This window comes from Hahella sp. KA22 (genome assembly GCF_004135205.1).
GTDB lineage: Bacteria > Pseudomonadota > Gammaproteobacteria > Pseudomonadales > Oleiphilaceae > Hahella.
This window is the reverse complement of sequence record NZ_CP035490.1, coordinates 3239548-3297218: the sequence shown is the minus strand read 5'-3', so window position 1 is coordinate 3297218 and position 57671 is coordinate 3239548. Positions and strand designations below refer to the sequence as shown.

The 57671-nt window shown below is 54.3% G+C and carries 52 protein-coding genes and 1 pseudogene (2 of these 53 only partly in view); 21 read left to right on the top strand and 32 right to left on the bottom strand.

The genetic code is table 11. The annotated features are described in order from the left end of the window. Window positions 1-167: the 3' portion of a DUF5666 domain-containing protein gene (locus EUZ85_RS14760; protein ID WP_127970010.1), read on the top strand. The gene continues 1234 nt to the left of window position 1, outside the view; the window shows 167 of its 1401 coding nt (coding positions 1235-1401); the start codon falls outside the window, past its left edge; its stop codon occupies window positions 165-167. A 102-nt stretch (window positions 168-269) separates the two neighbouring features. Then, window positions 270-596, top strand: a complete 327-nt coding sequence (locus tag EUZ85_RS14755; RefSeq protein WP_164887252.1) for a beta-lactamase hydrolase domain-containing protein — start codon at window positions 270-272, stop codon at window positions 594-596. Window positions 597-619: 23 nt separating this feature from the next. Here the strand turns inward: EUZ85_RS14755 and EUZ85_RS14750 are convergent, their stop codons facing one another. Both EUZ85_RS14750 and EUZ85_RS14745 read right to left on the bottom strand, forming a co-directional pair. Beyond that, window positions 620-1216: a hypothetical protein gene (locus EUZ85_RS14750; RefSeq protein ID WP_127970008.1), complete on the bottom strand. Its 597-nt coding sequence runs from the start codon at window positions 1214-1216 to the stop codon at window positions 620-622. A gap of 162 nt (window positions 1217-1378) precedes the next feature. After that, window positions 1379-3109 (bottom strand): ABC transporter substrate-binding protein, encoded by a 1731-nt coding sequence (locus EUZ85_RS14745; RefSeq protein WP_206618139.1) that lies wholly within the window; start codon window positions 3107-3109, stop codon window positions 1379-1381. Window positions 3110-3400: 291 nt separating this feature from the next. Between EUZ85_RS14745 and EUZ85_RS14740 the strand changes: the two genes are divergently transcribed. Next, window positions 3401-3904, top strand: coding sequence for a GNAT family N-acetyltransferase (locus EUZ85_RS14740; protein WP_164887251.1), 504 nt, complete (start codon window positions 3401-3403; stop codon window positions 3902-3904). 47 nt (window positions 3905-3951) lie between these two features. On the opposite strand, the gene EUZ85_RS14735 is transcribed toward EUZ85_RS14740, so the two are convergent. The 5 genes from EUZ85_RS14735 to EUZ85_RS14715 all read right to left on the bottom strand — a co-directional run bounded on the left by EUZ85_RS14735 (window position 3952) and on the right by EUZ85_RS14715 (window position 8484). Further along, on the bottom strand, window positions 3952-4743 hold the full coding sequence (locus EUZ85_RS14735) for a suppressor of fused domain protein (RefSeq protein WP_127970005.1): 792 nt from the start codon (window positions 4741-4743) through the stop codon (window positions 3952-3954). A gap of 38 nt (window positions 4744-4781) precedes the next feature. Continuing rightward, complete coding sequence (locus EUZ85_RS14730) at window positions 4782-5396, bottom strand: LysE family translocator (RefSeq protein ID WP_127970004.1); 615 nt, start codon at window positions 5394-5396, stop codon at window positions 4782-4784. Window positions 5397-5559: 163 nt separating this feature from the next. After that, complete coding sequence (locus tag EUZ85_RS14725) at window positions 5560-6141, bottom strand: hypothetical protein (RefSeq protein ID WP_127970003.1); 582 nt, start codon at window positions 6139-6141, stop codon at window positions 5560-5562. Between the two features lie 137 nt (window positions 6142-6278). Continuing rightward, window positions 6279-7379 carry a HupE/UreJ family protein gene (locus EUZ85_RS14720; protein WP_127970002.1) on the bottom strand — a complete coding sequence of 367 codons (1101 nt, stop codon included), beginning with the start codon at window positions 7377-7379 and terminating at the stop codon, window positions 6279-6281. Window positions 7380-7392: 13 nt separating this feature from the next. Further along, window positions 7393-8484, bottom strand: coding sequence for a YHYH protein (locus tag EUZ85_RS14715; protein WP_127970001.1), 1092 nt, complete (start codon window positions 8482-8484; stop codon window positions 7393-7395). Between the two features lie 258 nt (window positions 8485-8742). On the opposite strand from EUZ85_RS14715, the gene EUZ85_RS14710 reads away from it, so the two are divergent. Then, the gene (locus tag EUZ85_RS14710; protein WP_127970000.1) at window positions 8743-9054 is read left to right on the top strand and encodes a hypothetical protein; all 312 of its coding nucleotides are present in this window, start codon (window positions 8743-8745) and stop codon (window positions 9052-9054) included. A gap of 88 nt (window positions 9055-9142) precedes the next feature. Here EUZ85_RS14710 and EUZ85_RS14705 read toward each other — a convergent pair whose 3' ends face one another. Further along, window positions 9143-9856, bottom strand: coding sequence for a helix-turn-helix transcriptional regulator (locus EUZ85_RS14705; RefSeq protein ID WP_127969999.1), 714 nt, complete (start codon window positions 9854-9856; stop codon window positions 9143-9145). A 179-nt stretch (window positions 9857-10035) separates the two neighbouring features. Between EUZ85_RS14705 and EUZ85_RS14700 the strand changes: the two genes are divergently transcribed. Then, window positions 10036-10293 carry a hypothetical protein gene (locus tag EUZ85_RS14700; protein WP_127969998.1) on the top strand — a complete coding sequence of 86 codons (258 nt, stop codon included), beginning with the start codon at window positions 10036-10038 and terminating at the stop codon, window positions 10291-10293. 76 nt (window positions 10294-10369) lie between these two features. Here EUZ85_RS14700 and EUZ85_RS14695 read toward each other — a convergent pair whose 3' ends face one another. From EUZ85_RS14695 to EUZ85_RS14685, 3 genes are all read right to left on the bottom strand, one after another. Further along, window positions 10370-12211: a di-heme-cytochrome C peroxidase gene (locus tag EUZ85_RS14695; RefSeq protein WP_127969997.1), complete on the bottom strand. Its 1842-nt coding sequence runs from the start codon at window positions 12209-12211 to the stop codon at window positions 10370-10372. 125 nt (window positions 12212-12336) lie between these two features. After that, window positions 12337-13545 (bottom strand): hypothetical protein, encoded by a 1209-nt coding sequence (locus EUZ85_RS14690; protein WP_206618066.1) that lies wholly within the window; start codon window positions 13543-13545, stop codon window positions 12337-12339. Window positions 13546-13591: 46 nt separating this feature from the next. Beyond that, the gene (locus tag EUZ85_RS14685; protein WP_127969996.1) at window positions 13592-14257 is read right to left on the bottom strand and encodes a class I SAM-dependent methyltransferase; all 666 of its coding nucleotides are present in this window, start codon (window positions 14255-14257) and stop codon (window positions 13592-13594) included. Between the two features lie 526 nt (window positions 14258-14783). Between EUZ85_RS14685 and EUZ85_RS14680 the strand changes: the two genes are divergently transcribed. Continuing rightward, entirely contained in the window at window positions 14784-15341 is a 558-nt protein-coding gene (locus tag EUZ85_RS14680) for an exonuclease (protein WP_127969995.1), read from the top strand. 48 nt (window positions 15342-15389) lie between these two features. Here EUZ85_RS14680 and EUZ85_RS14675 read toward each other — a convergent pair whose 3' ends face one another. Continuing rightward, entirely contained in the window at window positions 15390-16031 is a 642-nt protein-coding gene (locus tag EUZ85_RS14675) for a glutaredoxin domain-containing protein (protein WP_164887250.1), read from the bottom strand. Window positions 16032-16093: 62 nt separating this feature from the next. Further along, window positions 16094-16564, bottom strand: a complete 471-nt coding sequence (locus EUZ85_RS14670; RefSeq protein ID WP_127969993.1) for a hypothetical protein — start codon at window positions 16562-16564, stop codon at window positions 16094-16096. Between the two features lie 253 nt (window positions 16565-16817). Between EUZ85_RS14670 and EUZ85_RS14665 the strand changes: the two genes are divergently transcribed. The 3 genes from EUZ85_RS14665 (at window position 16818) to EUZ85_RS14655 (ending at window position 19958) form a co-directional block, all read left to right on the top strand. Beyond that, the gene (locus EUZ85_RS14665; RefSeq protein WP_127969992.1) at window positions 16818-18014 is read left to right on the top strand and encodes a multidrug effflux MFS transporter; all 1197 of its coding nucleotides are present in this window, start codon (window positions 16818-16820) and stop codon (window positions 18012-18014) included. A gap of 26 nt (window positions 18015-18040) precedes the next feature. Next, window positions 18041-18475 (top strand): group III truncated hemoglobin, encoded by a 435-nt coding sequence (locus EUZ85_RS14660; protein ID WP_127969991.1) that lies wholly within the window; start codon window positions 18041-18043, stop codon window positions 18473-18475. 178 nt (window positions 18476-18653) lie between these two features. Then, a complete protein-coding gene (locus tag EUZ85_RS14655; protein WP_127969990.1) occupies window positions 18654-19958 on the top strand; it encodes a cell wall metabolism sensor histidine kinase WalK in 1305 nt (434 codons plus the stop codon). Between the two features lie 7 nt (window positions 19959-19965). Here the strand turns inward: EUZ85_RS14655 and EUZ85_RS14650 are convergent, their stop codons facing one another. The 3 genes from EUZ85_RS14650 to EUZ85_RS14640 all read right to left on the bottom strand — a co-directional run bounded on the left by EUZ85_RS14650 (window position 19966) and on the right by EUZ85_RS14640 (window position 21021). Beyond that, window positions 19966-20154: a hypothetical protein gene (locus EUZ85_RS14650; RefSeq protein WP_206618064.1), complete on the bottom strand. Its 189-nt coding sequence runs from the start codon at window positions 20152-20154 to the stop codon at window positions 19966-19968. A gap of 65 nt (window positions 20155-20219) precedes the next feature. Continuing rightward, window positions 20220-20462 carry a hypothetical protein gene (locus tag EUZ85_RS14645; protein WP_127969988.1) on the bottom strand — a complete coding sequence of 81 codons (243 nt, stop codon included), beginning with the start codon at window positions 20460-20462 and terminating at the stop codon, window positions 20220-20222. Between the two features lie 310 nt (window positions 20463-20772). After that, complete coding sequence (locus tag EUZ85_RS14640; RefSeq protein WP_127969987.1) at window positions 20773-21021, bottom strand: hypothetical protein; 249 nt, start codon at window positions 21019-21021, stop codon at window positions 20773-20775. A gap of 81 nt (window positions 21022-21102) precedes the next feature. Between EUZ85_RS14640 and EUZ85_RS14635 the strand changes: the two are divergent. Beyond that, window positions 21103-21810: pseudogene (locus EUZ85_RS14635) on the top strand (IS3 family transposase); the annotation flags it as partial. Between the two features lie 94 nt (window positions 21811-21904). Here EUZ85_RS14635 and moaA read toward each other — a convergent pair. The 7 genes from moaA to EUZ85_RS14600 form a co-directional block, all read right to left on the bottom strand. Further along, window positions 21905-22960 carry a GTP 3',8-cyclase MoaA gene (gene moaA, locus EUZ85_RS14630; protein ID WP_370454940.1) on the bottom strand — a complete coding sequence of 352 codons (1056 nt, stop codon included), beginning with the start codon at window positions 22958-22960 and terminating at the stop codon, window positions 21905-21907. Further along, complete coding sequence (locus EUZ85_RS14625) at window positions 22957-23337, bottom strand: putative zinc-binding protein (protein ID WP_127969985.1); 381 nt, start codon at window positions 23335-23337, stop codon at window positions 22957-22959. The genes moaA and EUZ85_RS14625 overlap by 4 nt, the downstream gene beginning before the upstream one ends. A 158-nt stretch (window positions 23338-23495) precedes the next feature. Further along, window positions 23496-24314: a helix-turn-helix transcriptional regulator gene (locus tag EUZ85_RS14620; protein ID WP_127969984.1), complete on the bottom strand. Its 819-nt coding sequence runs from the start codon at window positions 24312-24314 to the stop codon at window positions 23496-23498. A 107-nt stretch (window positions 24315-24421) separates the two neighbouring features. Then, the gene (locus EUZ85_RS14615) at window positions 24422-25888 is read right to left on the bottom strand and encodes a sodium:alanine symporter family protein (protein ID WP_127969983.1); all 1467 of its coding nucleotides are present in this window, start codon (window positions 25886-25888) and stop codon (window positions 24422-24424) included. A gap of 518 nt (window positions 25889-26406) precedes the next feature. Next, entirely contained in the window at window positions 26407-27030 is a 624-nt protein-coding gene (locus tag EUZ85_RS14610; RefSeq protein ID WP_127969982.1) for a suppressor of fused domain protein, read from the bottom strand. Between the two features lie 52 nt (window positions 27031-27082). Continuing rightward, window positions 27083-27478 carry an Imm7 family immunity protein gene (locus EUZ85_RS14605; protein WP_127969981.1) on the bottom strand — a complete coding sequence of 132 codons (396 nt, stop codon included), beginning with the start codon at window positions 27476-27478 and terminating at the stop codon, window positions 27083-27085. A 515-nt stretch (window positions 27479-27993) separates the two neighbouring features. After that, window positions 27994-29265, bottom strand: coding sequence for a nitrate/nitrite transporter (locus tag EUZ85_RS14600; protein ID WP_127969980.1), 1272 nt, complete (start codon window positions 29263-29265; stop codon window positions 27994-27996). A 367-nt stretch (window positions 29266-29632) separates the two neighbouring features. Between EUZ85_RS14600 and EUZ85_RS14595 the strand changes: the two genes are divergently transcribed. Both EUZ85_RS14595 and EUZ85_RS14590 read left to right on the top strand, forming a co-directional pair. Further along, entirely contained in the window at window positions 29633-31108 is a 1476-nt protein-coding gene (locus tag EUZ85_RS14595) for a NarK family nitrate/nitrite MFS transporter (protein ID WP_127969979.1), read from the top strand. Window positions 31109-31125: 17 nt separating this feature from the next. Next, the gene (locus EUZ85_RS14590; protein ID WP_127969978.1) at window positions 31126-32853 is read left to right on the top strand and encodes a bifunctional protein-serine/threonine kinase/phosphatase; all 1728 of its coding nucleotides are present in this window, start codon (window positions 31126-31128) and stop codon (window positions 32851-32853) included. Here the strand turns inward: EUZ85_RS14590 and EUZ85_RS14585 are convergent. Further along, a complete protein-coding gene (locus EUZ85_RS14585; protein WP_241567036.1) occupies window positions 32838-33632 on the bottom strand; it encodes an ABC transporter substrate-binding protein in 795 nt (264 codons plus the stop codon). The genes EUZ85_RS14590 and EUZ85_RS14585 overlap by 16 nt on opposite strands. A 218-nt stretch (window positions 33633-33850) precedes the next feature. Here EUZ85_RS14585 and EUZ85_RS14580 point away from each other — a divergent pair, with 218 nt between their 5' ends. Both EUZ85_RS14580 and EUZ85_RS14575 read left to right on the top strand, forming a co-directional pair. Beyond that, entirely contained in the window at window positions 33851-35188 is a 1338-nt protein-coding gene (locus tag EUZ85_RS14580; protein WP_127969977.1) for a CSLREA domain-containing protein, read from the top strand. A gap of 307 nt (window positions 35189-35495) precedes the next feature. After that, on the top strand, window positions 35496-37118 hold the full coding sequence (locus tag EUZ85_RS14575; RefSeq protein WP_127969976.1) for an ankyrin repeat domain-containing protein: 1623 nt from the start codon (window positions 35496-35498) through the stop codon (window positions 37116-37118). A gap of 151 nt (window positions 37119-37269) precedes the next feature. On the opposite strand, the gene mqo is transcribed toward EUZ85_RS14575, so the two are convergent. From mqo to EUZ85_RS14545, 6 genes are all read right to left on the bottom strand, one after another. Next, the gene (gene mqo, locus EUZ85_RS14570) at window positions 37270-38763 is read right to left on the bottom strand and encodes a malate dehydrogenase (quinone) (protein ID WP_127969975.1); all 1494 of its coding nucleotides are present in this window, start codon (window positions 38761-38763) and stop codon (window positions 37270-37272) included. Between the two features lie 343 nt (window positions 38764-39106). Further along, on the bottom strand, window positions 39107-39874 hold the full coding sequence (locus EUZ85_RS14565) for a peptidylprolyl isomerase (protein ID WP_127969974.1): 768 nt from the start codon (window positions 39872-39874) through the stop codon (window positions 39107-39109). A gap of 85 nt (window positions 39875-39959) precedes the next feature. Next, a complete protein-coding gene (narI, locus tag EUZ85_RS14560) occupies window positions 39960-40640 on the bottom strand; it encodes a respiratory nitrate reductase subunit gamma (RefSeq protein ID WP_127969973.1) in 681 nt (226 codons plus the stop codon). Window positions 40641-40651: 11 nt separating this feature from the next. Next, complete coding sequence (gene narJ, locus EUZ85_RS14555) at window positions 40652-41386, bottom strand: nitrate reductase molybdenum cofactor assembly chaperone (protein ID WP_127969972.1); 735 nt, start codon at window positions 41384-41386, stop codon at window positions 40652-40654. A 2-nt stretch (window positions 41387-41388) separates the two neighbouring features. Next, window positions 41389-42921, bottom strand: coding sequence for a nitrate reductase subunit beta (narH, locus tag EUZ85_RS14550; protein WP_127969971.1), 1533 nt, complete (start codon window positions 42919-42921; stop codon window positions 41389-41391). Window positions 42922-42934: 13 nt separating this feature from the next. Next, complete coding sequence (locus EUZ85_RS14545) at window positions 42935-46660, bottom strand: nitrate reductase subunit alpha (RefSeq protein WP_127969970.1); 3726 nt, start codon at window positions 46658-46660, stop codon at window positions 42935-42937. Window positions 46661-46953: 293 nt separating this feature from the next. On the opposite strand from EUZ85_RS14545, the gene EUZ85_RS14540 reads away from it, so the two are divergent. From EUZ85_RS14540 to EUZ85_RS14530, 3 genes are all read left to right on the top strand, one after another. Further along, window positions 46954-48816, top strand: coding sequence for a HAMP domain-containing protein (locus tag EUZ85_RS14540; RefSeq protein ID WP_127969969.1), 1863 nt, complete (start codon window positions 46954-46956; stop codon window positions 48814-48816). 695 nt (window positions 48817-49511) lie between these two features. Further along, complete coding sequence (locus tag EUZ85_RS14535) at window positions 49512-50438, top strand: hypothetical protein (protein ID WP_127969968.1); 927 nt, start codon at window positions 49512-49514, stop codon at window positions 50436-50438. A 223-nt stretch (window positions 50439-50661) separates the two neighbouring features. Further along, a complete protein-coding gene (locus tag EUZ85_RS14530; protein WP_127969967.1) occupies window positions 50662-51372 on the top strand; it encodes a phosphoadenylyl-sulfate reductase in 711 nt (236 codons plus the stop codon). 55 nt (window positions 51373-51427) lie between these two features. Here the strand turns inward: EUZ85_RS14530 and EUZ85_RS14525 are convergent, their stop codons facing one another. Then, window positions 51428-52480 carry a hypothetical protein gene (locus tag EUZ85_RS14525; protein ID WP_127969966.1) on the bottom strand — a complete coding sequence of 351 codons (1053 nt, stop codon included), beginning with the start codon at window positions 52478-52480 and terminating at the stop codon, window positions 51428-51430. A 185-nt stretch (window positions 52481-52665) separates the two neighbouring features. Between EUZ85_RS14525 and EUZ85_RS14520 the strand changes: the two genes are divergently transcribed. Beyond that, entirely contained in the window at window positions 52666-53526 is an 861-nt protein-coding gene (locus EUZ85_RS14520) for a cytochrome c oxidase assembly protein (protein WP_127969965.1), read from the top strand. 30 nt (window positions 53527-53556) lie between these two features. Then, window positions 53557-54144: an SCO family protein gene (locus EUZ85_RS14515; RefSeq protein WP_127969964.1), complete on the top strand. Its 588-nt coding sequence runs from the start codon at window positions 53557-53559 to the stop codon at window positions 54142-54144. A gap of 126 nt (window positions 54145-54270) precedes the next feature. Here EUZ85_RS14515 and EUZ85_RS14510 read toward each other — a convergent pair whose 3' ends face one another. Further along, window positions 54271-55887, bottom strand: coding sequence for an MFS transporter (locus EUZ85_RS14510; protein ID WP_127969963.1), 1617 nt, complete (start codon window positions 55885-55887; stop codon window positions 54271-54273). 404 nt (window positions 55888-56291) lie between these two features. On the opposite strand from EUZ85_RS14510, the gene narL reads away from it, so the two are divergent. Continuing rightward, on the top strand, window positions 56292-56930 hold the full coding sequence (narL, locus tag EUZ85_RS14505) for a two-component system response regulator NarL (protein ID WP_127969962.1): 639 nt from the start codon (window positions 56292-56294) through the stop codon (window positions 56928-56930). A gap of 96 nt (window positions 56931-57026) precedes the next feature. Continuing rightward, window positions 57027-57671, top strand: the 5' portion of a protein-coding gene (locus EUZ85_RS14500) for a hypothetical protein (RefSeq protein ID WP_127969961.1). Its footprint extends 486 nt past the window's final position; only the first 645 of its 1131 coding nucleotides appear in the window; it begins with the start codon at window positions 57027-57029; its stop codon lies beyond the right edge, outside the window.

Below are 57671 nucleotides of genomic sequence, written 5' to 3'. Positions count from 1 at the left end.
CCATCTCCGGCAAAGTGCTGACCATACTCGGGATCTCCGTGGACATCAGTGACGCTTCCGGTTCGCAAAACGGACTCAAGGTGGGCGCGTTTGTAGAAATTGTAGGCGACTTGACCGGCGTGCAGTCTGTCAAGGCGCAGAGAGTTAAGGTGAAGAACAACAACTAAGGAGCCTGTGAAAGCGCTGGCCAAACCAGCTGCTTTCGCAAGGCTTCACAAAGAGTCCTACATCAGGGATTGGCCTTTATTACAAGCAGAAGGCGGTTAACAGTGTCGATTACCAGATTAGCAATTGATTTTTACGTCACCTCCAGCCTGTCAAGCGACGAGCTGGAGGCCGCCGCCCAACTGGGCGTGCGTTCAATCGTCAATAATGAACCCGATCAGGAGGCGGAGTCCGAATCTCTACGCCGCGGGGCCGACGCCCTCGGACTGTCGTATCACAGTGTTCCCTCACATATAAACGCGGACGAGCAAACTCAAATCAGTTCTTTTATCGATATCATGGAGCATTGCGAAAAGCCGGTGCTGGCTTTCTGCCGAAGCGTCAGCAACGGCATATCCCTGTGGGTCATGTCGGAAACCCGCCATAAATAGCGCTCGCGACGCGTTTCGGACACTTAATCAACCGGAACATCGTGATCTTTCAGATAACGCTGTAACGTCTCTATGTTGGCGAGCAACTTGGGCAGCACCTCGTTCTTCATCCGCTCCGTAAGCTTTTTCATTTCCTCTGCGCCGTAATGAGGCGCATAGGCGCTGCTCTCAATTTTGCCGCGAATATCTTCCAACTCCCGATAATAACGCTGGATTTCGAGGATAAACTGACTGGGCGTCTCCAGCGCCGAAGGAGAGTAGCGCATGCTTTCCCAAACAAATAGATCAAGTTGCAGCGGAAACATTTTGATGGCGCTGCGACTGGGAGGTGATTTCACAAACTCAGCATATTTCTCCGCCTGCGCAATATTGCTCTGCAGCTCACTGGCCAAAGAGTTGCGCAAATAGAAGTTGTTTTGCCGGGAGGTCAGGTCGTCAAAAATAATCGCCTGATTCAATCCTTCCTGCGCCGCCAGATAAACGCCGAGCACCGTCGCCAGGATCATGAAAATCTGGCTGATCCAGAAACTGGACTCCTTGATGCCGCTTCCCTCTTTTTTAACTTGAGTTTCATGCGTGCGACGGCTGTCGTTAGTCGCGGCGGACGAGGGCTGCTGCATATCCATAGACCTTTGGTAAGTGAATTCAGGAGGAGGATTCTAGCTGTGTAAAGAACAGGGCTTCAAGATGAACGACGCGCCATGGTTAGCGCACATCTGGATTTTTTGCATTCACAAGGCAAATACTGGCAGCCGCCCCTAACGCGGCAATTTCCTACTTGATCAATGCCACGCCTTTAACGCCTCCTCATAACTCAAGGTTTTCCCCGGCGGGCGTTCGTTAAGTTTGGGTTTGGGCGAGCCGGGCTGGTTAAGCCAGTATTCTCTGGAGGACTGGGGGTTGAGGCGAGGCGCACAGGGGCCGGGTTCTTCGCGGCCGATCGCGGCCAGTTCTTCATCCATCGCCTGCGCCAGATCATGCATGACCTCCTCTACTGGCTGGGTTCCTTTGAACGCCTGGGTCATATACTTCCACCACAGAGGAGAAAGTTTAGGATAATTGGGCACGTTGGTTCCCGTCGGGGTCCAGTAGTAACGGGCGTTGGAGCGATAGAACTCCACCAATCCCCCCAGATAAGGCGCACGCTCCGTCATCGCCTGGGAGTTGATATCGGATAATCGAATCGGCGTGAGCCCCACCATTGTCTTTTTCAGGGACACCGTCTTGGATACCGTGAACTGCGCATATAGCCAGGCGGCTTTGCGGCGCTTCTCCGGCGTGTTCTTCAGAAAGGTCCAGGAACCGGCGTCCTGATAGCCGGACTTCATCCCTTCCCGCCAATATGCTCCCAATGGCGACGGCGCAATGCGCCATTTGGGCGTGCCGTCGGCGTTGACGACCGGCAGGCCCGGCTGGGTGATTTGCGCCAGATAGGCGGTATACCAGAACGCTTGCTGCGCGATCAGACCGGAGCCGACCCATTCGCCCATCACCTTATCCGTCACGTTGAGAGCCTCTGGCGGCGCCAGCCGGAACCAGTCGAGAAATTTGCGAATGCCGTAAATGGCCGCAGGACTATCCAAAGCGCCGCCGCGCTGAACACTGGCGCCAACCGGCCGACAGTCCTCCACTCGAATGCCCCAATCGTCCACCGGCAGGCCATTGGGCAATCCTTTGTCGCCCATGCCCGCCATCGCCAGCCAGGCGTCGGAAATACGCCACCCCAGGGAGGGATCGGTTTTACCGTAATCCATGTGCCCCCATACGTGATGGCCATCCAGCTCCCGCACATGCACGGTGAAAAATTCCGCAATGTCTTCGTAGGCGGACCAGTTCATCGGCACGCCCAGCTCATACCCATAGAGTTTGCGAAAACGGTCCTTTAAGTCCTTACGGCTGAACCAGTCATGGCGATACCAGTACACACTGGGAAATTGCTGGTCAGGCAGCTGATAGACTTTGCCATCGGGGCCCGTCGTAAAAGACAGGCCAAAGAAGTCTTCTATATCCAGCGTCGGCAGTGTGACGTCTTTGCCTTCTCCCTGCATATAATCCGACAACGCCACCACAGCGCCGCTGCGAAAGTGCCCGCCAATCAGGTCTGAATCGCTGATGAATCCATCGTATATGTTGTGTTGCGTCTCAATCTGCGCCAGCAGCTTACGCACCACATCATCTTCGCCGGTGATTTCATGCACCACGCGGATACCGGTAATATCTTCGAAGGCTTTAGCGAGCGTATCGGCTTCATACCAATGGGTATCGATAGGCTCCGACACCACATAAATTGTCATGCCCCGAAACGGCTCAGAGGCTTTATGAAACCACTGCATTTCCAGCAGTTGCTGTTCCCGACTGAGAGTGGAGGGGGTGAACTCCGTTTCCACCCACTCCTGCGCTGTTTTGGCCGGAACGCCTCCTGACGCAAACACCATGCACCCTAGCGCAAAGAGAGATAGCAGCGCTTTAAATGGCGTCGATAAGCTTTGTCCTTGGCGTCGTTTTGATAACATCGCAGAAGCGCTCGTTTCATCCATTATCACTATCACTGGCACTGGCACTGGCACTGGCACTGGCGGCGTTGGTCAGTCTACTGACTTAGTGTAGTCAGAAAAGGGAGGTTCAGTGATGCCCCTCATCCCAGCAAATCCCAAAATCCGCCGATTAAATGCCTATATCCGCTCTACTGCGCCCCATTTCCATTCTCTAGGATAGATAGCTTTCCCATATCGCCCCATTAACGCCACACCAGAGAGCCGTATACCGCTATGTACCGATGTGGATTCAAAACGCAAAGACTTTATGTGTATAACCTTCGCTGCGTGACCTCCACTGGCGACGGCGATGACCTCTATCGCAATATCGAGAGGATTCTCACACCGAACGCAACGCGCTTTGCTCCTGATGACTGGCGCCGCATCGTCAATCGGCAGGACGCCATATCATGGCTGGACGACCGATTAGCTGAGTCGCCGGTGTTTGTCGTCAAGGAAATCAAGTCTTCCGACGTCGTCGGATTCGTATTTCTCCACTCGATCCCGCTTCCTTTGGCGCTCACTGAATTGCGCCTGGGCTACATTTTAGGCGAGTCATATTGGTCGCAAGGGCTTGGTACGGAACTCATGGAAGGAATTATTGGTTGGGCGGGGCAAAACAAAGGCGTCGCCAAAATAAGCTGCGGCGTCGCCAGAGACAACGCCGCCTCACTTAAAATGCTGGAGAAAAATAATTTCTATCTCGCCTCCAGCCATTCCGACACGCTTTTCTATGAATATCTGATTGAACAACCAGAATTACAGGCGGAGTAAAACGAAAGTGTATGCAGGGTTTTGAGCTATCATGCGTAAAAGAGGGCTCACACCACACTCGCCCGATGACGATCGCTCACCTGCCCCACGCCGGCCTTCATCAATCTTTGTAGTAGCGCTGGCCGACCATGCTCCATGGACCAGCGCATCTCCTCGTCGGTGATCACGGTGGCGATCAGGATTTCCATATTGCCATTGGAGAGCTTTCCTGTTGACGGCAGCGGAGGCTGGGCTTTTGCGATCAAAACATTGATGAATTCGGATTCGCCAGCCTGAATCTCCTCCACCGTCAGGCCGTCATGCTTACTGACCCGCTCCAGTATGCCCGCATCGTTGAGGATCTCCGCATTGGCGGTCCACTGCAGAAACCAAAGCGGCCATTCCGCCTTTTCCCGGGCGATCATCAGCATCTCATAGCCGTAGCCGGGAACGCCCTCGTTGTGCGCCGCCACGTTCTTTCGGGTCAGCATCGCCGCGCTACTGATCACGCGACCTTGCTCATCCTTCTCCACGTCCACATTATTCGCCGCCACGCCCGAGGGCATATCCGGATTGGTGAAACCAAAGGTGGTGTACACCCACATGCCTTCCCCCAGTTTATTGGCGGGAATCATATACAGCCCACCGCCGGGCCAGACGCCAAACATGTGGCCGATCTTTAGAATTTCCGACGGCAGAGCGCCAAAATGGGTCTCATAGTATTCCGACCGCTCATCGTAAACTTTTTGCCAGAACTGCTCTTGCGGGGATTCATTCTGCGTGATCGGCGCAGAGCCCTGGCCACTCTCAGACGCCCTGTTGGAGAATAATCCGGCCAGTTTGTTAAATAAGCTTTTCACGCTCACTCCTTTTGACGACTTCCTGTGAGTTGAGGCTCTCAACGCTCCACTGTCGCGAGCTTGACGCCTAAAGCGACGAAAGCGCCGGCGAAAGTTTTCTGGGTCCATTGCATCAGTTTGGGAGAGCCTGCTATGTAGTCGCGCACGGCGTTAGCGAACAGGCCATAAAGCGTGAAGACCACCAGCGTCATCCCCATGAAAATAGCGCTTAACAGCAACATATGAGAGATTGGCGAGGCGGCTTCATGGGGAACGAACTGGGGTAGAAACGCCAGAAAAAAGATGGACAGTTTGGGGTTAAGAATATTGATCAGGCAGGCTTTGATAGCGAAGCTTGTGGCTTTTTTCTCATCCGGCGAAGCGTCAAAAGCGACAACGCCGGAGTCCCTCCACATCATCCAGGCGAGATACATTAAGTAAGCTACGCCAACATATTTGACTACCTGAAAGGCCAGGCTGCTGGCGTGTAGAATCGCCGCCAACCCCAGAGCGCAGGCCAGCAAATGCGGAATAATGCCTGCAGTGCATCCCACCGCGGCGAACAGAGCTGCGCGCCGACCGCCCATTAATCCGGCGGATACGGTGTACAACACACCGGTTCCAGGGAGTAATACGACAATCAGGGAAGTCATCAGATATTCGAGGCTAACCATAGTTTATCCCTTGCTTATGGCGTGGCGATAAGTCTTTCCGTTAGTGGACAGGATCAAGTTCTAACACTCGTAGAAAATCTGATCAAGCCCATCCCACTAGAATGCAAGCAAGTCTGTGGAATAATTGAACATTTTGGGCGACATCGTCGCCCACGCAACGGTTTCAATCCAACACTACGCCCTTGTCCGCCAGTGACTTTTTCAGGCCATCGATGTTGGCGCGCAATTTTGGCGCGACGTCTTTCTCCATGCGCTCCGTCACTTTCAGCAGCTCCTGTCCACCAAACTCAGAACTATAAACTCTACGCTCAATCTTCTGGCGAATGTCATTGGCTTCTCGATAGAAGCGCTGAATCTCAGAGATAAACTCCGATGGCGTCTCCAGGGTGGCGGAGGAATAGCGCATGCTCTCCCACACAAACAGGTCCAACTGCAGCGGATACTGTTTGATCGTATTGTCGCTGGACCGTTGCACAAACGCTGCATACTCCTTGGCCTGGGCAATATTGCTCTGCAACTCGCTGGCCAGGGAGCTGCGTAAATAATAGTTGTTCTGACGGGATGTCAGGTCGTCAAACGCAATCGCCTGATTGAGGCCTTCCTGGGCAGCGAGAAATACCCCCAGCACGGTCGCCGCCAACATGAATATCTGACTCAGCCAGAAGCTGGATTCCTTGACGCCGCCAGAGGCTGGACGCCGTTCCTGCTGTTGTCCCTGCTCGCTTGAAGAAACCGAACGCCACATATGCTGTCTCACCGACGATAGTTGGAAATCCGGCGATTTTATCCACGCCTTTCGGGGCGCTCAATACAGCCCGACGCAAATAATTCTTCCGCGATTAACCGTCTGCTGAAACAGGCTCGACGCCGCGTTTTCCTGCGTCAGGCGGCTAAGCGCTCCACCAGCCAATAACCGCCCATCGCCGCCACAAACAACGAGCCAACCCGCGCCATCCGCAACAGATTCCAGTCTTTCATCGCGTAATAGATCAAGGCGTACGCCGCCGTTACGATAGCGATCTGCCCCACCTCCACGCCTATATTGAACGACATCAGCGCCCCGGCAAGTTGGTCGCCGAGCCCGATTTCCCGCAGGATGAACGAAAAGCCGAAGCCGTGAATCAATCCGAATGAGAACGTCACCAGTAAACGCCGCTTCCAACGGGCAGCCAGAGTTTTCGCGGTCGGTTCACCACGCAGCTCCCACAGATTCTCCAGGGCCACATAGACAATGCTTAACGCAATGCCCGCCTCCACCCACATCATCGGTGGGCTGATCCAATTCAATACGGAGGCCGCCAGCGTAATAGAGTGCGCGACAGTAAAGGAGGTAATCAGCGCAGCCAGCTGTTTCCACCCTAAAGGCAGCAGCAAGAGGCCTAGCAGAAATAAAAGATGATCAAAGCCGAAAACAATGTGCTCCAGCCCCAGCATAAAATAGTCGGAATACTGGCTCATGCCGCTGGAGCCGCCCAAGTCCCCCATAAAGTCGTCCGTCAGTGCTTTGCTCCATGCCCGCAAAGACTGCGCGACGGGGATTTCCTGGGTTCTACGATCGCTATCAAACACCACCGTGGCGGTCCGGTCCGCCAGGACAATGCGCACAAAGTTCTTGTGCTCGGCATTGTCTTGCAACAGGAGATAGCTAACCGTTAATACGCCGACATCGCCGCCACAATCGTAAAGCATGGCGAACTGCCGCGAGGCGATTTGATCCAGGGTCTGTGAGCGGGCGTCGATCAGCGCGCAGGCGCGATTATCGTTACGCAATTGAAAGCCTGCGCCAACCAGGGCAGTCATCGCTTCGCTCCTGGAAGCGATGACTGAGTCGGCGACGAGCTCCGCCTCTGGCGCGGTATACACAACTTTCACCTTACTGGCGCCGATCTGCACAGCGGTATCGGTAACGCCAGCCTGGTGCGCCCACGCCGGGGCGGTCAGAAGAGCAAACAACGCTGCGAATGCGAATCTGAAAGCGCTCATCGCCAACCTCCCATTATTTGTAGAACGAGCTGTCAGGCGCGCCGCGGAAGCAATTCAACACCCAGGGATAAGCATCCGTCACGTAGTAGCCGTACTGACCGTCCACTGTCATGCCGTTACAGGCGTCAAGGTCGCCGGCATTGGTGAACTCCCAGTCGTCAATATAGGTTCCATCGTAGGAGCCGCCCGGGTTACTCGTACTTTTAGTCCCCCGGGCGCCGGTCTTTAGGGTGTAGCCGGACACGGCTTTGCGCACCGTGCCTGAATCAGGGTCCAGGAAATAGCTGCCGTAGATGGGAAAACCGTCCGCCGCGAAACCAATCACCGGCGATCCGTTTGGTCCGGGGTTGCTGTCGAACATGGCGTTGGGGTTGCCATGATAATGGTACAGTCCGCCTGGCTGGGTGTGGGCGTTATGGGCGTCCGCGCCAAATTTGCTGTCCGTGCCGAGAGGGTCCAATAACCAGTCGGACGTATCTGGACACCCAATGGCGGTGTTGCCGTCTGAATCCGCCATAGGGCTGGAGGGGTTATAGCAACCGGCAGACAACAGATCCAATATGACGCCGTTCAACATCACGCCGTTCACCAGACGCTGACTGAGCGAGGTGGTGGAAGAGGCGGAAGAAGGGTTTCTGGGAATACTGAAGCTCTGACTGACCTCCGCCACGTTGTTGGCGAAATGCGCGGTGGCGTCGTTAAAATCGTGGTTAGGAATGGAGTTGGAAGTCAGCGTGCAACTGTCCGAGTCGCTGCTAATAGTCACCGCCGCATCAAAACCAAGTCCACGCTGGATATCCGTCACGGACGCTTCAAGCGTGTTGTCATAGTCAGCGCAGTCGCCGCTGGTTTCAGTAAAAATGGCGTTGGTGATATCAACGCTGAAGGCGTCCCCAGAACTACCCGAAAAATCGCTGGAGGAACTATCGTCGACCACTGTTCCAGAAGAATCATCCGCTGCGCTATCCGACACCGCCGCAGACCCGCCACATCCAGACAGCGCCAAACCCGCGCTCAAACACAGCGCAACCAGACCGGCCCCGCCCGCTTTACCAAACGCTCCATGCGACTCATTTAAGCTCTTTATTTTCAAATAGTTTTTCATACAGCCACCTACCTCTGTTGTTCACGTTGCGCTTCCTGATCCGTGAAATACATAGTAAGAGGCGAATCCGCAGGAACTACGGAAGAAGTGTGTAAGAAATGAGGAAATCAGCATCCCAACACCTGGACGCCAAGAACCGCTTGCACACCACAATAAGGCCATTACTCTGCTCAATCCAGAGCCGAATCGTTTGCAAGCCTTTGTGTCGTAAAGGTATTCTCTTCGTACCGAATCTAATTAAGGTTTCATCAGGGAAATATGACGAAGAGAAATATTGATAAGCTCAATGAGGCGATTAGAAGCGTACGTAACAAGGGAATGATAAGAAGGTATTCCATTGTCTTCATGGTGCTTGGAGGAGTCAGCATCTTCGCGTTCAATTTAGGAACTGAAATATCGTATGGATACCTTGGCGCGCTTTTTTATTCCTTATTTGGACAACCATTATTTGACCAACACGCAGATACAGTAGAAAAAACTTTATACTCCGAGGTTAGGAGACTCGAAAATGAGAAAATGATAGAAGAGTCAAAAAAATATACTCATCACAGCGACCCCACTCCTTCATAGGCAAAATACGTTCTCACATTGTCTTAATTCGAAATAACGTCGGAATACTCTGAAACAAAGCTTCAGTACCGTTAGCCATATGCCACCATTACTTCAAATACCGCCCCGGCGTCTCCCCAAAATAACGCCGAAACAGCGTAATAAAGGCGCTGACGCTGTCGTATCCCAGGTCGAGGGCGGTTTGGGTGACGGGGACGCCCTGGGCCAGTAGTTCGAGGGCGCGGGCCAGTCTGGCCAGTTGTCGCCATTGTCCCAGGGACAGACCGGTTTCTTCGCGGAATTTGCGGGTAAGCGTGCGTTCGCTCATGCCGATGTCACTGGCCAGCGCCAGCAAGGAATCGTTGTTTTCCGGGGCTCCGAGCAGTTTATGGCTCAGACGCAGAAGGCGTTGGTCTCTTGGCATGGGCAGGTGCAGTGCGGGTTGTTGCGCCGCTTGAATTTCATCCAGCAAAACATGCAATAAACGACGACGGGGAGCATCCAGAGGCTCGCCGCCGGGCCACTCAGCAATTCGCGCGATGATAGGCGTCATCAAGGCGTTTGCTTCGTAGACGCATGGCTTGTCTGGCAAGGGTTCGCAAATATCAGGATGCAAGTAAAGGCTCCAGCCCGCTATGGCGCCGAAATACTGCGCGCCATGCCGTACGCATGGGGGTATCCAGCCCAGACGTCTGGACGGCATTAACCAGCGCCCGGCATCCGTATCCACCACCGTCAGCCCCTGCAATACACAGAACAATTGCCCATGTTCATGAGAGTGCCCTTCCCGTTCTTCCGCCCCCTCTGATCTTAGGCGGCGCACCAAAATATCTTGAGGTAAAACCGGCGAACCGGCATTAGCACGTATGGAAGACACAAATTTGGCCGGATTGAGCAATTTATTTTCTGATTGGCGTTAGCCGGTCAATTTAGAAGGAAATAACATGGAAATCAATCCGGTTCCCACATCAGGAGCCGTTAACCCCAAAGGAGATTGCTGATATGAAACCAGAACAAGTGCTTGCTGAAAACGAAAACATGTTCGCCCATCAGGGCGTGACTTTACGCAAAGGGTCAATCGCCGCGTTTATGCTCAGCGCTCGGGATATGAAGGATACAAGCCTTTCTGACGCGGACCGGGAAGCGGCGAAAAAAGACTTGCTGGGGCTTATCCCGGGCCTGCGTCAGTTGGGCGTGTTCGAGACCTTTGAGGTCAGAGACCCAGAAATTCGGGCGCTGGTGGAGCATATGGGAGGCTAATCCTTCCCCTGCGGCATCAAAACTCGATCAGACCGGAACGCCTCACGGCGCTCCGGTTATCTCGACGGAGATCGCCTCACAACGTTTTCAAATACTCCACCAACGCCATGCGTTCGGCCTCTTTCAGGTCTTTAGCGCCATACTCATGCCCGCTGTTGGAATTGCCTTTCAGGCTCGTATCGTATTCAAACGTCTTGATCAACGTGCCGTCTGACAAAGTCATGTGAGGCTGTGAAACATAGCCGACCTTAGCCACATCCAGTTCCCGCGAGCCCAGATAGAACTTCTTGGAACGCTGCGACGCCGGCAGCAACAACTCATACAGATTCGGCACTGAGCCGTTATGCAGATAAGGGGCCGTCGCCCATATGCCGTTCAATGGACGCGCTTTATATGTTCCCTCACTGATCGGAAGATTATCGCCGCAGGCGACGGATGGCGATTGCTTGATTTTGAACTGCCCCAGAATATCCTGGATTTTCTCCAGGCGCGCCTTCTCAGAATGCAGTTCGGTCGCATAGTCCACAGAGGCTGCGTCAATGGAGTCCGCCGTGTGCTCCAGCAAACCGCCCACTGCGGCGTTCACCAAAGGTTCAAGCCCGGATGTCGCGGCGGGAATGGGATCGCCGACAATGCCCATACTCTTGCGGCCTTCATACTTACCGGCTTCATAGCACTTCATCATGTTGGTCCACTCCAACGGATCAGTACCCACCTGGTTGATGGGCGTCAGCACCGCGTTGTAGACCGCCGCTTCACGACTGCGGGGGATCACTTGATGGCAGCTCAGGCAGTATTTGTCATAGTGCATTTTACCCTGGGCCGCGACTTCTGGATTGACAGCAGGAAGGTACTCCGTCGGCCACGCCGGCGAACGCAAATCCGCCACCCAGGCCTCCAGATCACCCAATCCTTTGATATCAAAGGAGGACTTGTAACGATACACCGATTTATCGTCAGGAATATTAATCTGGCCATACACACCAAGCACTTCGCCCGCATTGCGAATCAGCGCGCCGAAATCAAACGGGCCATTAGGCGCAAAGCCTGTCCACTGCACCACATCCGACTGCTGAGTTCCCCACAGAAACGGATAGCTCACCGGCGCATTGGCGGGATGCCCATTGTTGGGCATATCGTTGAAGTACACCATAATCTGATTGAAGATCTGCCCGATGGCGTCCACCCGCCCATAGCCATAATCCGGCTGATGGGGCGCGGAGTGATTGATCAGATTGCGGGTGGCCAGCTCTTCCGTTTGCGCCAACAACGCCTGACGCAGTTTGAATTTCGCTTCCATGTCCGGCTCACCCAATACATTGATAGCGAAACGGTCGAACTTGGCGTTGTCCTGATAGGTGCTGCTCAACGCATCCACCAGCGCGGCGTTGAAAGTCTGCACGTCGCCCAGGGTCGGGCCGCCGTCGATACGAATCTCCTGCCCCCGGTAGCTGACTTGCCCCGTATGGCAGGCGGCGCAGCTAAAGCCCATCCATTGCTCGCCGTCTTTTCCGACATCTTTGACGAAGCCTACCGGCAATCCATCCGGATTCCATGAGCCCACCTGCGTAGACGGCAGATAGCGCATGCGCTCCATATGGTCATCTGCGCGAAACAGCGCCTGACTGTCCTTCCGCTCCAGCACCAGAAACCATTTGTAGGGAATGATGCGCGAGCCTTGTGAGGAGAAATAAAACGCCGCCTGGGTGTCGTCGGTCCAGCCCTGATCCAGATCCACCACGTTGCCCTTGCCGCCGGGCACAGTCTCTCCCTCCTGTATCCAGTTTCCTTGTTGTTTCAATGCGCAAGACCCCAACAGTCCTGACGCCAGCGCCAGCATAAACATCCCCAAGGGACGTTTCGATCTACTTCCCTGCAGCCTTTTATCCTTCTCCGACTTTACCTGTCTTGTAGCCATAGCCTTGATCCTTTCGCTTTGGTGCACTCCCTATGAGAATCGCCATTCGTTTTTTAATTCACAGCCACTTTTACTATAGACAGGGATCGCCGACGGCGCTCAGTCCGCCGGCCTGGGAGAGAGGATTAATCGAGGTTGACGCTGACTTTCAGCTGTTTGGGACCGTTAGCGGACAGGGACACGAAATACACCGTGCCGTCATCAAGGAAAATGCCATCGGTTCCGATGTAGGACCAGCGATAGTCCACTGGTATGCGCTTCTCAAGAGAGATCGACGTCTTGGTGAGAGACAGCACCATTAGCCTGTCTGGCGCAGCAGGATAAACCGCCAATAGTTTGCCATTCACGGTTCGAATAGCAGGCTGGGCCTCTCGCACCAATGGCGGCAGACTGGTGTTTCTGGCTGAGATAGAGCCGTCGGGAGCAATCAAAAAGGCAAACCCGCCGCCATTACTGTAGGCGCCGGTCACCAGAAAGCGATCAATCGCGCCGATGTATTGCACATCATAGGTATAATATTCCTGGGTTTTGACCAGCTCGGTCTCCCCTTTCACCCATTTGTCGTCCACCGGGTCATACATGCGATACATCAGGCGCGCGTAGGGCTTGTCGTCCACGAAACGCTGCCACACCAGCAAAGCGCGCCGATCTGAGCCCGCCGCCAACGGCCACCAGTCCCGGGTGCGGTCGCCGACGGCGACATCACGTTCATGCAGCAGTTCGCCATGGGTGTCGTAGACCGCCATCAGCACGTCATCGCCAGAGCCGAGATCGTCGACGCCGCCGCCATCCACCCATTCTTCGGAATAGAACACGACAAAACGCTTACCGGCCGCCGTCACATGGCCGGAGTGCCCGCCATCAAAGACGACTTGCTGATAGGCTTTGATCGGACTCATGTCGCTGTCATAGAGTCCGAAGGTCTGCGCCAGCACATTCTCCGTATTCCACGCGTCTTCCATGGTGACCATGATATGGCCATCGTCATTGATGGCGGAACTGGCCGGCTCTTGCGCCAACGGCGCGGAAATCAGAGTGACGGGATCAAGCTGAGGATTTTTCGGATCGATGTGGGAGTAATAAACATCGTGTATCCATTCATCGCCGTCGGCTTCCTCCGGTTCCAACGGCGATCCGGAACTGGACCAGATCAACACATATTTACCGTCAGCCCGACGCACGAAATCCACGCCATGCTGAAACTCTCTCATATCCCTTCTGCGATCAGAGTCCGCTTCAGAGGTGAGGCTGAGGTATACAAAATAGGATGTCGCGATCAGCCAGATAATAGCTACCGTCGCGATGACTCCGGTTCTCTTTGCAGTAATTGCCATGTTTGCTTAGCTCTTTGTCGTCAGTCAAATAGTGACCGCAACAAGATCAGTCTCTAGCGGAAAACAACAGAACAGCGCCGATCTCTTGCGTTTGCACCCGCCTGAACCTAGCCTCCAACTGCTCAATCCAGGCGTCGGCGGTATCCTTCAGGTTGCTGAAAATTCCTTTGCGGTTGTAGAGCATCTTCAACAGTCCGCCCAACCGGGATTCCCCACCGTTATTAATGATCGTCGAACCGAAGCAGACGCCTACCTCCGCCAACACGGCTTTCACGTGATCAAATACAACGCCCTTCTGTTCCGGCGAGCCGGGCATGCAGTGCAGTAAGTAATTCAATCCCACAGAGCCGAACTGATGTGAGTCCAAAGGGAATGGCTCTAACGCATTGTGCCTTAAGGATATTGGCTGATAGCGCCAAAGGCGACCGGCCGTATAACGCAGGCAAGTTGGATTCAAATCCAATAACGTCAGCTTTTCGAGCCGAACGGCAGGAGTACAATGATCGAGAAAGTAGCCGGTGCCCACGCCCATCTCCAAATGAGAAGTGGACAGGTTCCGGTTATACAGTTCGAGCAGATTCGCCGATGGACAACGCCAAGCGAAATGATTGGAAAAGCCAAGCACCATGGAATCGTAAAAGGGCAAGGTAATGCGGTTATAAACCGCCTGCCCCGGCCTGGCGTCCAACAACACTCTTTCTTGTCCGTTCATCCCTTTGTCCTCAACGCAGATTGCAAAAGTTCGCAAACTTGGTTTCAGTCCTGCCACTAGTATAGAACGCAAGCCTGAAATTGCCGTCGCCAACCTGCATCAGCAAAGGATAAACGCCACTCCATCGACGGAAACGCCATCATATAGGAAAGTGTTTGCAAGAAAGATGAAAGAGTATTAACGTTGACGGTTTTTTGTTAGGGAAAACAAGAAGATATGTAACGTATGAAAGGGATATAAGGGCCGGTTTTCTTTTTGGCTTGCTACACAATGACTAGCGAGGCGCTACGTTTGGACAAGACCCAGTAACGCTCGCTGGTTATGCATTTGGAGTTTAAGCTTAAACTACCCAAAACGTCGGAAAAATAGGTAGTCACTACCAAACGCCTAACTTTCCAGGTGCGCCCTCTCCATTGTATACAAGCCATGAGGACTGCACGCAGCGCAGCGATATCTGCTGGAAGCTATCATGGAGGTTTTCATCCACGATGACATTCCCATCTTATTTAATCAGCACAGGTGACTCATGGCGAAACCAGAAATTTATGTCAGTACCGATGTGGAGGCGGACGGACCGATTCCCGGACCGCATTCCATGCTGAGCTTCGCGTCAGCAGCTTATACGGCGGAAAAGGAATTGGTCGGAGCCTTCTCCGCCAACCTGGAAACACTCCCTGAAGCGTCCGCCCATCCAGATACGCAAGCCTGGTGGGAGCAGAATCAGGCCGCCTGGGATGCCTGTCGCCAGGACCTGCTGCCGCCGCAACAGGCCATGCAGCAGTATCTGCAGTGGCTTAAGCAATTGCCCGGCAAGCCGGTTTTCGTCGGTTATCCCGCTTCCTACGACTTTATGTTCGTCTACTGGTATCTGATGAAATTCACCGGCGAGAGTCCGTTTTCTCACTCTGCGCTGGACATCAAAAGCTACGCGATGGCGGTGCTGAAAACGCCCTTCAGGGAAACCGCCAAGCGTAAGATGCCCCAACATTGGTTTGATCCCCTGCCCCATACCCATGTGGCGCTGGACGACGCCATCGAACAGGGCGCGCTTTTCTGTAATATTTTGCAGGAGAACCTGAAGTGAAAAAGGCCGCAACAGCGGCCTTTTTGATGCTTGGATATTTAACGAGGATTAATAACTGGCGAGCGCTTTCTTAATAGCTTTGATGTCATTCCCCACCACACGACGATATCCCACGTAAGTCACGGGATAACCGTTGATGCCCAGCGTGCGGATAAGTTGGTCTCTGTTATACGCTTTTTCCACGTCAATCTCAGAAAACGCCATGCCGTCATCCCGAAACTCGCCGCGCAGCTTTTTACAATGGGGGCACCAGTCCGCGCCATACATCACTACTCTTGGAGAGCCGTCCGCATTGAAATGCGAGGATGTCAGCTCACGTTCTTCTGAAGTGAGCGAATCCTCGCCATAGTTCAACGCCAGCGCAGTCGCCACCTCAATGCCCATATCGCCATATACCCGCTCTTTGCCGGCAATCAACAATGGAAATGAGTTATAGGGGGAGAAACTGTCCCACAGCTGGCGATTTTCCGCACTGGCGTCCACCACCACTTCTTCAAATGCGGCGCCTCTCCGTTTTAATTCGTCTTTGACTTTGGCGCAGGGTTGCCTGCAATCGCTAAAAGTAAACAGTAGCGTTCTGGGAGAGCCATCAACGTAAAAGGCGCCTTCGGGCTGGGTAAACGGAATCCACTCCGGCTTGAACTGATAAATAAGACCGGCGACCACCACCAGCGCGAACAACTTTTTCATGTAAACACCACGACAACAAAAAGGCGCGCAATAAGACCACTTTTTGCCCGCGTGTGCAAACATTACTCAAACATCAAGGCCGCCTGCTTTCTCTGACGAGACCGATTAGTATGAGAGACAGGTTCGCTTGACGCACTCTGAGCCGTCCCGGTATGCAATTCTCCGAGCAAACGCGCCGCAAGTTCAGCGCAATCTGGAGCCGCCTGTATGCCATCTCCGCTGGCGCTGCGCTGGAAGATAGGCATCTGTGGCGGCGCTTCATCGTTATACACCAGAAACACGCGTTCCTGACGCAATCTATCCAGCAAGTCCTTGAACCATCTGGCGTAATATCTCGATTGCGAAGATGGAATATCCCGCAATGAATAGCTTTTTCCAATCCAACAGGCTGCGCCAATGCGGTCCGGCATCAGCATGGTGCGTCCCGCCTCACGCAACAATACGCTGGCGTAAAACGGGCTTTCCGTATTGAGCAGATCCGCTTCAGTAAGAGCGTCTTTCGCTTTCAGTAAAAATGATCTATCGTGCAACATAAAATCAATTTTTATTGTGTTTTCAGGTAAGTTCAATCTAACTGCAATTCCAAACTAATGAAATCAGCCGAAGGGAATATGCGGAATGGCGGTGACAATATTCGTTAATTTTTCAATTCGAATTAATTACATAAGGAATTCGAAATTTACCACTTGTCCGGGCGGTCAGGATTAGGCATCCTAGCCTGCTTTCTTCGTTATAACCAAGCTTTGTTGTTTATTTGCGCAAAGCTCCGCAGCGCAGCCGACTCTCATGACATCTTCCAGCAGCCACTCACGTCTAGCCTTTATTCTGGCGATGGCGGTCGCCCTTGGCCCTTTCGCCATTGACACCTATCTACCTGCTTTTCCCGATATCGCCAAAGCGATCGGCGCAGATATTCACGACGTTTCTCTCAGCATCAGCGTGTATATTCTGGGACTGGCCATCGGACAGTTAATCGGCGGCCCGTTATCGGACCGCCTTGGCCGCAGCCGGATCATGCTGACCGGCCTGGGCGTCTTCCTGTTCTCCTGTCTCATGTTGTCGCAAAGCGAGAGCCTGGCCTCCCTGCTCATCTGGCGCTTTACCCAGGCCTTTGGCGGCGGCTGGTGCGCGGTGAGCGTGCCCGCCATCATTCGCGACCGCACAGAAGGACAGGAAACCGCTAAACTGTTTTCTCTGATCGGTTTGATCATGATCGCGGCGCCGGCCATCGCTCCGACACTAGGCAGCACTATTCTCGCTTTTGCTGACTGGCGCTGGATATTCCTGTTCCTGGCGCTGTATACGGGCGTGGTGATCGTCACGTTATGGTTTTCTTTATTCGCCGATGCCCCGCCACACTCTCCGCCACCCAAACGCAACGTCCTGGCGGATTATCTGGAGATTCTGAAAAATACCGCCGCCTTGCGCTTCATTTTTATCCAGTCTCTGGGCTTTAGCGTCATGTTGACGTTTTTGACCCATGCGTCGTTCATCTATCAGGAATGGTTCAACTTATCTGAGTTTGCATTCTCCCTGCTCTTCGCTGGCAATATCGCTGTCATGGCCCTGATGAGCATGGCCAACCGCGCGCTGCTGACCTGGGTGGAGTCCGCTCAACTGCTGCGACTGGCGGTCTGGTTGCAGACTTTCGGAGTGGCCCTGCTGGTGGCCATCGTTTTCCTCTATCCGTCACTGTATCTGTTCGCTCCCGCGCTCATGCTTTCTGTAGGATCGCTTGGCGCAGCCATGCCAAACGGCTCCGCCTGCTTCATCCAGTTTTTTAAAAGCAACAGCGGCACGGCGTCTGCGTTGATGGGGGCGCTGCAGTTCACCATTTCCGGCGCCATTAGCGCCTTGTCATCCGCGCTTTCCGACGGCACACTGATTCCTATTGTCGCCGTCATGTTTATGTGCGCACTGCTGAACGCCGCATTCGCCTGGGGAGCTCCCGGCGCCGCGCGAAAAGCCTTTGCTGACGCATAAGAAAAACATAGTAAAGGGGAAGCCTTGTGACCACTCAGCCTGTACAGGACATCGCCGGCGTCGACGATATTCAAGATATCGTGGAGCGCTTTTATGGCCTGCTTTTAAGCGATGAGCAGGTAGGCTTTTTCTTCACAGATGTGGCCGCCATCGACCTTCCCGCCCATCTGCCGCGCATCGTCGCCTTCTGGAACTCCCTGTTGTTTGGAGTGCGCGCGGGTTTTCAAGGCAGAGTCTATGAAGCGCACGCGGCGCTGGACGCAAAATCCCCTTTGCGCCCAGCGCATTTCGAGCGCTGGCTTACCCTGTGGCGACAGGAAATAGATCGCCATCACGCCGGGCCGAAAGCGGAATTAATGAAGACCCGCGCAGCCGCCATCGCCGACTCCATGTCCAAAGCGTTTGAAACCGCTCGCAGCGCCACTCCCGGCGACGAAGCCAACTTTTACTCCGCTCTATAACGTTGATTTTTGGTCTAAACCGCCTTGATTTCTCGTCTAAACTGATAGCTAAACAGTAGACTGACTCCAGCGCTCCAAGGACTGGCCTTTCTCTGGTTTCAACCCGCCCACTCTGTAGCGACCACATTGACGGCGACGGATGGAACACTGGAAAGTCCAGCAATGAACGCAACGCCTCATGAGAAGACTCAAAGAGCTGCACGTCAGTCTGCTCGACCGACTTATTCCTGGCGGCGCGTCTCTATCCGAGGCGCAACTAAGCCGCCAAAGAGTGCTGGTCGGCCTGCTGTTCTATGGCTTCATCAGCGCCGCCACGATGGCGCTGGTGCGCTACGCCACAGACGGCTGGACCGCCTCCACATTGGTGGTCGCCTTCGCCACGCCGTCGTTGCTATCCGGTTTGATTGCACTCTGGCTGACAGGTCGACCTGGCCTGGCGGCGGATCTGCTATTGCTGTCCACACTCTCCATCATTCTCGCCACCGCCTGGAGCGATGGCGGTCTCACCTCTCGCGTGCTGACCTGGCTGCCAGCGTTACCGCTGATCGCTGGCTTTGTCGGCGACAAATATCGAGCGCCGGGAGTCGTTCTGTTGGCGGCAATCGGTTTATTCACCATTCTCAAGGCCCACGATTTAGCGCTGATACAAGGCAAAGGTTGGGACGACTCTTTAGTCGGACGTATGTCCGCCAGCGTCGCATCAATGAGCTTTGTCGCCATCATCGCCCACATCTACGAGGAAGCAAGACGTCGCGCAGAAGCTGAGAAAGACAGGCTCGACCACATCCGCAGGGAGTGGGTGGCGGTGGTCAGTCACGAGTTGCGCACGCCTTTAACCGCCATCCAGGGTTCATTAGGACTGCTGCAAAGCGGTCGTTTCGATCACAACCCTGATCAAAAAGCCCATATGCTGCAAATGGCCTGCAACAATACGGTTCGCTTAGTTAAGTTGGTGAATGAGGTGCTGGACATCGAACGTATCGAGTCGGGGCGGCTCACTCTGGACATAGCGCCTTTAAACCCGGCCGAGCTAATCCAGGAGGCCGTGGACACTATCTCACCTGCGGCTTCACTGCAGAATGTGACGCTACGTTATCAACGCCAGGAAACGGACTGGATAGACGCAGACCATGATCGCTTATTGCAAGTGCTGCAGAATCTTCTTTCCAACGCCTTGAAATTCTCCCCTCATGGTGGGGAGATCAAAGTCACGCTCAAGGATACGCCAGAGCGTCTGCTCATCGACGTCATCGACCAAGGCCCCGGCATCCCACAGGAACTGACCAAGCGACTCTTTACCCGCTTCGCGCAAGCCAGCACCGCCGCCAACCGCAGCACCGGCGGCTCAGGTCTTGGTCTCTACATCAGCAAAGCTATCATAGAGCAACATCAGGGGCGCATCTGCTTCGAGAATCTACCGGAGGGCGGCTGTCGATTTTTTTTGGAGCTGCCACGAGGCTCAGGAAAACACGATCCGCAATGAAAAGCCTCTAGTTTGTCTTCTCTTCACCCTCATCAGTTTCTTGCTGATAGCGCTCCCAATCCTCCCAGTCAAAAGGCGTTCCGGCATTAGGTCGATGCAAATGCCTGGCCCGCTCTTTGGCGTTTTCCTGCAGACTGTGCTCTTTTTCGTCCTCTTCTACAAAGCCGTACTTCTTCATGAATTCATCAGGTTTCATATGCAACTCCTTTCCTGAGGGCGCAGCGTATTACAGCTGCATTTACATTCTTACATGCGATCGCTTCAAAGCTTTTCAAGTGAATAAAAGATGACGCCGCCGTCACTTATGCTTCGACGCCCGACCACCCCCTCACGCACCAGACTTTCAAGCGCTCGCAGAACCCGTTCCCGAGAGCTGACCGCCTCCCCCGCCAGCCACCAACGCATGACGCCTTGCAGTGAATCCGCAGCGGACGGATGGCTCTGCAGGTATTCGAAGATTTGTCTGGCTATTATCTTTACCTCTTCCTCTTGCTCCGTATCCATAAGCAATGCTCCTTCCCAACTGCTCTCCAGTTCCGGTGCAGCAAGTTACGCACCAGGACAAAGGAAATCACTCGGCCCCCCAACGCCCAGATAAGACACAGAGATCTGGCTGAGGTAACGCTCATAAAATCAGAAAAAGGAAAAGCGGGTCAAAAGCCACCCGGTTTAACGGGCAGGCAATCACCCGATCGCCAAAGTACGAAATGAAAAAAACCAGATATGGAAGGCCTCGCACAAGCGGGGTTCTACAACAGGAGCGAGCACCTAGGATGGCCCAAAATCCCAATGCTCGATTTCATACGGACACGAACTATTCTTTTCCTTGGCCGCCAGCGCCGCTTTGCTTCTCCGCGTCTATGGCTTGCTCGATATATTTGGTCAGCTCCTCCGCTGATGCCTCTTTCAGCTTCTCCTCAAGAGCGAGTTCATCCTCTGAGACCGCCATTTGTCTGCGATACTCAGCCTCCTTTCTAAGCTTTTCTTCCCATTGAGCGTCTTGCTCCGGCGTCGTCCATTTTATTAATCCGGCACCGATATAAGCATGATGCAATGCCCGCATGATTATATCGGTGCCGGATTAATAATGACATGGCTGTTCTCCTCTGTGGCCTCTCTTTAGAATAGCCGCTCAGGCTAGTGGGAGCAGACCATCCCATTAGGCTTCGGCCTTCTTCGCGAAAGAAATGAAATAAAGTTCGCCTTCATTCAAGCAGAGTCGAATCGCTTCCCTGTGAAAGTGCTTTGCCGGGCTCTGCGTGCAAGTCGATCAGCATTCTATGCCTGGCGTCGGCGCTCCGCGCCGGTGATCCATTTTGATGAGCTTCACCTGCATCGGCGAATGAAGCGACTGTTTAAAGCTTCTCGATGCAGTCTGGGCAGTCGAGAGATGATGAAGAATCTACGCGAAGAAGGCTTTCAGGTGGGACGCTACCGGGTTCGCAAGCTCATGAGGCGGCTTGGTCTTCAGGTCACGCAACGCGTTGCTTACAAACCCACTACAAGGCGCAAACACCATCATGCGGTGGCGGATAACTTGTTGAATCAGAATTTTAATCCTACAACGCCCAATCAGGTTTGGGCTGGCGACGTGACCTATCTGAAAACAGGAGAAGGCTGGATGTATCTGGCCATTGTCATGGATTTATATTCCCGAAGAATCGTCGGGTGGCGCATCGACAAGCGCATGACAACGAGCCTGGTCAGCCAGGCGCTGATCAAGGCTTATAATTTGCGGAAGCCGCCCAAGGGCTTGGTATTCCATAGTGACCGAGGCTCTCAGTACACCAGCGGACATTATCGAAAACTACTGGAAAAGTATGAAATCAGGGCAAGTATGGGCGATGTGGGATTTGACCAGAACAAGATGCCTTCTTATTCGACCAACAAGGAATGTACTTTGGTAGAAAATAATAGTCATCTCCAAAATCTATTCTTATACACGCTCACCCACCCAACATCGCCAGATGAGACATCGCGCCGGTAAACCCCTCATGCAGGGAGTGCCCTGGCAGTTTGCCTTCCACCACGCGGCGGATGGCGGCGACGGTTCCTACTACGTCGCCGTTGCGGAGGTGGTCGCGGAGGTTGACGCCGGCTTCCGCGAACAGGCAGAGGTGGAGTTTGCCTTGAGAGGAGACGCGCAGCCGATTGCAGGTGGCGCAGAAGTCTTTGCTGTAGGGCATGATCAGGCCGATGCGGCCGCGGTAATCAGGATGTTGATATTCCTGCGCAGGACCTGCGTCAATGTCTTTAGGGATTAATGACCAACCCTGCTGTTCCAGTCGTTCTGCGATTTCCGCGCCCGATATGTGATTGGCGCGAAAGAATACGGCGTTGTCGCCAGTTTGCATTAACTCAATGAAGCGCACCGCCACCGGCTTGTCCTTCACCCAATCCAGAAACGGCGTCAGCTGGTCGCCATTGTAGTCTCGCAGCAAAACAGAGTTGAGCTTGACCTGCATTGTCCCCAATTCCAGCGCGCGATCCACGCCATTAAGCACCGCATGTAATCGGTCATGCCCGGTAATAGCGTGAAACCGTTGCGGGTCCAGACTGTCCACACTCACGTTCAATGCGCTCAATCCAGCGTCCGCCCATGTATCGACCTGCTTGCGCAGGTTATAGCCATTGGTGGTCAGGGCGACCTTGCGTATGCCCTCAGTCCGCGCGCAGGCGCTAATGATTTGCGGCAAGTCGCGGCGAATGGCCGGCTCGCCGCCCGTGATGCGCACCTTGCGGGTTCCCAAGGCGGCGAAGGCGGTAGTGAGAGTCTGAATTTCGCTCACCGTTAACGGCAGTGTTTCCGTCTTGCATTGATAGCCGTCCGGTAAGCAGTAATTGCAGCGGAAGTTGCAGATGTCTGTGATAGATAGACGCAAATAGTGCAACCGTCGGCCAAACTTATCCTGCAATACTGGCGCGCTCAGCTCAGGATCCTCCATAAGGTCCGTCACAGACGTGACGCGAAGGCGATTTTTAAAAGTGGCGGAGGCGTTCATTGCGAGTCCAGCCCGGCTTGCGCCATAGCGGTCTGAATCTGCTCGACGACAGTCTCCAGATCGCCTTCTGAGCAGTCTTCGCCATAGCGTTTTCGGTAGCCCTGCTCGTCCAGGCGCACATAGACTTTAGGCGTCACATTCACATTGTTCAGACACTGCTTGACGCAGCCGAGCAGACAGCCGTCTACGGCGATGATGGGGCGTCCGCTGCAGGCGACTTTGACCAGAGATTTCACGCCGCCGCCAACGCCAGAGATACAGGACATTTCCGCTAAGCCCCGACGATCCATCGCCACAGCGGCATTGTTGGCCAACTGCGCAACGTTGGAGCAGCCGGAGCAGGCGTAAATCAAGGGGAGATCGGTGCGGCGGTTCAAAACGGCTTACCTCGGTCAGTAATCAGACAGCCTCATTGTAGGAGGCTTGCCGTCAACGATCCCTTGACCCTCGTCAAATGCCTTCGCCGCACCGCAAGGGCATTGGTGGTACCTATTTATTGGTAGTCCTCTAACCGCCCTCGCCGCGACAACATCGACTACAACGGCGTCGCCAACAAACTGGCGCCGCGATACCCAGTGGCGTCAGCGATTTTTTCTTTGATATGCCGCGCCACAGCGTCTGTCGCCGGATTGAATAAACCGCATTTCTGCAAGGCCTCCCGTTTGCCAATGGAGCGCCCCAGGTATTCCAACACGACCTTCACGCACACCGGCTCGCGCCTGTCGCTGGCGGAAACTCCCAGCTTCAGGCCAGACAAGTAACTCACCCTGCTCTTATAGGTTGGGTATAGAATCGTCTGTGCAATCTCGTTGTGGGTCAGGGTTTCGTATCCCACCAGAAAGATGCGCTCGGAGAGAAACATGGCCGTCCCTTCATAGCGGGACTTGTATTTCTCCTCCTTGTTGGGCGGACGCATGCGCTCCAGGCGACGGAAGTAATAATCGCTCCCGCTCATATCAATCTGCAGCAGGCTGCGAATAATCTGATCCGGAAAGGTCATGGAAAAGTGGTATTCGTAGTAGTAGCCCAGATACTTATCCAGCCGCCCTTCCGACTGCTTCTGTAAACGCTCCAGTTTCTCCGCATAAGGCTTTTCCGACGGACTCACGCGCCTTTCATTGGTAACGCGGGATTGAGCCAATTGCATGAAGCGATCATGCGGCAGAGCCAGATCATGGGGCTCCACGCCAAAGAAGTCGCAGATTTTACGTAAAACGAAGCGCGAGGGCTGGCTGGTTCCGTTCAGGTATTTATTGAATTGGGCGCGGTGGATTTCCATGCGCCGACAGACTTCGGCGGTGGATTTATAGTGGCTGCACAGCAACTTCAGATTGCTGCAGAAGTCCTCGGTCATGTTATTCCTAGCGGTTCCCGTTCGTCGCCCACCCGCGTCATGAATCTCAACATGACGCCGGCGAGACGATCAAAACGGTTCTTAATATATTGATATAACCGCTAATTTTAGCTGGGAATAACCGGAGCGCCTACTCTTGGCGACACAGAAAGCTCTTCATTCTGCTCTTCGCTCTCGTCTCGCGTGGAGGGCGTCCAGGCGGAATGATCAATATCCAGGTCAGCGAACTTGTCTGGATCGAATACCGGACTCTTCACCCCGGATTGAATCTGCTCGTCATAGTCACGCAGCAGGCGTAACCCGACTTTCAACAGCATAAACAACGCCACCAGATTCACCAGCGCCAGCAGGCCCATAGTGATGTCGGCGAACGCAAACACCGCCGCTAGGTTCTGCAGGGCGCCCCACATCACCAATCCGAGCGTGAACATACGGTATATAGCGACAGCTTTCTCATTAGAGGAGTTCAGATATCTGAGGCTGTTTTCTCCCAGATAGTAGTTATAAATAATGGAGGTGAAGGCGAACAACATCAGCGCCAGACTGATCAATCCACGTCCCAGCTCTCCCATCTGCTTGGCAAGCGCCAATTGGGTCAACTCAACGCCATTCAAAACGCCGCCCAGATCCAGAGAATTGGACATCAGAATGATCATCGCGGTGCAGGTGCACAGCACCATGGTATCCATAAACACGCTGAACGCCTGCACAATACCCTGGTCCGCCGGGTGCCCTACTTTAGCCGCCGCGGAAACGTTAGGCGCGCTGCCCAAACCCGCCTCATTGGAGAACATACCCTGCTTCACACCCATCATGATGGCGGTGCCGATCAATCCGGAAAATGCAGGCTCCAGCGCAAACGCGCTCTTGAAGATCAACAGGAAGGTCGCCGGCGCTGCATGATAATTCATGCCGATGACATAGAGTCCAATGCCAAAATACGCCAGCACCATAATAGGCACGATGACTTCCGCCACCTCGGCGATGCGACGCACCCCGCCAAAAATAATCAGCCCGATAAACACCACCAGCACAGAACCGGTAATCGGCGTGGCGATGCCAAAGGTATGTTTAAGCGTGGACGCAACGGTATGGGCCTGCAAAGCGTTAAAGGCAAAACCGAACGTCACTAGCAACAATACGGAAAAAAGAACCGCGAGCCATTTGAGGCCCAGACCACGATGAATGTAATAGGCGGGACCGCCGCGGAAGCTGCCATCAGAATCTCTGCGCTTGAACAGCTGCGCCAGAGAACATTCAAAAAAGCTTAGCCCCATGCCGATCAAGCCAATCAACCACATCCACAACACGGCGCCCGGCCCGCCCAACGCGATAGCAATCGCGACGCCAGCGATATTGCCCGCCCCCACTCGACCGGCGAGGGTCAGGGATAACGCCTGAAATGAGTTGATCTGATCCGGAGATTCTTTCATCGAACGGCGGACGAGACGAAACATCCGACCGAAATAGCGGAACTGTACGAAGCGCGAGGTAATGGTGAGCAATAATCCCAGCGCGATGAGGACGGCGACAAGCACCTTGCCCCATATCAATTGAGTCAGGAAATCCAACATCTCAACCCTCTTTTATTTTTATATTGGAGTCTCGAAAGATTGAATGAATAGTCCAGTTAAACACCTGAGTTTTATAATTTCTGCATTAGATTTATACACAGAGCCAACCTGCGCGCCGAGTCCGGGTTCCCCATGAAAATGACACCGAATTCAAGTCGCTGATCGAAGGACGAAAACAGGCTTTAGGCAGGTCGTGAATTTTGCTGTATATACGTGTTTATTGCAATTACGCTGACAGACGCAAAATGAAGCTAGTTGATGCTATGCAGGCGTCAACCCGATAAAACTCTCCATTTTTTGGCGAAGAGTACGACTAATGTCGCCGGTTAAACGCTAAAAAACCTGGAAAACGCCCTGTTTGTCGGGCGTCGGAGGGCGGACATGAAGTGTGAAACTTTGAAAAATGTGCGTTTGTGAGTGGTTGTGGCGCAGAGTTTCGGAGTTAATGGGCGTCAGCTTACGCCAAACTCTGCTGCAAAGTTGGCGCACTGCAGAGGACCAATCGCTTGCCAGATGATTTACGCGACACTGTCTCGCTCCTTGCAGGTAATCAAGCGTCCCAGATTGCCAACTAACTTTTCTTTGATTTCTTCGGATGATGACTGCTTAGCGGCCTGCAATTCTGACGAAGTGATACCGACAACCTGTATCAAATCGACACTACCCGATTTTATGGAAAAGCGGCTGGGAAAGTGCGCAGGTTGGATAAGCATCATTGTTCTAACTGATTCAGACAAAACCAACGGCACTCGATCTCCGTAGGACAACGGCGGAAAATTCCCCATTTGACCAGCTGCAAGCATTAGGTTGTAGCCCATTAGTGTTTGGAGAACTTCAACTGCCCATTGCTCTTCATTTTCCGTTTCCATTAGAAACTCTACGCCAAGCCCTGAGTATTCTTCTCGTTTATCTGTCTCCCAAGGGTTAGACATTCCCGAGGTAACATAAGCCCACGTATCTCTATCTCGTGCTGGCGGACACTTAAAAACTCCATGAGAGAGCCATCGTGGATCAACACTATTAGCGTTCAGCCCATTAAATATCTCTACAGACAACGGGTATATCCCTGGTCCAATATTCCCAAATATCTCCTTATACAAAATCTCCTCCCTTTCTTCCCATGACTCCTCAAGGAAACTCATACACCCTCCATTGTATACACCTCAACTATCCGCACAGCATCCTATTAAAAGGCTACTCCCCATACGTTTCAATAGTAGGATCACATGGAGACAAGAGGGTATCCTTCATTTTAGTAACCTTGCCTTTCGCCATTCGCCACACTTGAAACTCGTTGCCGTAATCTGGATTTTCTTGATCTCTGACATACAAAAGCCCATGCGAGCCTTTGGCAATTTCGCCAATGCGTATAAACAATTCGAGCACCCATGCTTGATAGTGGTTTCTATCACCGTCAAACCTTACATAGGGCGAACCATTTTGATAAAAGAGTTCAACCCTTGACATATCATCTTTATGATTTTCAACTAACAGCTTAATTTCACGGCAGTTTTTTTCGCGAAGAGCTAAATCGTCTTCAATCTCGCAAGCGCCTTCCCAAACAGTAACCCAACCGTGATATTCGAACATTTTTAATTTTCCAGAGTATTTCTAATATTTTAAAAATAATATAAATTAACACAAGACTAAAGATCATCAGTGAAGCTAAAAAAAGAAGAAATATAATATCATTACGAATAGACGTCCGACGCCAACTTCCAGGTTCTGCTGATACATGGAAGCAAGCTTAAAACAAATATAAGTATGATTGTAATTGGGACTTTTTTCTTCATCTCGACTGTCTACAAAAGGCTATTCAAACTCGCCTGGGTTTGGCATCCCAAATTCTATTATTAATATGGCAATGATATTGACATGTTAATAACTAGGCGCATGGATGCGCCTGCGCGGCGGCTAGCCGCGGGAGACAGGGCCTGACCTGTGCAGGCCCTGTCGTTGCAGACAAATAGAAGGAAGCTATTTGTCTGCCTGATTAATAAACCCAGTTGCGACCTCCCTGTAACCAGACAGCCCGAGCAGGACTAACGACCCAAGCGTTTACTTAGCCCTCCAAGAATACCGCAAATGCAGGGTTTAAATCCCCCTCAATCATCCAACAGAAAGTTATGCTCTCTTGCCTCCCGCACCCGGCGTCGGCTGCGTTCATTGCGGATGGCTGCGTACATGGCCACCATGCAGGCGGCCAGTACGCCGTAGAGAACCATGAAACTCGCGGAGTGGACGCCTAGCGCTTCCACCGCCAGGGCGAAGGCGATGGGTAAGGTAAAACCGCCTGCGGCGCCGAGTGTGGCGACGGTTCCGCCGACGCTGCCCATATGGTCTGGGAAGTAGTCGTGGATGATTTTGTAGACGGAAGCACGGCCGAAGCCCTGCGCCACGCCGATAATCAGCATCAGTAGAGTAAATACCCACACGTTGACGCGAATTTCCAGCTGCACATCCCGATCAACCCCATGAATGGTCATGCTGGTGGGGGGATAACTCAGAAAGAACAGGCACACCAGGCATATCCAGAACACGCTCCAGTTCACCGCCCTGCCCCCATACCGGTCTGCGAACCAGCCTCCCAGCGCCCGCACCATGCTGGAGGTGGTGACGAACAGCAGCGTCAACAGCATGGCGTTCTGTAACGACAGCCCATATGCATTGACGTAGTAGTGCGGCAACCACATCAACAACGCCAGGAAGCTGCCGAATACGAAGTAGTAATACAGGCTGAAACGCCACACCTGAGGCTCTTTCAGCGGCTGCAGATGATACGCCAGATCCACCCGCCGCCGGGTTTGCATATAGCGAGTGTCCTCAGGCGCCAGCGCCCAGAACAGCACCAGGATGACCAGCATCCCCACACCATAGGCTGGCCCGATAAACTCGGCGCTCCATACCCGTTCGATGACCGGAGCCAGCGCCAGCGTCACCGCTGCGCCGGCGTTGCCTGCGCCGAATACTCCCATGGCGAAGCCCTGGCTGCGACTTTCAAACCAGGCGGTGACATAGCGTATGCCGATCGTAAAAGACACGCCGGAGACGCCCAACCACAATCCCGCCAGCAGATATCCTCGATAGCTACTGATCCACGGCAATATAAACAGCACTGGCGGCAGCAACGCCATCTGCCAGACAAACAACTTACGACAGGACATCACCTCGCTTAACACGCCTGCGGGAAAGCGCAGCAGCGCGCCGCTGAACATCGGCGCCGCCAGCAACAATCCGAACTGGATAATGCTGAGGTCAAGCTGCTCTCGAATGCGCAACCCCAGCACCGCATACAGCGTCCACACCGAAAAGTTGGCGGCGAACGCCAATGTCGCCGCGACGAGCGCGCGTTGTCCCAGTTTTTCGGTATAGAGCATTGGTGTTTTTCCCCATGCAGCAGTATGCGCCGAGTTTTATCGGCCTCTGTTGCAAGAATACTGGTTAAACACATCAAGAAGTCCCTTCTTACCCAAATAAGCCACGCTTCTCTGCACACTGACGTTTATCTACCCACTTGTAGGTAATACTTCTCTGAACCCGCCCTCAACACCGCAATCAATGGGTCCGCAGCCGCTACCTCTTTCGAGGTAGAGCCCCTGTTCGCGAGCGAATCAGCCACTAAAGCAATTTGATACTGATCAATTCGATTAGATCGGACAGGTGAAATATTGCAGTCATCCATGGTCCCTAACGAAAGCCACTGCTTTCCCATGTCTTTTCCAACCCTATGCGAAGGGGAGATGTATGAGTACCGACAGCAAACTCAATTTATTCAACTTCAGCGACGGCAAGATAAAGACGCTCCATGTCACGTGGTTTGCGTTCTTTCTGACCTTTGTAGTGTGGTTCAGCCATGCGCCTTTGATGGTGTTCATTAAGGAAGCGCTGGATCTTAGCAGCCAACAGGTTAAAGCCCTGCTGATTCTAAACGTCGCATTGACGATTCCTGCGCGGATTCTGATCGGCATTCTGGTCGACAAATACGGTCCACGATTGGTTTATAGCGGCTTGCTGATGTCCTCTTCATTTGTCTGCGCCGGTTTCGCCATGGCGGACACCTATGAGTCTCTGGCCTTGTTCCGGTTCCTGCTTGGCTTCGTCGGCGCAGGCTTCGTAATCGGCATTCGCATGGTGGGCGAGTGGTTTCCGGCCAAGCAGGTCGGCATCGCCGAAGGCATCTACGGCGGCTGGGGCAACTTTGGTTCCGCCGCCGGCGCCATGACGCTACCCACCCTGGCCCTGCTGTTCGGCGGCGATGACGGCTGGCGCTATGCGCTGGGCCTGACCGGCGTCTTCACTTTTCTCTACGGCATCATTTACTACAAAGTGGCCCGCAACACGCCTAAAGGTTCAACCTACTTCAAACCGAAAAAATCCGGCGGCCTGGAGGTCACCAGCAAAGGCGACTTTATCTTCTATCTGGTGATGAACGTGCCCATGTATCTGGCGCTGGCGGTGCTGGCCTGGAAGCTGTCTCCCACCGGCGTCGCCCTGCTCACCGACAACACCATGTACATTCTGTGGATAGCCCTGGTGATACTGTTCCTGTTCCAGACCAGCCAGATCTGGAAGGTCAACAAGGAAAACCTGACCCACGGCGCGCCGGAATATGAGCGCTATAAGTTCAAACAAGTGGCGCTGCTGGATCTGGCTTACTTCGTAACCTTTGGTTCAGAACTCGCGGTGGTGTCCATGCTGCCGCTGTTCTTCCTGGAGACTTTCGATGGTCTGGACCCGGTTAAAGCAGGTCTGCTGGCCTCCGGATTCGCCTTCATGAACCTGGTGGCGCGTCCCACCGGGGGACACTTCAGCGATAAAATCGGCCGTCGCAAAAGCCTGATGCTGCTGATCGGCGGTCTTGCCGGCGGCTACTTCGTGCTCAGCATGATCGACGGCGGCTGGTGGTTGCCTCTCGCGGTAGCCGCCACCATGTGCTGCTCTTTCTTCGTACAGGCGGGCGAAGGCGCGGTATTCGCCATCGTACCCTTGGTGAAACGTCGCATGACCGGCCAAATCGCAGGTATGGCCGGCGCTTACGGTAACGTGGGCGGTGTAGCCTATCTGACCGTATTGTCATTCGTCGATTACAGCACCTTCTTTCAGGTGATCGCCGCCTCTGCAGCAGTGGTGTTCGTCGCCTGCTGGTTCCTGGACGAGCCCAGCGGACAGATTGCGGAAGTCATGCCTGACGGCACCGTGCATATGATCGATGTGAGCTGAACCAACATGAGCCAAACATGCCTCTGATCGTTCACCACGGCTCTATCACCGCCCCCGGCGCCAAAGCCCTGAATGAAGACGCGGTGGGGGTGTGCGCCCCCTCTGAGGAACGTCGCCTGCTCAGTAAAGGCGTCGTCGCCGCGCTGGCGGATGGAGTCAGCTCCGCGGAAGCCGGCAAGGAAGCCAGCGCCACCGCAGTGGACCTGTTTATCGCCGACTATCTGAAGACACCGGACACCTGGGCTGTAAGCCACGCAGGCCAGAAGATACTCTCCTCCCTCAACCTCAGGCTGTATCGCAAAAGCCAGGAATTCGTGCATGAGGCCAAGGGCTATCTCTGTACCTTTTCCGCCTTGATTATCAAGTCCCGCACCGCGCATATCTTTCACGTTGGCGACAGCCGCATCTATCTGCTGCGTCATAGCGAACTGACCCGCCTGACCCGGGACCATATCGTCAGTCTGGGCGGCGGAAGAAAGATGCTCGCCCGGGCGGTGGGCATGGATAACAACCTGCCCATTGATTACGGCAAAACCCCGCTGGAAATCGGCGATATTCTGATCCTGACTTCCGACGGCGTGCATGATTTTCTCGATGATGATCGGATCAAGGACATCGTCGATCATGCGCCCACCGCGCAGGAAGCGGTGGATGAATTGCTGCAACAGTCTCTACAGGCGGGCAGTAACGATAACCTCAGCGCTATTGTGTTGGCGGTGGACGATTTGCCGGAAACCACGCTGGAGGATTACAGCAACCAGTTAACCCGACTGCCCTTTCCTCCAGAATTGGAGCCCGGCATGACACTGGATGGACTTGTCGTCGAAGAAGAAATTTTCGCTTCCTCACGCAGCCAGCTCTACTTGGTGAAAGATCAGGACAGTGGCGAGCGCTGGGTAATGAAAACGCCGTCGCGAAATTATCTGGGAGACGTCAGCTATATCGACCGCTTCATTCAGGAAGAGTGGATCGGCAAGCGCATCGACAATCCGCATGTGGTGCGCATCATTGAGCAGCCGCAACCGCGAACCTGTCTTTACTATTTGATGGAGCACGTGGAGGGAGTCACGCTGCAGCAGTGGATCAAAGGCCACCCCTTTCCCAAACCCAAAGCCGCCTTTGCGCTGATCGAGCAGATCGCCAACGGATTGACCGCGCTGCACAGCCAGGACACGATTCATCAGGATCTAAAACCCGCCAATATCATCGTCAGCCCCGATAATCGGGCGACTATCATCGACTTCGGCTCCGTCTACGTGGCTGGCGTCGCCGAGGTTTTCCGTCCCTTGGAGCATGTCGCCGCACTGGGCACCGCCTCCTATTCAGACCCACTGTACCTGCTGGGACAAAATACCGGCGCGCGTGGAGATCTGTACGCCCTGGCGACCATCGCCTACGAAATGTTTACGGGCGAACTGCCCTACGGCGACCAAATTAACGAATGTCGATCTCGTTTTGATTACGACCGCCTGCGCTATCGCTCCGCAATGCAGTTCAATCCGGTGATTCCGCTCTGGTTCGACCGGGCGCTGCAAAAAGGCGTGGCGTTCGATCTGGATCAGCGCTATCAGACCCTGGACGCGTTGTTGCAAGATCTGAAAAACCCTAATCCAGCATTCCTTCAGGATAACCCCCTGGAGATGGAGGACCGCAGTCCGGTCATGTTCTGGCAGATGCTGTCAGGATTCTGGGCGCTGATCCTGATACTGGTGCTGATTCTGTTTTCCTGTCAGGGACCTTCTTGAACGCGGTCGCCATTCACCAAACCGTTTTCTTTCAGAATCCGCTCAAACTCGCCATTCTCCTTGATAATGGCCAGGCCCCGATTGAAGGCGTCGATGTATTGCTGGTGACGGGGATTTTCCAGGCCGCTGATAACGTACAGTTTATTGGCGCTCAGCGGCGGCTCTACGAATTCCAGCATCGGCAATAGCGCAGGCTCTTCCCGTTTTATGCGATAACGGGCCACCAGCTCATCTTCCAGGGTCAGGTTGATACGCCGCTGCGACAACATCAAAACGCTTTGCATAAATTGAGTGACTTCTATGCGGGTAAAATAGTCCGCCTCCATGAAAGCGTCGTTATAGGCATATCCCCGCACCACGCCGATGACTCTGCCGCGCAGGCTCTGCAGTCCATTGAACTCAAACAGGTCGCCCTTGAGTTTGATGAACTTAACTTCATTGGTCAGATAGGGAGCGCTGTAGGCGAATAAGGCCGCGCGCTCCTGACTCCACCAAGCGTCGAGAACCAAATCAAAGGTTCCTCGACGGGTACCTTCCACCGCCCGCGCCCAAGGAACGATAAGCTGCTTTACCTTATACCCCTGAGTGGCGAAAGCAGCGTTGGCGATTTCCACCGAAACGCCGCCCTGGGGATGTTCGGGGTCAATAAAAGGAGGCCAGGGATCTGCGGCGGCCTTGAGTTCGATAAGGTCCACGGCGGCCGACATTCTACCGCTCAGAAGAGCGGCGAGAGCGATCAATAACAGCAACGCCTTCGGCATTTTCGTTTGCTCCGCCATTTAGAAAACATTTCATGAGAATGAAATAAGTATGCATCAAAAACAAAAAAGCGCATCCAGATCAAGTTTCCGTTAAAAAACGCTAACTAGAGGATTTATATAGCGGTTTGTCCTAAGTCATTTTACCTACTCTTTTGTTTTTTAAACCAGTATATTTACGCCCGCGTGGTTAAAGGGGTATCTAACCGCGCCAACATCAAAACTAAGGAAGGAATGACATGAATAACAAATTAGCGAAAAGCTACTCCCGGCTAACCTCTTCACTCACCCTCGGCGCTCTCATCGTTGCTGCTCCAGCAGGCGCAACCAGCTTCCAAGTCACCAAGTTCACTGACGGCTACGACGGCGTATGCGACAGCGACTGCTCTCTGCGCGAAGCCATTCAACAAGCGAACGAAAACGCCGGCCCCGATAAAATCATCCTGGACGCAGGCGTCTACAAATTATCCATCCCGGCCGACAGCACCATGGATGAAGAAGACGAAAACCTGAATGGCGACCTCGACATCCTGGACGACCTGGTTATCGAGGGTCAGGGCATCGACATCAGCATCATCGATGCGGACGGACTGGATCGCGTCATCGAAGTATTGAAAGAAGTTAAAGTAGAGCTGCGCGGCTTCACCATCCGTAATGGCAACGTGCGTGACTACGGCGGCGGCATCGAAAACTACGGCGAGCTGATGCTGCGTCAAATGCGCATCACCGGCAACGTCACCAAAGGCGATCTGAACCCCGGCAATGGCGGCGGCATCTCCAACGAAGGCATGCTGGATATCTATCAGTCCATCCTTGACGACAACCGCGCGCAAGGCGACGAAGCCCACGGCGGCGCTATCTACAACACCGGCTCCCTGTTTGTGCGTGAAACCACTTTTGAAAACAATTCTTCTGAGAACGAAAGCCTGACCGGCGCGGGCGGCGCGATCTACAACCGCGGCGTAGCGGATATTTCCCGCACCACTTTCGCCAACAACGTCGCCGATTCCACCGGTTCCGCGTTCCTGAACGATGACGCCGCCGACCTGTGGTTGAGCAACAGCACATTGAGCGGCAACATCGCACTGGGCGAAAATGGCGCAGCGCTGGTGAATGGCGTCACCAACCCGACACTGCAAGGCGTCGCCACGATGAAAGTCGTACACGTCACTCTGGCGGACAATACCGGCCATGGCTTCTATAACTACGGCGACGTCAACGTGCGCAACAGCCTGATGGTTGGCAATCACCTGCTCGACAACAGCGGCTTCGCTGATTGCGCGGATTACGGCGTATCCTACCGCAACAAAGGCCTGATGACCGGTGTCGGTGCGGGCAACTGTAAGGCGGATATGGAAGTGGCCAGCGAGGACGTATTCACTCAAGTGCTCTACCCTTTGATGGACAACACCGGTCTGACCAAGACTCACCGTCTGCGTGAAACCAGTCCGGCGATTGACGCTGGCATGGGCCTCTGCGCCAGAACCGACCAGCGCCGGGTCGTGCGTCCCAAAGACGGGAATGGCGATGGCGTTGAGAACTGTGATTTGGGCTCTTTCGAATTCGTCATGCCCTAATACGTATTGGCTCTGATGAACAGGCAACGGGGGAGCGTTTCATACGCTCCCTTTTTTCATTCCCCCTCCCTTCATCCTCACTCTTACCATCCGCAATCTTCCCTCTTGACGCTTTGGGCTGATTAAAAATACGCTTCACCTTATGCCGTAAATAACCACTAACTTAATGAAATTACGAAAATTTACTGCATAAAAGCCCATTTAGGGTTTATGATCCGGGTCCCACATTTTTATATATTGCGGAAAAACTGGAGCGCCGTCTGAAGCGGCAATATCCGCAGTCGGTTACAACACCAGGACAGTAGTTGTGAACAAAATATCCCCAAACCACCTCTTACGCGTGCGGCCCGGCCGCAAGCTGAACTCCCTGACGCGGCTCGCCCGTATGGTTCCGCCTGCGCTATTTTTTGCAGGCGTCGCTTCATCGACATTGGCGGCTGAGAGTAGATACTACGGCGTCATCGATCAGTACCCGATCACCATGACGCTGTCGATTGAAGAAAACGGCTCCATAAAAGGCGGCTACTTTTACGACCGCTACAAGACAGCCATCGAACTGCATGGGGGCATTCAAGGCTCGAATATTCACCTGGAAAGCAGCGCCCCCAAGGGTAAGGATGAAGAGAACTTTGACGGCAGCTTCACCACTACCGTCATCGCAGGCCACAGCTACAACGCCGGGGCGGTGATTCCCAGCGAAATCAAGGGATATTGGACTCACTCGGGCAAAAAACTGCCTTTCACGCTTACCCTGGGGCCTTACGGGGATGGCAAGCTGACCTGCGAGGAAATGCGGGCGCAGCCAGCGCGCGTGTTTTCTGAAGGTCCGGATCTGGGATCTGGCGGCGGCAGCCCGCTGGATGTGGATTACCGGTGTCCGGAGAGTCTGGCTGAACAACCATTTCTGCAGTCTTTGAAGACATTGAGCGCGGCTTTCCGCAGTGAACACGGGTCTCAGCTCTGCACCGGCACAATTATTCACGCCCAATGGCGCTACTATCACTTTGAACTGCTGGAGGCGGGTTTCGCGCCGGAAGTGAATCTGGCCCGCATCGCACCAGGTGACAGAGCGCGCTATCGCGCAGCGACGCTGGACTATCTCCGCTACTGGTCCCTGGAAAGCATCTACAACCTGCCCTACTACCACGAATACCTGCAGGTGATGCAACAGGCGGAGACCGATCTGGCCGCTCATTACGCCAGCCGCTTCAATATGGACGACGCCAAAGCGCACGCCGCCGCACAGGCTGGCGTGGACTTATTCCTGCAACGAGCGGCGGGAGCCTATCCCAGCAGCCAGGATCACACCGTCGCGCCGCTGGCGACGCTGATGTTCAACGAAGAAACGCCCACGTTGGACACAGTACGTGAACTTATCATCGACGCCGACCAAAACGCCCGCCTGCAAGCATTAAACGCCGCTTTAGGATTGGGGCTGCCGACAGAGATCGTCAAAGCGCTGCTGGACTCTGTCGAGGACGTCAATCAGGGCGACGAGCCGCCTTTATTCTTCGCCGTGCATAATCCCGACAATATGCGCTTACTGCTCAACAAAGGAGCGGACGTCAACTATCAGAACGGCTTCGGCAAAACGGCGCTGTATTACGCCATTCAGTTCAATTTGCCCAAGTCTGCGCAAACCCTGCTGGACGCAGGCGCGGAGGTCAATCATCGCTATAAGTCCGGGCCTGAGGTGCAGTACGATTGCCGGTATAACATCACCCGCACCTTGCGCAGCCCGTTGATGCACGCCGCCCAACATGCTGATACAGCCATGCTGGAGCTGCTGATCAAGGCAGGCGCCGATCCTTTATTGGTGGACGGTCTCGGCGACACCGCGTTGACCTATGCAGAAGAAAACGACAAGCCTGAGAATGCGGCCTATCTGAAAAACCTCGCTGCGCAGTCCCAGGCAAGCGTAAATCAATAACGCTTCTTTACTTGCACAACTATTTAAGATTTAAGCCGCCTCTGGGCGGCTTTTTTATGGGCGTATTGCAGGCATAAAAAAGGGCCGCAGCGGCGACCCTTTCATCTTTGAGCTGTTGCAGCGGCGCTGTTTGCTTACCGCACAACAGCCATTACATACGTTTCTTATCCAACCCCAGCACAGACAACGTTCTGGAGCGCACGCTATGCAGCAACTCTGCATTGTCCACCAGCGACTCGCCATAGGAAGGAATCATCTCCTTCAGCTTGGCGCTCCACTCTGGACTGCTCAAGCGGTCCTTGAAGCAACGCTCGATGACGTCAACCATCGCCTTAACCGCTACGGAAGCGCCTGGCGAAGCGCCCAGCAGCGCCGCCAGCGAGCCGTCTTTGGAAGCCACCAGCTCGGTGCCGAATTCCAGTTTGCCGCGGCCTTGGGCGTCACGTTTGATGATCTGCACGCGCTGTCCGGCTTCCGCCAGCGTCCAATCGTCTTCTTTCGCCTCGGGGAAGTAGTTCAGCAACGACTTCACGCGATCTGAATGCGATTGCATCGCCTCTTTAATCAGGTAACGGGTCAGGTCCATGTTATTGATGCCCACGGACATGATCGGGCCAAAATTGTTGGCGCGAATGGAACCGAACAGGTCGAAGGAAGAGCCTGTTTTCAGGAATTTGGTGGTGAAACCGGCGTAAGGCCCAAACAGTAACGCAGGCTCGCCGTTGATGATACGGGTGTCCAGATGCGGGACCGACATGGGCGGCGCGCCGATGGCTGCTTTACCGTACACCTTGGCGTAATGACGTTTGACGATGTCCGGCTTTTTGCACACCAGCCACTGACCGCTGACCGGGAATCCGCCGTAGCCGTCGCCTTCCGGGATGCCGGATTTCTGCAGCAACGGCAGCGCGCCGCCGCCGGCGCCCAGGAATACGAATCCAGTATCAATGGTTTTGCTTCCGCCATTGCGGCTGTCGGACAACTGCACAGTCCAGCGTCCGTCGGAATTCTGTTTCAAGCTCTTGACTGGATGGCTCAACAGCAACTCAAAGTTGGCGTTCTTTTGCAGATGCTCCACCATATTGCGGGTCAGAGAGCCGAAGTCCACATCAGAGCCGTAGCGAACGCGAGTCGCCGCCACTTTCTGCATGGGATCGCGATGCTCCATGACCAGCGGCATCCAATCCTGCAGCGTGCGGGGATCGTCGCTGAACTCCATGTCTTTGAACAGATGATGTGCGCTCAATAATTGATGACGCTTGCGCAAAAACGCGATGTCCGACTCGCCCCAGACAAAGCTTTCGTGCGGACAGGTGTTGATGAATTCATTTGGACTGGGCAGTCCGCCGCGCTCCACCAGATAACTCCAGAACTGCAGCGAAACTTCGAAAGAAGCGTTGATGGCGAGCGCCCGGGTGATTTCGATGTCGCCGTCGCCGCTTTCCGGGGTGTAGTTCAGCTCACAATATCCAGCGTGGCCTGTGCCTGCATTATTCCAGCCGTATGTGCTTTCGTGTGCGACATGATCGAGTCTTTCCACCATGACGATATTTAAGGATGGGTCCAACTGCATCAGCATCGTCCCAAGGGTCGTGCTCATAACACCGCCGCCGACTAGCAGCACATCCGCCTTTTTTACAGTCATTACAATCGCGCCTTTGCAAGAAAATCAAAATCTGGTGACAAGCGATAAAACCGCCGCCGATTATGGAGGATTTGGGCGAAAGGTCAAAGATAAGTGAGTCCGCCCCTGGCGAGAAGCGTTTGCTTTTCTGCTCTGTCGAGGGCTGTGTTCCTGTCGCCTCGATATTGGAAGAGAACCCGAAAAGCCAAACGTACCTGGCCACGGGGTCGCAATTATACCTTAATTTAATCGCTAAACGAGCGTTTAATTGCTTACGGATAATTTATTGTGACGAGCCCCGCTTCACCAGGGTCCGCCCCACCCGGCATGGCGAGGCATAACCCTTTGTTATAAATGAAAAATATCACTGCAGCAATGGAGATCCATCCTGCGCAAAGCGGTAGCCGTGAATTTCCGCCGCCTCCACCAGCCTGTGCAAATAATCCACAACCGCCCGGCGTTCAGCCAGCTCATGTAAATAACTGCGCAATTTTTCTTCAACATAAGAGAACGGCAAAAGGTCGCCAGGAATGTTGCGCTCCACCCAGACCACATGAACGCCATATCGGCTCTCTACAGGACTGGCGATCAAACCATGATCATGACGAAACACCGCCGCCTCAAACTCGGCGACGGTTTGTCCCCGCGACAACTGCCCCAGAGAGCCGCCCTGCTCTTTGGAAGGGCAAGCGGAAAATTTTTGCGCCAGAGAAGCGAACTGATCTGGATTCGATTGCAGCCTCTCGATCAGCGCCTTGGCCTGCTCCAGTTTTAGCGAGCGCTCCTTGACGTCGTCAGGGGCCGCCGCCAGCAGGATATGTTTGGCCTCTACCAGAGGAGATGAGCTGAACTGTTCCGGGTGGCCGCGATAGAAGCGCTCGCACTCCTCAGTTGTCGGTTCGCGCACAGGGGCTTCTCGTTGCAACAGTCGATCAATGACCTCATCCTGTGACAACCCCTCTGTTTCCATCGCCAGCGCCTGCGCGCGCTGGCGCAACAGCTCGCTGACGATCAAGGCGCGCGCCGCCTGGTTCAGAGCATCCTCCTGGCTTTCCGAGGGAAAATACTGCATTTCCTGCAACATCGCTGCTTCAGAGATTGCAACGCCGTTTACGCTGATGTCTGTACTCATGGTCTTCCTCACTGTGCTTCTTGCATGTCGCCCCTCACCCTCTGCAGTTCAAGAAGGTTCGGGGCGGGCGTTGCGGAAAGGGCCTCTATCTCGCCCGAACAACTTGATAGTGGCGGGTAAAGTAGCGCACCGGCACGCTCCACACATGCACCAGTCGGCTGAACGGAAACAGCAGGAACAGGGTCATGCCCAGGAAGATGTGTAGTTTATAGATCACATGGACGCTACTTACCGCCGCCGCGGCATCCGCGGCATTAAACGTCACCAGAGATTGCGCCCAGCTCATCAGCTTGAGCATTTCGGCTCCGTCCATATGGCCAGCGGAGACGAAGATACTGAGCAGACCCAGAATCAGTTGCGCGAAAAGCAGCAACAGAATCGCAATATCCATTTTGCTGGAATTGGCGCGCACTCGCGGATTAGTCAGGCGACGCTTGATCAGAATAGCCAGTCCGGCGAAGCAGATAATCCCGAACAGCCCGCCGATGCCCATCGCCATGGCCTGCTTAAAGCTGGCGGAAATACCCAGTACATGCCACACCGCTTTGGGAGTGAGCAGACCGACAAAATGCCCCGCCAGGATAGCGATGACGCCGATATGGAACAGAATACTGCCTATGCGCAACTGGCGGCTTTCAAATATCTGGCTGGAGCTGGTTTTCCAGGTGTACTGATCCCTGTCATAGCGAATCAAACTGCCTACGAAAAATACCGCCAGCGCGATGTAGGGATAAACGGAAAACAGAAGCGTATTGATATAGTTCATGATATTTCTCCTCAACCCAGATTGGACTGGCGCTCGGCCATCGCCGCAGGGTCCAGTAACTGCACCGGCATAACATCGTCTTTGCGCTGACTCGCCGCAGGACGATAACGCGCGTCGCCGCAACTATTCATGGCGCTGTCCTGCGTGAACGTCACCGCTTCTTCTTCCCAGATTTTGTCCAGGGCTTCAGGGGTGTCGTCGCGTTCTTCCCCTTTGATCTGCTCGCGCAGCGACGCCAGATTCACATCCACCTCGGCAAGCTCGATCAGCGCATGAACCAGCTGGGCATAGGGACTGTCGCGCTCTTCCAGACGCGCCGCCAGCAGGGCGAGAATATGCGCCACGTCCTGCAGCCATCCTCGCGCCTGTTCGCCCTGCGTCGCGGCGAACTCAAGGTAGACCGGCAGATAATCCGGCAATTCGCGCACACTGATTTCCAACCCCGCCTCACGATATTGTTGCAGCAGGTTGACCATGGCCTGCCCGCGGTCACGGGATTCGCCATGCACATGCTCAAACAGGTGCAGGGATACCGCCCGGCCGCGTTCGAACAGGCCGTCGTATTCACTCTGCAAATCCAATAAGTCGCGACGGAAGAAATCGTCGACAAAATTTTCCAGACGACGCCGGGTTAAGGTTGTCAGAAGCTGGTCATCCTTAACCAAGCCTCTGACAAGCGCCGAACTCGCGTACAACTCCTCGGTGGGGTAATCCAACAACCGGGATATCAACTTCAAAATGACCATGATTAATCCTCCTGCCGCACCGGTATGACCTGACGCACCGCCGCCTGTTTACCGCCAAACAGGTTCACAGGGTTGTCGCCGTCGGAGCAGCCATTGCCGAAGCTGAAGCCGCAGCTGCTCTTGAGGTCGTAGGCATTCTCCGCGTATTCCCGGTGGGTGGTGGGAATCACAAAGCGGTCTTCGTAATTGGCCAGGGCCATGATGCGATACATGTCTTCCACCAGGGATTTGGTCAGCCCCACCTGCTCCAGGACTTTCAGGTCCTCGACCTTATCCACATGCCTGGCGCGCATGTAGGCGCGCATGGCGATCATGCGCTCCAGCGCCCGCACTACTGGCGCTTCATCTCCCGCCGTCAGCATGTTGGCCAGATAGCGCAGGGGGATGCGCAGGCTTTTCAGGTCAGGAATCTCTCCATTCATACCCACATGACCCTGCTCCACCGCGTTTTGGATCGGGCTAAGCGGCGGCACATACCAGACCATGGGTAAGGTGCGATATTCCGGGTGCAGCGGCAGCGCCACCTTCCAGTCAATCGCCATCTTGTAGACTGGCGACTGCATGGCCGCTTCCAGCCAGGCCTGGGGAATGCCTTCCGCCCGCGCCGCTTCCTGCACTTTGGGATCATGCGGGTCGAGGAAAATATCGCATTGCGCCTGATACAGATCCTGATCCGAGGCGGCGGAGGCCGCGTCTTTGATACGATCCGCGTCGTATAACAGCACGCCCAGGTAACGAATGCGGCCTACACAGGTTTCCGAACAGACTGTCGGCTGCCCACTCTCAATACGCGGATAGCAGAAGATGCATTTCTCGGACTTACCGCTCTTCCAGTTGTAATAGATCTTTTTGTAGGGACAGGCGGAGACGCACATTCTCCAGCCGCGACACTTGTCCTGATCGATCAATACAATGCCGTCCTCTTCCCGCTTGTAGATGGCGCCGCTGGGACAGGAAGCCACACAGGCGGGGTTCAAACAGTGTTCGCACAGGCGAGGCAGATACATCAGGAAAGTTTTCTCAAACTCGCCGTACATGTCCGCCTGCACCTGATCAAAGTTTTTGTCTTTGCGGCGCTTGGCGAACTCCGTGCCCAGGATTTCCTCCCAGTTGGGTCCCCACTCGATTTTCTCCATGCGACGGCCGTCAATCAGCGAGCGTGGACGCGCAGTAGGCTGATGCTTGCGGTCCGGCGCAGTGTGCAGGTATTGATAGTCGTAATCGAAGGGTTCGTAATATTCATCAATGGTCGGCAGGTCAGGGTTGCCGAAGATATTCGCCAACACCCGATGACGACCGCCGATGCGCGGCTTCAGGGTTCCATCAGCGCCGCGTTTCCAGCCGCCTTTCCACTTGTCCTGATTCTCCCATTCTTTGGGATAGCCCACGCCGGGCTTACTCTCCACGTTGTTAAACCAGGCGTATTCCACCCCTTCCCGCGACGTCCACACGTTCTTACAGGTGATGGAACAGGTATGACAGCCGATACATTTGTCCAGATTCAGGACCATTCCGATTTGAGCGCGTACTTTCATAATCTGTCTCCAATCACTCTGTATCTAGCCAGTCAACATTGTTCATTTTGCGTACGATGACGAATTCGTCGCGGTTACAGCCTACGGTGCCGTAGTAGTTAAAGCCGTATGACTGCTGCGCGTAGCCGCCGATCATGTGAGTCGGCTTCATGACCGCTCGGGTCACCGAGTTGTGAATGCCGCCCCGGGTCTGGGTCATTTCCGCTCCGGGCGTGTTGATGATCCGCTCCTGAGCGTGATACATCATCGCCATGCCTTCCGGCACCCGCTGTGACACCACCGCCCGTGCGGCGATGGAGCCATTGACGTTGAACACCTCGATCCAGTCGTTGTCTTCCAGGCCGGCTTTCTTGGCGTCGGTTTCACTCATCCACACGATGGGGCCGCCCCGTGACAAGGTCAGCATCAGCAGGTTGTCCGAGTAGGTGCTGTGAATGCCCCATTTCTGGTGCGGCGTGATCCAGTTGAGCAGGATCTCCTTGTTGCCGTTGGGCTTGCTGTTCATCACCGGCGAGGTGGTTTTCAGGTTAATCGGCGGCTTGTAGACGCACATGGTTTCGCCGAAGTCTCGCATCCACTCATGGTCCTGATAGAACTGCTGACGACCGGTGATGGTGCGCCAGGGAATCATCTCGTGCACATTGGTGTAGCCCGCGTTGTAGCTCACATGCTCATCCTCCAGGCCAGACCAGGTGGGCGAGGAAATGATCTTGCGGGGTTGCGCCACGATGTCGCGGAAGCGGATCTTTTCTTCCTCTTTCGGCCGCGCCAGATGGGTATGATCAAGGCCTGTGGCGCGCCCCAGAGCTTCCCAGGCTTTCACCGCCACATGACCGTTGGTTTCCGGCGCCAGAGACAGAATCACTTCCGCCGCGTCGATGGCGCTCTCGATTCTGGGACGACCGCCGCGTGGGCTGTCTTCGTCGTGAGTCAGGTTCAGTTTGGCGAGGAACGCCACTTCCTCTTTGGTATCCCAGTTGATGCCTTTGCCGCCGTTGCCCAGTTTGTCCAGCAGAGGACCGACTGAGGTGAAACGGTTGTAGGTGTTGGGGTAGTCCCGCTCCACCACGACCATGTTGGGTGCGGTTTTGCCGGGAATCAGATCGCACTCGCCTTTCCACCAATGCTCGACGCCAAACGGCTGGGCGATTTCCGCCGGGGTGTCATGCAGAATCGGCACAGTCACCAAGTCTTTTTCCACGCCCAGGTGGCCTTGCGCCGCAACGGAGAATTGCTTGGCGATGCCTTTAAAGATGTCCCAGTCGCTGCGCGCCTCCCATACCGGGTCCACTGCCTTGGACAGAGGATGAATGAAAGGGTGCATGTCTGACGTATTCAGATCGTCCTTTTCGTACCAGGTCGCTGTGGGCAGCACAATGTCGGAATACAGACAGGTGGTGGACATGCGGAAGTCGAGCGTCACCAACAGATCCACCTTGCCTTCCGGCGCTTCGTCGCGCCAAGTCACGTCATCCGGCTTGGTTTCGCCCATTTCACCCAGGTCTTTGCCAAGCAGGCCATGCTTGGTTCCCAACAGGTGCCGCAGCATGTATTCATGGCCTTTGCCAGAGGAGCCCAGCAGGTTGCTGCGCCAGATAAACATATTGCGGGGATAGTTCTGAGGGTTATCCGGGTCCTCACAGGCGAATTTCAGCTGCCCCTCTTTTAGCAGTTTGACGGCGTAATCTTTCGGGTCCATCCCCTCCATCGCCGCTTCCTTGGTCAGCAAAAGCGGGTTCATACCCAGTTGCGGCGCAGACGGCAGCCAGCCCATGCGCTCGGCGCGGGTGTTGTAATCAATAATGGAGGCGCTCCATTTACCTTTATCCGCCAGGGGCGACACCACTTCCGTCATCTGCAGTTTTTCATAACGCCATTGATCGGCATGGTTATAGAAGAAAGAAGTGCCATTCATCTGCCGGGGTGGGCGCTGCCAGTCCAATCCAAACGCCAGAGGCAGCCAGCCGCACTGAGGGCGCAGTTTTTCCTGTCCCACATAGTGCGCCCAACCGCCGCCGCTTTGGCCGACGCATCCGCACAGCATCAGCATGTTGATCAGGCCGCGGTAGTTCATATCCATGTGATACCAGTGGTTCAACGCGGCGCCGACGATGACCATGGAGCGACCATGGGTTTTATCCGCATTGCGGGCGAACTCACGCGCTACGCGGATAACGTCCGCCTGGGGCACGCCGGTGATTTTTTCCTGCCAGGCTGGCGTATAGGGAATGTCGTCGGAGTAATCCTTGGCGCAGGCGGGATCGTCGTAGCCGTTGTCGACGCCATAGTTAGCCACGGTCAGGTCAAACACACAGGCCACTTTTACCGTAGAGCCGTCCGCCAGTTGCACGTGCTTCACCGGCACTTTGCGGATCAGAAGTTCATCGTGGTCCGTGTGCTGGAAATAGTCATATTCATGTTCCTGTCCGCCAAAGTATGGGAATGCGACAGGCGCGATTTCATCACACAGGGTTTTCAGGCTGAGCGCCAGCTTCACTTCCGCGCCGGACTTACCATCCAGTTGCTGGATGTTCCATTTGCCCTGTTCACCCCAGCGATATCCCACAGAACCGGTGGGTGAAATCAGCTCGCCGGTAGCCTCATTAACCGCGATGGTTTTCCATTCCGGGTTGTTGTCCTGTCCCAGATTGCCGGACAGGTCCGAGGCGCGCAGGAAACGGCCTTGAATGTAACGGCCTTCGTGCTCTTCCAGCATGACCAGCATGGGCATGTCGGTGTAGCGGCGCACGTAATCAGTGAAGTAGTCACTGGGGTTATCCACGTGAAAGTCTTTCAGAATCACATGGCCAAACGCCATGGCCAGCGCGGAGTCGGTGCCCTGCTTGGGCGCCAGCCAGGTATCGCCGAATTTGGAGCACTCGGAATAGTCCGAGGTGATGACGCAGGTCTTGGTTCCTTTGTAACGCACTTCTGTCAGGAAGTGAGCGTCCGGAGTACGGGTCTGCGGCACATTGGAGCCCCAGGCGATGATGTAATTAGAGTTGTACCAGTCCGCCGCTTCCGGCACGTCAGTCTGCTCACCCCAGATCTGCGGAGACGCTGGCGGCAAGTCGCAATACCAGTCGTAGAAGCTCAGGCAGTTGCCGCCAATCAGAGACAGATAGCGGGAGCCGGCGGCGTAGGACACCATGGACATGGCGGGAATCGGAGAAAACCCAGAGATACGGTCTGGCCCATAACGCTTCGCCGTATAGACGTTAGCGGCGGCGATAATCTCGTTAACTTCATTCCATGAACTGCGCACGAATCCGCCCAAACCACGACGTTGCTTATAAGACTTCGCTTTGGCGGGGTCTTCAACAATGCTCTCCCAGGCGTCGACCGGATCGTCGTGCCTTTGCTTCGCTTCGCGCCACAGCTTGATCAGGCTTTGTCTGACCTTGGGATACTTGAGCCGGTTAGCGCTGTAGATGTACCAGGAATAACTGGCGCCGCGGGGGCAACCTCTAGGTTCGTGATTGGGGAGGTCCGGACGTGTGCGAGGATAGTCGGTCTGCTGGGTTTCCCAGGTCACCAGACCGTCTTTGACGTAGATCTTCCAGCTACAGGAGCCGGTGCAATTCACCCCATGCGTAGAGCGCACGATTTTGTCATGCTGCCAACGACGGCGGTAACCGTCCTCCCAGCTACGATCATCCTTGGTGGTGGCGCCGTGTCCATCCGCGAAAGTCTCTCCTTTGCGTTTGAAAAACTGCAGTCTATCCAGAAAATGGCTCATGTCGGACTCCTCATCAGAACCTGCTTCGAAGCATGGAGCACAGCGTTGGAGACAGGTCGTTTTTTAATTTCAAATTCATTCTAGGAGAGCCTGGGGTACTATAATTGATGCAAATCAAAGCGGTTTTTTGGGGACGCGTCAGTATCCCCTGGCGCATACCTCTTATGGGGTACGGGCGGGAAAAGCGTTATTCATATTTTTCAATAAGTTATACATTGGAAGCATAGTTTGATTGAGCTAACGACAGGTCTCGGTTCTTTGGTAGTACTCCCCCCTGAAAGGAGTTCGAAACGATGATTGCGCGATTCCAGAAATCACTGATCTTCCGAATGGGCGCTTTAATGATCGCCATGGTGTCGCTGGCGATGATCACCATGCTGGCGTCTTTCTTTATCTCTGAGTCTGCCGAAAAAGACGCGGAGGCGGTGAATATCGCCGGTTCACTGCGTATGCAGAGCTATCGCATGCAGGCGAGACTGCTGTCACTGAATGCGCCGTCTCCGGATTTCGTGGCGGCGCTGACCCGCCAGTTCGCTGAACGCATCGAAAACCCTGTGCTGGTGGCGGAAGCCATGAAAGACAACTCTTCAGAACTGCATCATCAGTTTCTGCAGGTTCGGGAGAGCTGGGAGAAAGATGTCAGCGGTTTTATCGCCACTTACGCCCGCAATCCAGACCGGCGCGTTGCGGACCAATTGGGCGAAAAGATCGACAAGTTTGTCGATGAGATAGACAACCTGGTGCAGCTCTATCAGATCCGCGCAGAGGATCGCATTGAAAACCTGCGCCTGATCCAAATCAGCGCCCTCTTTCTCACCTTCGCCCTGGTCAGCTTCTCCCTGCTCATTCTCCATCATCATGTCGAACTGCCTTTGCGCAGCCTGACGCAAAACGCTCGCAAAATCGCCCGCGGTGATTTCAGTGATCGCCTGGAAGTGAAAAATGACGACGAACTGGGCCTGCTGGCGGAGACATTCAACCAGATGAGCGATGCGCTGTCGGAGATGTATGAGTCTCTGGAGACGCGGGTCAAAAACAAAACCCAGGCGCTGAAACGCAGTAACGACTCCTTGAACTTTCTCTACCATCTGGCGCGGGAAGTCAGTGAGAAAACCCATGAGAACATTGATTTTCAGGCCTGGCTGGAAGAACTCACCAGCATTACCGCCGTCGGCGGCGTCGAACTTTGCCTGAAAACCCCCGAAGCGGTGATTCCCTATGAGCACATCCGCAACGATTACATGACGGAGCTGCCTTCGACCTGCCAGCGCCAGGAGTGCGAAAAGTGCATGGTGGAGAAAGCCCAGGTATGCCGGGACAATGATGAGGTGCAGGTGCGTTATCCTCTTATCAAGGAAGGCGTTCAGTACGGCGTGATAGTGTGCACACTGCGTAACAGCCAATTCCTGGAAAGTTGGCAGCATCAGTTATTGCAATCTTTCTCTGATCAAGTCGCCGTCGCGCTTAGTTTGAAAAACCAGGGCGACCAGGAACGTCGGGTATCTCTGATGAACGAACGTAACGTGATTGCGCGGGAACTGCATGACTCGCTGGCGCAGAGCCTCTCCTACCTGAAGATACAGGTCGCCCGTTTGACTCGCGCCTTGCAATCCAAACAGGTGGAAGACGAACAGATCGACGGCATTACCGCAGAACTCAAGGAAGGCATCACCTCCGCCTATCGGCAGTTACGGGAGCTGCTCACTACATTCCGTCTGAGCATTTCCGAGAAAGGTCTGCATGCAGCCATTTTGCATACCGTCGAGCAACTGACCGAGCAAAGCGCGAATGTCAAAATCGTGCTGGATTACCGAGTGGAAGATATTCCCTTCTCCCCTAATGAAGAAATTCATTTGCTGCAAATAACGCGGGAGGCGCTACAGAACGCTGTCCGTCATTCTCAAGGCAATCTGGTGATGGTGTCACTGCATTCAGATCCAATGAAAAAAGTCACTTTGGCCATCACGGACAATGGCGTCGGCATTCCCGAGGACCCGGAAAAACTCAACCACTATGGTCTCGCCATCATGCGCGAGCGCACCCGTAACCTGCACGGAGAGCTGTCTATTCAGCGCATGCCGGAGGGCGGCACCGGCGTGCTTTTCAGCTTTACTCCCAGCTACGTACAGGAGCGCAGAATCTCATACGCCGAATAATGTAGGAAATATCTCACACGCAATGCAGACATCGCGTCTATTTTCCTACCCCTCCCCACCCTAATATAGGCACCAAGAGGATGCGCTGACACATAAGGACATGAAGCAAGGAAGCAACAAGGACGACCAAAGCCGACGGAAATAGGCATCAAGGGAAGCATCTGACACGGAAGACGCAGCATGGAACGTTGCGTCTTTTTCTTTGTGGAGCACGAACGCTCGGACGCGTCGACTGAATGGAGTCAGACAACAGCAGGTACGGACACCCGGGCTGGATGGGATGAAGGATTGAAGGATGAACAGGCGGGACGCCAGGGTGTGCGAAATATCCTACAAACAATGCAGATATGTCGTCTATCCTCCCTACCAAGCCATGGCTAATATAGCCACAACGGATGCGAAAACGCGGCAAGGAAAGCCCGCAAAGGACTGCAGCAAGGATAGCAAAAGAGCCGCAGGAACCGGCAAAAGGAAGCATCAAATGGAAAAGGCGCAATATGGATATTGCGCTTTTTGTTTTTCTGGACCCCGCCTTTCTAAACTCCCCCACTCTTATCTCTTCACTGATTTGTCTACGCCCCGATTTCTTTTCACAAATCTATGGCATGCTTGCGAAATTTTATTTTAAAAACGCTATCGTATATCCTCGCCGGCTATCATCAAGAAACCTATTAGCTATAGAATAGCCCGCCATTATGGATATGACATTCGTGGAGTTCGCCAATATTCTGGCGCAGAATCTTTTCCCAATTACCTTTAACAGCCTCGCCGCCATCATTCTACTGCGCTACTTCCGCAGCAGCAGCGCGCTGGTCGTCACCTTGGCGGTATGTTTGATTGCAAGCGCACTTTATTACTTGCTATTTCCCTTCACTTTTTATTTGGATACGAGCGACGACAGGTTCATTTTCGGCTTGTATTCAGCGATTGGTGGGGGTCTTCAACAAGGAATGATGATCACTCTCATCGGCTTTCTGCTTTTCAAAAAGGAAAGAGTGGACAGACTTAGAGACTCCACCAAGGCATTGGGTGGATTTACTCTTACCCTCCTCGCCGCAGCCAGCGTCATGAGCGTATACACCAGCATTCTGGCTTTCTCGAAAAAGTCCTCGTTCATGTACGGCGCAAGTGACGAGCTGATCTACGTCCTGATCACTTACCTGTTCGCCACCACTTATTCACTGGTTTCACTGATGTTGATGACATACGTCCAGTGGCGGGTGATTCCTGAATCCAAACGCCCCCATTCGCCCAAATACATGGCCTGGTTGATGGCGATTCCGGTATTCAATATTTTCTGGCTGTGCAGCAGCCTCAGCCGCTGGGCGCAAACCGTCAAAGGAGCTTTGGGGGACGTCAATGCTCGCGAGGCGCAGCTGGCGGACCGGGTACGCTATGTCTTCGTCAGCCTGCTGTGCGGATGGCTTTTCATCACCCTGATATCAGTAACCGTCAGATATCCGGACAAAGCGACCGTCATCTTCATGGGGCTGCTGTCACTAATCTTGCTGGGGCTAAGCATCGCCTACCTCGTTTACGTGATAAAACTCATCTGCAGCTTTCACACGCTGGAGCAAAAGATTCAACAGACCAATACAGTTGAGCCATCTATCGAAAGCTAAGCCGTAAGCCGCCTCCAGGCGGCTTTTCTGTTAATAGGCGGCCAGGAAGTTTTTTAACTGAGAGCTTCCCTTCCGCCAAATGCTCCCAGAAACAACTCCCCCTTCCTCACATGCATTAACAAAAACGCATAACAATAGAATTTTTTATTACTTTAAATTTTATGTTCGTTCCGTATCATGAATTCCGTGACTTGATGACCCGTAGTCTGGAGATGACCGATTCATGAACAGCGCGCAACTGATAACCCGCATAGGCGACAATAGCGCAGGGCTTTCTTACGAAGCCATCGCCGATTTGAACGCCTCCTATGCCCCGCTTGATTTTGAAGCGCGTATCCGTCGCCTGTATCAGGATTTCGCACCGGAGAAGGTGCTGGTGACGTCTTCGTTCGCCGCCACGTCCGCTTATTTCTTACATATTATTTCGCGCATGCGGCCTTCGCAGAGAATTCACTTCATTGATACTCAGTTCCACTTCAAGGAAACCCTGGAGTACAGGGATTACCTCACCCGTTTGTATGGGTTGAATGTGGAGGATGTAAAACCGGACAGGCATCATCATGCTTATTCGGTCAGCGAACGCCTGTGGGAAACCGACCCCGACCTGTGCTGCACCGTCAACAAGGTTCAGCCGCTGGAAGAAGTGAAAGAAAACTACGACGTATGGGTGTCCAGCCTGATGAGCTGGCAGACCGAGCATCGCGCTGGCCTGCAGATATTTGAAGAGCGCCGCGGCATTATCAAATTCAATCCGATGATTGATGTCACCAGAGAAGAGCGCGACGCGTATATTCGCGACCACAACCTGCCCTTCCATCCGCTTGTGAGTGAAGGTTACTCCTCAATCGGCTGCGAGCACTGCACCCGTAAAGGGGAAGAACGCGCGGGACGCTGGCAGGGTAAAGAAAAGACCGAGTGCGGTCTGCACCTGTAAGTCTGATGCAAAGGCGACGGTCACTTCGTCGCCTCTCTCACTGGATCTCGCCCTTCTATTCCTTCCCATCCAATACGCGCTTTTGCGCAACCACAAGTGCTTCGACTTCGCTTTCCGAGGCGCTCAATATGAACGAATCAAAGGCTTTCTTATCCTCAAAACTATGACGGATCTGCTGCATCAAGGCTCCTAGCTCCGTCCCTGTCAGGCCTGACAACCCGCTGACCAGTTCGCCATTAAACTTACGCTTGATCTCACGCTGGCGGGCCAGATCCGCTTCAGCATCCCCCCAGGCGGCTTCCGCCTCAGGAAACTCGGCGAAGATCTGCGGCAGCCAAGCGGTTTTACTCGCCGGCCAGTCTTTAAAGTCTTCGCCCGTATAAGCCTCACGCAGCCAGTTGAGGAAGCCCGTATAAGTCGGCCGCTTGGCGTCGCGGACGCGAGCATTGTGACTGCGGTTTTCCAGCAAATAGATGTTTTTGTCGAAGTATTTGGAGGCTGAAATAAACTGATATAACTGAGTCAAGTCGTCAAAGCCCTGCTTCCAGCGAGCGATATCAAACCCCAAGAAGCGGACGGCCTTGTCGAAATCCCGCGTCACCAGCACTTCGGTAAACAAATAGTCCCCGTCTCGAAAAGGCAGCCATAAACCATTGTGGCCGAACTTCATTCCCATTTTGTGGGCGACGCGACCAATCAGATTACCAGCGTCGTTCCAGGAAAAGTAACTTAATGCGAAATCGAACTGACACGCGGGCGTATACAACAGGTCCACCTGAAACACGCCTCCCTGCTCCAACGGAGCGCCAAAACTGGCCACACCGCCATTGGCGATAAACGGCAGCGGTTGACCATCACCCAATACGTTACCCAGTAACTCGGCTATAAAAGTATTGCCAAGATCGCGCTTAACGCTTTCGCTGACCACAATATCAATGTCGCCGTAGGTCTCTTTCTTCCTGTACGCAGTGACTATCTCCGCACGCACTGGCGCGCCGTCATGACACTGCAATGCCTGAATCGCATGACGCGCCTTCTCGCCTATGCGCAAAGCGTCCCCGACGGACAAGCGCTGCGCTCCGTAATCTTTCAATGCGTTACCGCCCAAAACTTACTCCTGTCATATAGATCGTTATTTCGCCGGCGCGTACCGTATTTTTCACCGCGCGGCGGTTATTGTCATTTCTCGTGGCGACTGGTAAAACAGGGAATCTGTCGAACAGAATTGAATAACAATAACTTAAATCACCACCGCTCTCACGTTAACGCGGCGGTGTAACGGAAAGGTCGCTCATGCCCGATAGTGCTCCGACATGGATTACCGTTCTCGCGCCCTGGGAATTTTACCCTTCGGTCGTTTTAGTTTCCCTGGTCACTGTCACGCTGTACATACGCGGCTTGCGCAGATTGCGTGCAACGGGTCATTCTGTCGGTTTCGCCCGCTCTCTGTCATTCTTTGTCGGCGTGGCGATTACCTACGCTGTTCTGCACACACGATTTGATTACTACGCCCAATATCTGTTTTTCGCGCACCGCCTGCAGCATCTGGTGCTGCATCATCTAGGACCGTTCTTTATCGCTCTGGCGGCGCCCTGGTCAGTGCTGGCGGCGGGTTTGCCGCAACGCTTGCGCGACGTCAACTGGGGCGCCCTTCCCGGCGCGTGGCTGATTGTGGGTGGCTACCGGATACTGCAGTTTCCTCCCCTGGCCGCTTTCTTGTTCGTCGGCATCATCTTTTTCTGGCTAACGCCGTCCATACACTTTTACGCCATGCTGGACTTGAAGCTCTATCATTTGATGAACTGGAGTATGTTTCTGGATGGACTGTTGTTCTGGTGGCTGATTCTCAACCCTTCGCCCCAGCAAGGCCCTTCCTTCGGCTGGCGCATCATCATTTTATTGGCCATTATGGTGCCCCAGATTCTGCTGGGCGCGTATATTACGCTGTCGGAATCCACCCTGTACGATATCTACGCCATCTGCGGACGCGCCTTTCCCATCGCGCCGGCGGCGGACCAAATGGTGGGCGGCGTGATCACCTGGATTCCACCTGCGATGATGAGCGCTATCGCTATTTTGGTGATGTTGTCCTATATCCGACGCCAGGATTTGGCGAGCGTCCGCAGCCCTGGCGCTCTCAGCAGCGCGGCTTGAACTAACAAAGACAGTTAAGGAGATCCCTTCGTGACGGCGATACGCCTCGTTTTTATCGCAATCGTAATGACGCTGACCAGCGCCTGTAGTCAGGAACCATTGGAGTGGTCAGGGACCGATATCGGCGGCATGCTGCCGGAGCTGAAGTTTTCCCTGCAGAGCGAAAACGCCATACCGGTGTCCGAGAAAGATTTCTCAGGCAAGTACAACATCCTGTTTTTCGGTTACACCTACTGTCCGGATATCTGCCCCACCACCCTCGCCAGACTGAAATCCGCGTTGAGTAAACTGGACGCCGCCGAACAGCAGCGCATCAATATCCTGTTTGTCAGCGTCGATCCTAAAAGAGACGCGCCGGAACAGCTCAAGGCCTATACCGACGCCTTCGGCTCCGAGTTTATCGGCCTTACCGGCGATATGGACGCGCTACAGACTCTCACCAAGCGTTACCGTGTAGCGTTCGGTTATGGCAAGCCCGATGAGACTGGCGCCTATGAGGTCTCCCACAGCTCCGCCGCATTCGTGTTCGACGCGGACGGCAAGGCCCGCCTGTTGCTGAGGGATGATCTCAGCTCCGATATGATCGCCAAGGATCTGAACCAGCTGCTCAAAAGCTGACGCTTATCTGCCGCAACCTGCCTCAGCGCAATAAAAAAGCGCGCCCTAAGGCGCGCCAAGATCAAGTTCCGTCCCAGCTGCGTGAACGACGGGACGGAACTCCACTCCGCAGGAGTGACTCGGGAATCAAGGGTTATAGAACTCAGCCCCCTTCCGCAGATAGAAAAACCAGTTCACCAGAACGCATACCGCGTAGAACACCGCAAAACCGATCAGCGCGTATTCCGGTGTGGCGGCTTTGATCTGCTCGCCGAACACCTGGGGAATGTAAAAAGCGCCGTAGGCCGCCACCGCAGATGTCCAGCCCAGTACAGGGCCCGCCTGCTCTTTCGGGAACACCATGGCGATGGTGCGGAAAGTGGAGCCGTTGCCGATACCAGAGGCCGCGAACAGCGCCAGGAACAGGATAAAGAAAGGCGCAAAGAACTCTTCAGGGGTTGCGGAGTTATAGGCTGCGCTCATGTAATAGGCGACCGCCAGGGCGCACACCACCATCACCAGAGAGCAGATCTGAGTAACCAGCGCGCCGCCGAATTTATCGGAAATCCAACCACCTACCGGACGAATCAGCGCGCCGATGAAGGGGCCCATCCAGGCGTACATGAGTGCGCTGGGACCGTTGGGATTAACGGTGTTATGAGTCATCACCCCGTCCACCATCACATGGCTGTAACCAAAGATCACTTTGATCGCCAGCGGAAACGCCGCCGCATAGCCAATGAAGCTGCCGAAGGTCATCGTGTAGATAACGCTCATCACCCAGGTGTGACGGTTGCCGAAGATACGATACTGACGATTCAGACTTGTGCGGATCTGCCCTGGCAATAACTTGAGCAAGAACACCGTAGCGGCGATGACGGCCACCAATACCAGTTCTTTAGGGATGCCCCACCCTGCGCCATTGGCGGACTCGGGCAACATCAGCCAAAGTCCGGCGATGGAAGTCAGGAAGCCGATCAGCAGCATGAAGGTGATCTTGGAGAAGGAGCCGACAGGCCCGCCAATATCCGGCGACACTTCATCGGTGCGAATATTGTTCATGCCGAACCAGCCGGCGAACGCCAGTGGAACCAGGAACAGCAGCCACACAAAGCCTGCGTTTTGAATCCAGGTTTCAGACCCGGCAGGAATCTTGCCGATCAGCGTGCCGGAGGGATTGACCAAAGTCATTGGGTCGCCGCCCGCCGCGCCGAAAGCGCCGAACGTCATGAACAGCGGCACCAGTATCTGCATGGTGGTGACGCCGAAGTTACCCAGTCCTGCGTTCAGGCCCAGCGCCAGCCCTTGCTGTTTCTTGGGAAAGAAAAAGCTGATGTTGGACATCGAAGAAGCGAAGTTGCCTCCGCCCAGACCGGACAGTAACGCCAGCACCTGAAACACCCACAGGGGCGTGTCTTTACTTTGCAGGGCGATGCCTGCGCCAACTGCTGGAATCATCAACAGCGCCGTCGTAAAAAAGATCGTGTTACGACCGCCGCACAGGCGGATAAAAAAGCTGCTGGGAATGCGCAGCGTGGCGCCGGTCAAACCGGAAATCGCCATCAATGTGAACAATTCCGACGCCTGAAACGGAAAGCCCAGATTCAACATCTGTACTGTGATGACGCCCCAGTACAACCACACGGCGAAGCCGCACAGCAAACTCGGAATAGAGATCCACAAATTCCGGTTCGCTACTTTCTTACCTGTTTTTTGCCAGAACCCGCTGTCCTCTGGATTCCAGCCAGCAGTGATGTCCGCCATATGCCTTACCTCTGCGTTGGGCCTGAATAATAATCTTCGGCTCAACTATCTTTATAAATGGATGGGGCGACAATGCTCCGGAGGGGGTAGCGCTCAAAGTCGGGGCCGGGTTAACTTCCCGCACATAAGTGACTTTAAATTACGCCGCCATTTCCTGTATTTTCATAGCGTTAGTGCGATATTCGAGAATCTGTGAAAGACTTCCGCTACCCCCAATGAGGTAGACAAATCCGGCGCCAAAGCGGTACGTATTCGGTATGCGCAGCTCAGGGTCATCGTTGGCAAACCTGATATGGATCAAGTCCCTATCGCGCCATCGCAGGGGCTGCCCTGGGTTCGTGTTATGCTGAAAAACGCCAGGCTGTGCTGGATGTATATGAAAAGAATGACAAGGTGAAGCTGAGATGAGCGCAAAAGCAACGATCATGATGGTGGACGACCACCCCCTGTTTCGCAAAGGCATCCGCCAGTTGATTGAGTTGGAGGATGAGCTGGATATCGTCGCCGAAGCCAAAAACGGCGAAGAAGGCCTGACCAAGGCGAAAGAACTGGAGCCGGATCTGATTCTGCTGGACCTTAACATGCAGGGCATGGACGGCCTGGATACCTTACGCGCCATTCGCGCCGCCGGCGTGGACTCGCGCATCATCATGCTGACGGTGTCCGATAACGAAGCCGATGTGGTGAACTGTTTCCGCGCTGGCGCTGACGGCTATCTGCTGAAGGACATGGAGCCGGAAGATATTCTGGAAAAGATCAAACAAGTGACGCTGGGTAAAATGGCGATCAGCGAGCGCTTGACGGAGATTCTCGCCTCCGCCCTGCGCAAACCTGTTGAAGCCGCCGATCCTTCCGCGTCCCTGACCAGCCGTGAATATGAGATTCTCACCCGCATCGCACAGGGCCACAGCAACAAAGTCATCGCCCGCGATCTGAACATCTCAGACGGCACCGTGAAAGTCCACGTGAAGCACATTCTCAAAAAGATGGGCATGCGCTCCCGGGTCGAAGCGGCGGTATGGCTAGTGAATCGCAAGGCTTAAGAGTGCGGACGCGCCACTCGTTTGAGTGATGTTCGCCTTTGGTTAAACGAAGACAATTTTCCTTCCAACAACAATAAATCATCAGGAAGGAAATCCATGAATCGTTATAACTGGCGCGCTGCAATCGCAGCCGCCATCCTGCCGTCGTTATTGGGCGGATGCCTGGAAAAACAGACTTTGGTCGCCATTCCCGATGCAGAAAATATTCTGTTTACGTCGGACGGCCAATTACTGGTGACCGGAGGCAAAGGCATATACCGCATCGATGTCCGCACAGACGCCAATGGCGAGGTCGTCTACGTTCCCAAGGAACTGTCGCCCCCGCAACTGGAGAGCTGCAATTACACCGGTATGGCGCAGCACGGCGACTGGGTGTTGACGTCCTGTGTAGAGACGCGCTGGCTGGTCATTCGCAACAATCACCTGCTGGCCGCCAATCTGACACACCCCGACTATCGCTTCGAATTCGTAACGCGCCGGGATGATACGCAGGACCCTTTCGATGCGCTGGCGATCCCCAATGGCGTCGCCTTCGCTCCGGATGGCGCCTTGCTGGTGGCGGATGAAAATTTCTTCGCTACCTCTGGCCTGTCGCGCATTACGCTGGCGTTTCCTGAAGCGGGCTCCGCCGAGACGCCGCAAATCACTGGGTTTCAGCGGGATTGGATCGCAGGGGAGCATGGACTTGCCTCCCCCAATGGCGTCAGAGTGGTGGGCGATCAGCTTTTCGTCAGTGATGGC

What these genes read in the sequence shown, in the direction of transcription:
- EUZ85_RS14750 (WP_127970008.1), bottom strand. Translation starts at nt 1,216, where the DNA reads ATGCAGCAGCCCTCGTCCGCCGCGACTAACGACAGCCGTCGCACGCAT.
- EUZ85_RS14745 (WP_206618139.1), bottom strand. Translation starts at nt 3,109, where the DNA reads ATGTTATCAAAACGACGCCAAGGACAAAGCTTATCGACGCCATTTAAA.
- EUZ85_RS14730 (WP_127970004.1), bottom strand. Translation starts at nt 5,396, where the DNA reads ATGGTTAGCCTCGAATATCTGATGACTTCCCTGATTGTCGTATTACTC.
- EUZ85_RS14725 (WP_127970003.1), bottom strand. Translation starts at nt 6,141, where the DNA reads ATGTGGCGTTCGGTTTCTTCAAGCGAGCAGGGACAACAGCAGGAACGG.
- EUZ85_RS14720 (WP_127970002.1), bottom strand. Translation starts at nt 7,379, where the DNA reads ATGAGCGCTTTCAGATTCGCATTCGCAGCGTTGTTTGCTCTTCTGACC.
- EUZ85_RS14715 (WP_127970001.1), bottom strand. Translation starts at nt 8,484, where the DNA reads ATGAAAAACTATTTGAAAATAAAGAGCTTAAATGAGTCGCATGGAGCG.
- EUZ85_RS14710 (WP_127970000.1), top strand. Translation starts at nt 8,743, where the DNA reads ATGACGAAGAGAAATATTGATAAGCTCAATGAGGCGATTAGAAGCGTA.
- EUZ85_RS14700 (WP_127969998.1), top strand. Translation starts at nt 10,036, where the DNA reads ATGAAACCAGAACAAGTGCTTGCTGAAAACGAAAACATGTTCGCCCAT.
- EUZ85_RS14695 (WP_127969997.1), bottom strand. Translation starts at nt 12,211, where the DNA reads ATGGCTACAAGACAGGTAAAGTCGGAGAAGGATAAAAGGCTGCAGGGA.
- EUZ85_RS14690 (WP_206618066.1), bottom strand. Translation starts at nt 13,545, where the DNA reads ATGGCAATTACTGCAAAGAGAACCGGAGTCATCGCGACGGTAGCTATT.
- EUZ85_RS14685 (WP_127969996.1), bottom strand. Translation starts at nt 14,257, where the DNA reads ATGAACGGACAAGAAAGAGTGTTGTTGGACGCCAGGCCGGGGCAGGCG.
- EUZ85_RS14680 (WP_127969995.1), top strand. Translation starts at nt 14,784, where the DNA reads ATGGCGAAACCAGAAATTTATGTCAGTACCGATGTGGAGGCGGACGGA.
- EUZ85_RS14675 (WP_164887250.1), bottom strand. Translation starts at nt 16,031, where the DNA reads ATGAAAAAGTTGTTCGCGCTGGTGGTGGTCGCCGGTCTTATTTATCAG.
- EUZ85_RS14670 (WP_127969993.1), bottom strand. Translation starts at nt 16,564, where the DNA reads ATGTTGCACGATAGATCATTTTTACTGAAAGCGAAAGACGCTCTTACT.
- EUZ85_RS14665 (WP_127969992.1), top strand. Translation starts at nt 16,818, where the DNA reads ATGACATCTTCCAGCAGCCACTCACGTCTAGCCTTTATTCTGGCGATG.
- EUZ85_RS14655 (WP_127969990.1), top strand. Translation starts at nt 18,654, where the DNA reads ATGAGAAGACTCAAAGAGCTGCACGTCAGTCTGCTCGACCGACTTATT.
- EUZ85_RS14650 (WP_206618064.1), bottom strand. Translation starts at nt 20,154, where the DNA reads ATGAAACCTGATGAATTCATGAAGAAGTACGGCTTTGTAGAAGAGGAC.
- EUZ85_RS14645 (WP_127969988.1), bottom strand. Translation starts at nt 20,462, where the DNA reads ATGGATACGGAGCAAGAGGAAGAGGTAAAGATAATAGCCAGACAAATC.
- EUZ85_RS14640 (WP_127969987.1), bottom strand. Translation starts at nt 21,021, where the DNA reads ATGCGGGCATTGCATCATGCTTATATCGGTGCCGGATTAATAAAATGG.
- moaA (WP_370454940.1), bottom strand. Translation starts at nt 22,960, where the DNA reads ATGAACGCCTCCGCCACTTTTAAAAATCGCCTTCGCGTCACGTCTGTG.
- EUZ85_RS14620 (WP_127969984.1), bottom strand. Translation starts at nt 24,314, where the DNA reads ATGACCGAGGACTTCTGCAGCAATCTGAAGTTGCTGTGCAGCCACTAT.
- EUZ85_RS14615 (WP_127969983.1), bottom strand. Translation starts at nt 25,888, where the DNA reads ATGTTGGATTTCCTGACTCAATTGATATGGGGCAAGGTGCTTGTCGCC.
- EUZ85_RS14610 (WP_127969982.1), bottom strand. Translation starts at nt 27,030, where the DNA reads ATGAGTTTCCTTGAGGAGTCATGGGAAGAAAGGGAGGAGATTTTGTAT.
- EUZ85_RS14605 (WP_127969981.1), bottom strand. Translation starts at nt 27,478, where the DNA reads ATGTTCGAATATCACGGTTGGGTTACTGTTTGGGAAGGCGCTTGCGAG.
- EUZ85_RS14600 (WP_127969980.1), bottom strand. Translation starts at nt 29,265, where the DNA reads ATGCTCTATACCGAAAAACTGGGACAACGCGCGCTCGTCGCGGCGACA.
- EUZ85_RS14595 (WP_127969979.1), top strand. Translation starts at nt 29,633, where the DNA reads ATGAGTACCGACAGCAAACTCAATTTATTCAACTTCAGCGACGGCAAG.
- EUZ85_RS14590 (WP_127969978.1), top strand. Translation starts at nt 31,126, where the DNA reads ATGCCTCTGATCGTTCACCACGGCTCTATCACCGCCCCCGGCGCCAAA.
- EUZ85_RS14585 (WP_241567036.1), bottom strand. Translation starts at nt 33,632, where the DNA reads ATGGCGGAGCAAACGAAAATGCCGAAGGCGTTGCTGTTATTGATCGCT.
- EUZ85_RS14580 (WP_127969977.1), top strand. Translation starts at nt 33,851, where the DNA reads ATGAATAACAAATTAGCGAAAAGCTACTCCCGGCTAACCTCTTCACTC.
- mqo (WP_127969975.1), bottom strand. Translation starts at nt 38,763, where the DNA reads ATGACTGTAAAAAAGGCGGATGTGCTGCTAGTCGGCGGCGGTGTTATG.
- EUZ85_RS14565 (WP_127969974.1), bottom strand. Translation starts at nt 39,874, where the DNA reads ATGAGTACAGACATCAGCGTAAACGGCGTTGCAATCTCTGAAGCAGCG.
- narI (WP_127969973.1), bottom strand. Translation starts at nt 40,640, where the DNA reads ATGAACTATATCAATACGCTTCTGTTTTCCGTTTATCCCTACATCGCG.
- narJ (WP_127969972.1), bottom strand. Translation starts at nt 41,386, where the DNA reads ATGGTCATTTTGAAGTTGATATCCCGGTTGTTGGATTACCCCACCGAG.
- narH (WP_127969971.1), bottom strand. Translation starts at nt 42,921, where the DNA reads ATGAAAGTACGCGCTCAAATCGGAATGGTCCTGAATCTGGACAAATGT.
- EUZ85_RS14545 (WP_127969970.1), bottom strand. Translation starts at nt 46,660, where the DNA reads ATGAGCCATTTTCTGGATAGACTGCAGTTTTTCAAACGCAAAGGAGAG.
- EUZ85_RS14540 (WP_127969969.1), top strand. Translation starts at nt 46,954, where the DNA reads ATGATTGCGCGATTCCAGAAATCACTGATCTTCCGAATGGGCGCTTTA.
- EUZ85_RS14535 (WP_127969968.1), top strand. Translation starts at nt 49,512, where the DNA reads ATGGATATGACATTCGTGGAGTTCGCCAATATTCTGGCGCAGAATCTT.
- EUZ85_RS14530 (WP_127969967.1), top strand. Translation starts at nt 50,662, where the DNA reads ATGAACAGCGCGCAACTGATAACCCGCATAGGCGACAATAGCGCAGGG.
- EUZ85_RS14520 (WP_127969965.1), top strand. Translation starts at nt 52,666, where the DNA reads ATGCCCGATAGTGCTCCGACATGGATTACCGTTCTCGCGCCCTGGGAA.
- EUZ85_RS14510 (WP_127969963.1), bottom strand. Translation starts at nt 55,887, where the DNA reads ATGGCGGACATCACTGCTGGCTGGAATCCAGAGGACAGCGGGTTCTGG.
- narL (WP_127969962.1), top strand. Translation starts at nt 56,292, where the DNA reads ATGAGCGCAAAAGCAACGATCATGATGGTGGACGACCACCCCCTGTTT.